Raw genomic sequence first — 55,631 nt, 5'->3', positions numbered from 1 at the left:
GTAGAAAGCGCTTCGCACGCTGCCGAGCGCGCCGAACACTTCGTGCGCGGCGGGGTGGCGTGACCACTCGTTCTGCTGCTCGGCACTGGCGTGGTTCATGCCGACCTTGACGATGTCCTGCTCCAGCCGGAGCTTGGACAGGTCGGCTTCCGCGGCTTGGCGCGCACCGGCCGCCGCGCCCAGCACCAGTCCGATCTGATGGCGGACCCGGTCGAGTGCGGTTTCGACGCGGTTGCGTTGCTCGGCTGACTTTTTGGCCATCGGCGTCCCCAAGAAAAGGTGTCCCCTACAAGGATTACAGGCGCGACCGGTATCCGCTCACCAGATCTTCGGCGGCGTGCAGGCGGACGAGGAGCTGGTCCAGCCCCTCGCCGGCCTGTGCGTACTGCGAAGGAAGCCAGGGATCGGCCTTGGCCTGGGCATCCACGAGAGCTTGCCGGGCTTCCCCGAGCAGGCTTGTGGCCCGTTCGGAGTGGGCGCGCGCGTCGGCGAGCCCGGTCACGGCAGCGGTGAGCAGCTGGTGGAGTTCGGCGAGCGTCATCCGGCTAGAGACGCGCCGAGTAGGAGTCGGCGGAGGAAATGCTTGCTTGGACGGTGCTCTGCAAGCCGTTGATGCTTTGCAGGGCCTCCGCCAGGAGTCCGTGCGCCTGGCTCACTTCGGGCTGGCTGCTCCCTTGCGTCGCCTGTGCGAGCGACTGCTGGGCTTCTTCGAGAGACTGCGCTGCCTGCTGCAGGGCGGCGATGCTCGCGGACGCCTTCTCGTTGGCGAGCGCGATGCCAGCGCGGATCTCTTCGACTCCGGCCATCGGGCCTCTACTCCTCGAATTCTGGTGGGTCGTACGGGGACGGATTCCATTGAAACAGATCCAGCGACTCAGCGTGATCATCAGACTTTGGCGAGTGACCGCGGGCCCGCAATCAGCAAGGCCCCGGACGTGGGAACGTCCGGGGCCGGGCCGATCACGGTCTGTGCGGGGGTCGTCCCGCCACCAGTGCCGCCGACTGAAGTCGCTGGCCAGCGCTACCCCAGGTCAGCGCGGTTTTCGTGCCACTGCTGGCCTTTCTCGACAGGGGCGGGCGAGGTGCTGGTGAGACTAGCGCGACCGGAGTAACGGCCTGCGGTCAGCCCTGTTCGTAACTCCTCGTGCAGGCGCAGAATTCCGCAGCACCGAAGGCATTTCACGTTCGAGTGGGCCAAAAGCACCCGGCAATCGTGTCCGGGACATACCGACGGTGGGTCTGGCGGCCGCGGCGGCGGAAGAGCCCGGAGACGACAAACGCCGGGCCGCCCGTGAGAGCTGCCCGGCGTTCGCCTGGTTACTGCGGCGGAGGATACAGGATTCGAACCTGCGAGGGCGTGAACCCAACACGCTTTCCAAGCGTGCGCCTTAGGCCGCTCGGCCAATCCTCCGCAGAAGACGATACCGGATGGCCTCGGTCACCAGTGCAGGTGGGTCAGGCCGTGACGTCGGCGACCACGCACGTGATGTTGTCCGGGCCGCCGCCTTCGTTGGCCAGGCGGATCAGCTCCGGGATCACCTCGGCCGGCTCCGCGCCCGCCGCCAGGACGTCGCGGAGGGTCGCTTCGGAGACCGGGCCGCTCAGGCCGTCCGAACAGAGCAGGTAGCGGTCGCCCGGCTTCGCCTTGAACGTCCAGATGTCGGGGTCGCCGGAGCCCGCCGTCTGCAACGCCTTCATCAGCAGCGAACGCCGGGGGTGCGACTCGGCGTCCTCCGCGGCGACCCGGCCGTCCTCGACCAGTGCCTGCACGAGCGTGTGGTCGCGGGTCAGCCGGCGCAGGCCGCCCTCGCGGAGGAGGTAGCCGCGGGAGTCGCCGATGTGGGCCGCCGCGAACTCGACGCCGTCGAACAGCAGGGCCGTCAGCGTGGTGCCCATGCCTTCGGTCGTCGGCTCCTGCGAGACCACTTCGTGCAGCCGCGCGTCGATCGACTTGACCACCCCGGCCAGCGTCGCGGCCATGTCCACGTTCGTCAGATCGAGCCGTCGCAGGTCGACTTCCAGCTCGCGCAGCACGTCGACCGCCGTCGCGCTGGCGACTTCGCCGTGCGGCTGGCCGCCGATGCCGTCGGCGACCGCGAGCAGACGGGAACTCGCGTACACCGCGTCCTCGTTGACCCGGCGACGCTTGCCGACGTCCGACCCCGCGGCGTACCGCAGGACGTACCGATCGTGTGTCATGCCTCCCATAAAAGCATTGGTTGACTGAGTTCACAAGCGTCTCGGCTGAATAGAGCAGCCTCCGATAGAGTCCTCGCCATGGACGACGATGCCACGGTCAGCGCGGCCGACATCGCGCGGCTCGCCGGGGTCGGGCGGGCCGCGGTCAGCAACTGGCGCCGCCGCTACCCGGACTTCCCGCCGCCGGTCGGCGGCACGGCGTCGAGCCCGCTGTTCGGCCTCTCCGCCGTGGCCGGCTGGTTCCGGGCCCGCGGCAAGAAGTTCGAGCTGAGCGCCGGCGAACGCGCGTGGCAGCGCTTGCGCGCCCTCGGTGACGACCTCGACCTGGCCGAGCGCGTCAGCCGCGCGGGCGGCTTCTTCGCCTTCCAGGCCGGCGTCTTCGACACCTTCGACAGCAAGCTCGACGACCCGGAGCTGCTGACCCTGCTCAGCGAGCTGACGCACCAGGCGGGGCCGGTCGAAGCGTTCGAACTGGTGTGCCGCCGGTACTTCGAGGCGCACTCACGGCGGTTGTCGGCCACCCCGGAACCGATCGCCGAGCTGATGGCCCGGCTCGCCGGTCCGGCGTCCACGATCCTCGACCCCGCGTGCGGCTTCGGCGCACTCGCGCTGGCGAGCGGCGCGAAAACCGTGCTGGCGCAGGACAGTGACCCGATGACGGCGTCGATCGCGGCGTTGCGGCTGCGGTTGCGCGGCATCGAAACCGAGGTCCACGCGGTCGACGCGCTGCGCGAGGACGCCTTCGCCGGCCGCACCGCCGAAGCGGTGTTGTGCGACCCGCCGTTCAACGAACGGGCTTGGGGGCACGACGAACTGGTCGGCGACGCGCGCTGGGAGTACGGCCTGCCCCCGCGCGGCGAACCCGAGCTCGCCTGGGTGCAGCACTGCCTCGCGCACGTCGAACCCGGTGGCACCGTGGTGATCCTGATGCCGGGCGCGGCGGCCGGGCGGCGCAGTGGCAAGCGCATCCGCGGCAACCTGCTGCGGGCGGGCGCGGTCCGGGCCGTCGTCACGCTGACGCCGACGGGCCCCGACCTCTGGCTGCTGCGGCGGCCGGCCCCCGGTGAGCGAGCGCCGTCCACCGTGCTGCTCGGCGAAGCGGGCGACGATCTGTCCACAGTGGAAGAAAGCTGGCGGGAGTTCGGCGCGCACCCGGAATCCGGCGTCCGGATCATCGACCTGCTCGACGACGACGTCGACCTGACGCCGGCCCGCCGCCGCACCAGGGACGAGGATCCCGGGCAGGCCTTCCAGGCCGTGCGCGCCCGGTTCGCCGCGCTGACGCCCGAGTTGCCACCGCTGGAAGCGGCGGCCGCCGAACCGGCGTTCACGACCATCGGCGAGCTGGTCAAGGCCGGTGTCGTCGAGGTCAGGTACGCGCCGGTGCGCGCGGACGCCGAACACCCGCCGGCCGAGGCAGGTGACGTCGTCGCCTCGGTCACCGGCATCGCGTACGTCCACAGTGGACAGCCGCGGCCGGTGGGCGCCGGGCTCACGGTGTACCGCGTCGACTCCGGGCGGCTGGACGCGGAGTTCCTCGCCGGCTGCCTGCGTGCGGCCGACCTGCCCGCCGCGTCGGCGTCGACCCGGATCGACAGCAGGCGCGTGCGGATCCCGCGCGTCTCGCTCGCCGTCCAGCGCGAGTACGGCGAGGTCTTCCGGCAGCTGGCGGAGTTCGACGCGGTTCTGCGCGAGACGGCCGAAACCGGCCGCGAGCTGGTCCGGCTAGGCTTCGCTGGACTTGTCGGAGGACGGCTCAAGCCGGGCCAATAGGGGAACGGATGCTGATCGCCGACCGCTACGAGCTCGACGAGCTGCCGCTCGGCCGCGGCGGGATGGGCGCGGTGCACGGCGGGTTCGACCGCCGGCTGGGCCGCCGGGTGGCGATCAAGCTGCTCAGGCTGCCGGGCGGTGACGAAGAGCTCGAAGCGCGCTTCGCCCGCGAGGCCCGCATCCTGGCGACGCTCGACCACCCCGGCGTCCCGACGCTGTACGACTACGGCACCCACGACGACCGGTTGTTCCAGGTCATGCAGTTCGTCGACGGTGTCACGGTGGCCGACCTGCTCGCCGAGCACGGCCCGCTGCCGGTGCCGTGGGCCGCGGCGATCGCGGCGCAGGCGTGCGCGGTGCTGACCGCCGCCCACGCGCTCGCCGTCTGCCACCGCGACCTCAAGCCGGCCAACCTGATGCTCGGGCCCGACGGCGGCGTGAAGGTGATGGACTTCGGGCTGGCCGTGCTCCGCGAAGCCGACGCGGCGCAGTTCACCCGGGCCGGGCAGCTGCTGGGGACGCCGTCGTACATGGCTCCCGAACAGATCCAGCGGGGCGGCGCCGAACCGCGCAGCGACCTCTACGCGCTGGGCTGCGTGCTGCACGAAATGCTCACCGGGCGGCGGCTCTTCGAAGGACCCACCGCGTACGCGGTGTTCGAGCGGCAGGTCAAGGAGCTGCCGCCGCCGGTGCCCGGCGTCCCGAAACCGTTGAACAGGCTGCTCGCCGAGATGCTGGCGAAGGATCCGGAAGCCCGCCCGGCCGGCGCCGCCGTGCTGTACGAGCGGCTCGGCGCGTTCGTCGGCGGGCTGCCGCCGCTGCCGGGCTTCCTGGTGCCGCCGTCGGTGCCCAGCCCGGGCCGGATGTACGCCCGGATGCTGGGCCGCGTCAGCGGCTGAACGCCGCTCGCCGGCTCGCGAGCGGCAGGCCGCGGCGCTGTATTCGCCGGTAGGTCGTCGCGTTCTGCACCGCGATGCTCACGCCGAGGCTGAGCGCGATCGACGCCGAGGTCAGCGGACCCGTGATGCCGAGCGCGGTACCCAGCGCGACCACGCCGATCCGCACCGCGACCGTCAGCACCCACAGCCCGATCGTGACGGCCGATCCCTTCTGGAACGTCGTGCCGTCGCGTTCGGTGAGGTTGGTCGTGGTGCTGCGCAGCACGCCGAGCCCGGCGAGCACCAGCAGGTCGGCGGCCAGCAGGCCCAGCTCGGCCGCGGACGCGCCGGACAGCGCTTTCAGCGTCAGGTACCCGCCCACCACCGTGAGCAGCAGGGGCATGGCGAACAGCGTCCGGCGGTTGAGCAGCGTGCCGCGGACCTGCTGGTAGACGACCTTGTACAGGACGAGGCCGGCGATGGCGGCGTAGAGCAGGACGTTCTCGGCGCTGGGCATTTCGGGCTCCCCCTGAGGTTCGACGGTTGCTCCCAGCTTCGGCGACCGGCGTCCCGGGGGCGTCGGCCCGCGGATCGGTCCCGGGTGGAACCCGGTGTCAACCCCCGGGTTGAGCCCGGCTGCCCAAATCGTGACCTTTCCCGGCGAACCTCGACCGGGTGAACGCCGTCTTTACCGGTGTCCAAACGCGATGATCGAAACAGCTGGGGGTAACGGATCGTGAAAAGGCTTCTGGCGGGAGCGGCCGCGCTGGCCACCGCGTTCGTGCTGGCCGCGTGCTCCGGCGGGGGCTCGGCCGGTGGTCCGAACGCGGGCGGCGGGGCCGTCGCCGCGGCGGGGACCGGCGGCGGGACGCCGACGACCTCGAGCACCACCCCCACGCCGACCGCCACCGTCACCGTGCCGACGCCGACACCGACGCCCACTCCGTCGTCGTCCACGAAGCCGGCGCCGACCAGCACCTCGGCCAAGCCGAAGCCCAAGCCGACGCCGACCCCGAAGCCGACGCCCAAGCCCGCGCCGGACCCCGGCGTCCCGTGCGCGGCGGCGGCCGCGGCTTCGGGCACCGCCGCCTGCGTCGACCTCTCGGCGCACAAGGCGTGGCTGCTGGACGGCGGCAAGGTCGTCTACGGTCCGGTGCCGATGCTGCCGGGCCGCAAGGGCAACGAGACCCCGACCGGCACGTTCCACGTGCTGTCGAAGGAGAAGATGCACCTGTCGAAGGAATTCGACAACGCGGAGATGCCGAACTCGGTCTTCTTCTACCCGGGTGACGCCTTCCACACGGGCAGCCTCTCGGTGTACTCGCACGGCTGCATCCACCTCTCGGCGGGCGCGTCCCTGAAGTTCTTCAACACGCTGCACCTCGGCGACGTCGTGCAGGTCGTCCCGTAGATCGCTACGGTCCGTCACGTGGCGTAGGTCACATTCGGATCAAGTAATCCGGATTGCTGCAACTGGTCCTCCTGATCTTGCGACAAATGATCGCTTGGGAAGGAGGCCACATGGCCGTGCGGAAGCTTCGCCTGCTGCTGGCAGCAGCCCTGACCGGGGCGTTGCTGCCCGTCGTGTCCACCGGAGTGGCGGCGGCGGCGACGCTTCCGCCGGGGTTCGTGCTCCAGGACACCGACTCCGGACTGGGGGCGTACCGGCTCACGGACTTCGGGTACCTGCCGGACAACTCCGTCCTCGCCACCGGCAAGGACGGAGTCGTCCGCTGGCTGCCGGGCACCGGCGCCGGCCGGACGATCGCGGCGCTGCCGGTCCACGCCGACGGGGACCTCGGCCTCGTCGGGCTGGCCGTGGCGCCGGACTACACGACGTCGCGGGCCATCTACCTCACGCGGTCGATCAACACCGCCGGCGGCTTCGTCATGCGGCTGTCGCGGTTCACCGTGACCGCCGACGCGGCGGGCGCGCCGGCCGGCCTGAGCGGCGAGCGGCCGGTCTTCGAGGCGCCGGGCACCTCCGACGTCCACGGGATCGACACCGTCCTCGCCGCCGCGGACGGGACGCTGTGGCTGTCCGTCGGCGACGACAGCGACTACCGGATGACGGATCCGGCCGCGCTGCGCGCCCAGGACGTCAACCAGCCCTACGGCAAGATCCTCCACCTGACCGCCGACGGCCGGGGCGTGCCCGGGAATCCGTACTACGACGAGGCGAACCCGGGCTCGACCGCGAGCAAGGTGTTCGCGCGGGGATTCCGCAACCCGTTCCGCTTCGGCATCGACCCGGGCCTCGGCCTGCCGGTGGCCGGCGACGTCGGCTGGAACAGCTGGGAAGAGGTCGACGTCGTCCAGCGCGGCGCCAACCAGGGCTGGCCGTGCTGGGAGGGCAACCACCGCACGCCGGGGTACACCGACCTCGCGGGCTGCGCCGGCGTGCCGAACCAGCCGCCCCTGTTCGAGCTGCCGCACGGCGCCGGGGTGATGACGGGCAACAGCGTCACGGGCGGGATTGTCTACAATGGATCCAGCTACCCGGCCGCCTATCGCGGCTCGTACTTCTTCGGCGACTACGTGGCGAACAAGATCTGGACGCTGCGCTACGACGACCAGGGCCGGGTCACGCAGGCTCCGGAGAACCCGCCGGTCTTCACCGGTATCGGCGGTCCGGTGAAGTTCGCGGCGGCGCCGAACGGCGACATCGTCTTCGCGGACATCCTCTCTGGCAACCTGCGCCGCTTGAGCTATTCCGCCGGCGACACCGCCCCGGTGGCCAAAGCGACGACGTCGACGAACCCGGGCACGCGCACGGTGTCGTTCGACGGCTCGGCCTCGGTCGACTACGACGCCGACGCGCTCGGCTACGACTGGGACTTCGGGGACGGAACGACCGCGGCCGACGCCGGTCCGAACGTGTCGCACGCCTACGCGGCGGGCACCGCGTCGTTCACCGCGAAGCTGCGGGTCCGGGATCCGCTGGGGCTCAGCGGCGAGGTCGCCATCGCGGTCGCGCCCGGCAACCGCACCCCGGTGCTCACGCTGACCCCGCCCGGGACCACGACGTTCGCCGTGAACCAGCAGGTCGCCGTGAGCGCCACCGCGACCGACGCCGAGGACGGCGCCCTGCCGATCACCTGGACCACGGCGGTGCGGCACTGCCCGAGCGAAGCGACGTGTCATGCGCACCCGGGCATCGGCGGGACCGGGGCGAGCTTCGCCCAGCCGTTCCCCGCGCACCCGGACTCCCGGATGGAGTTCACCGCGACCGTGACCGACAGCGCGGGCGTCTCCACCTCCAAGACGTACACGGCGATGCCGCGGCAGCACCGGATCACCCTGCGCGGCACGCAGCCCGCCGCGCTGAGCATCCCGGTGGAGGGTGGCGTCAGCTCGGCCATGGTCACCGAGGGCGCTTCCTTCGACGTCGAGGCCGCGCCGCTGGCCATCGACGGCGCCTCCCGGTTCTCCGGCTGGCAGGGCGGTCCGGCGGAGCCGACCTGGATCGTCACCGTCGGCACGGGCGACCTGACGCTGACGGCGAACTACACAACCCCGATCGAGCAGCGCTACAACGCCGACGCGGCGGTGCGGGCGGTGCTCGGCGCACCGGTGGCGGCCGAGACCACCGACGGCCCGGTCCACTACCGGGTCCACGAGAACGGCCGGCTGTACTGGAGCGCGGAGACCGGCACCCGGTACGTCACCGGCCCGGTGCTGGACAAGTACCTCGCCTGGGGCGGGCACGCCGTGCTCGGGCCGCCGTCGTCCGACACCTTGACGACCCCGGACGGAGTGGCGCAGTACAACCATTTCCTCACCAACGGCACCGTGGGATCGATCTACTCCACCGCCGCGACGGGTACGCACCTGATCTTCGGGGAGATCCGGAAGAAGTGGGCGGAGCTGGATTACGAGCGTGGCTTGGGCTATCCGACCACGGACGAGCTGGGTACGCCGGACGGCGTCGCTCGCTACAACCATTTCGTCAAGGGTGGCTGGGTCGGGTCGATCTACTACACGACGGCGACGGGCGCGCACGCGATCTCCGGGGAGATCCGCAAGAAGTGGGCCGAGCTGGATTACGAGCGTGGCTTGGGCTACCCGACCACGGACGAGCTGGGAACGCCGGACGGCGTCGGCCGCTACAACCATTTCGTCAAGGGTGGCTGGGTCGGGTCGATCTACTACACCACCGCGACGGGCGCACACGCCATTTACGGGGAGATCCGGAAGAAGTGGGCGGCGCTCGACTACGAGCGCGGTCTCGGCTACCCGGCGACCGACGAACTCAGCACCCCGGACGGCCGCGGCCGCTACAACCACTTCACCGGCGGCGGCTCGATCTACTACACGGGGACCACCGGCGCGCACATGGTGAAGGGTGAGATCCGGAAGCGCTGGGCCGCGCTCGGCTGGGAGTACTCCTACCTGCACTACCCGAAGTCGGACGAGTACGTGACGAGCAGCGGGTACCGCAGTGACTTCGAGGGTGGCTACATCACCTACACCTTCGCCGGGGCTCGAGACCGCCACTGGTGACCCGCCACGAAGATTTTTCCCGTCCGCTCAACCTCCGGCCACCACCGCACGTCTTGGGTGGCAGAAAGCAGGAATCACGAACTTCTGGGGGACCACATGCGGGTGCGGCGCGTTCTGGCTGCTCTGTCCACTTTGGCCGCGGCGGCCGTGCTGACCGCCTGTTCGGCCGGCGGGTCCGCGGACGTGCGGCTGGCGGCGAACACACCGACGGCCGCCTCCGCCACCTCTGCTCCGGCGACGTCCGCTCCGGTTCCGGCCACGACCAAAGCGGTTCCGGCCACGACCAAAGCGGCTCCGGCCACGACCAAGGCGGCTCCGGCGAAGCCGGTGATGGCGGCCGGGGTTCCGTGCACGATCACGGCGAAGGCGTGCGTGTCCCTTTCGGGCAAGCAGGCTTGGCTGCTCGACGAAGGCAAGATCGTGTACGGCCCGGTGAAGATGTTGCCCGGCAAGCAGGATGGCCCGACCCCGGTGGGCAAGTGGCAGGTCGAGTACAAGGAAAAACTGCACCACAGCACCGAGTTCAACGGTGCGCCGATGCCGAACTCGGTGTTCTTCGCCCCCGGCGGCATCGCGTTCCACGAGGGCAGCCTCAGCAGGTACTCGGCCGGTTGCGTGCACCTCTCGAGCGCGGCGTCGCTGAAGTTCTTCAACACCCTGGAGAAGGGCGATGAAGTCCAGGTCGTCCGGTAAGTCCTCTCAGGACTGACGCAGACCGGCCGGTGTCGTCCCGGGTGTCGTCAGGGGCAGGCCGAGGGCGACGCGCTCGGTGAGCCACGGGCTCGGCCGGTAGCGGGGGTCGCCGGTGGCCGCGGTGAGGCCGCGCAGGATGCGCAGCACCACGTCGCCGCCGACGAGGTCGCCCCAGGCCAGCGGGCCGCGCGGGTAGCCGAGGCCGAGGCGGACCGCCGTGTCGATGTCCGCCGGCGTGGCCAGGTGCTGGCCCGCGATGAAGCAAGCCGTGTTGACGATCGACGCCAGCAGGCGCTGCGCGATCGGGGCGGGCCCGTCGCGGACGACCGTCACCGGGTGGCCGGTCGCGGCCAGCGCGCCCCACGCGGCGCGGCCGGCGGCCGGGTCGAGCCCGGGGTGCACGGACATCGTCAGCCGGCGTTCGTAACCGCCCAGCGGATCGACGCCGGCGACGCGGGCCGGCGGCAGCCCGGCCCGGACCGCGGCGTCCACTGTGGATTCCCCGTAGAGCGGCACGAGCAGGACCGCGTCCGGGTAGGCGTCGGAAACCACCTGCACGCCCGCGGACGACAGCGCGCGGGCGAGGTGCTCGTCCGCGGTGAACACCGGGCTCGTCGGCTTCGGCGGGGCGGCGGGCTCGTCGATGACCTGCTGCTTGCCGTCGGTGTAGGTGTAGAAGCCTTCGCCGTTCTTCCGGCCGAACAAGCCGGCGGCCACGCGCGGCCGGGTCAGCCACGACGGCCGCAGCCGCGGGTCGCCGTGGAAGCCGCCCCAGATGCTTTCGAGGACGGCGTGCGAGACGTCGAGGCCGGTGAGGTCGAGCAGCTCGAACGGGCCGAGCTTCAGGCCGAGCACGTCCCGGGCGATGCGGTCGACGTCGGCGGGCCCGGCCAGCGCCTCGGCGAGGATCTGCAGCGCCTCGGTGTTGAGGCCGCGGCCGGCGTGGTTGACCAGGAAACCGGGCGCGTCCTTCGCGAGCACCGGCTCGTGGCCCCAGCTCTTGACCAGTTCGAGTGCTTCGCCCGGCAGCCAGCCGTGCGTGCGCGCGCCGGGGACCACCTCGACCAGGCGCATCAGCGGCACCGGGTTGAAGAAGTGCAGGCCGACGAGCCGGCCGGGGTCGGCGAGCTCGGCGGCGATCTCGGTGACCGAGAGCGAACTCGTGTTCGTCGCGAAGACCGTCTCTTGTGGACAGACGCGCTCGAGGCTCGCGAACAGGGCGCGTTTGGTCGCGAGGTCCTCCCGGACGGCTTCGACGACGAGGTCGACACCGTCCGCGGGCGCGTCGGGCGCGTCCACCGCGACCAGCCGGTCCTTCACGGCCTGGGCGTCCTCGCTCAGCTTGCCCTTGGCGGCGAGCTTGTCGACCATCCCGCCGACGTACTCGATCGCCTCGGCGACGGCCTCGCGCCGGACGTCGGCCAGCTCGACGGTCACCCCCGCGGTCACGGCCAGCTGCACGATCCCGCGGCCCATCACCCCGGTGCCGATCACCCGGATCCTGCCGACCTTCCCGGCCCACCCCGTCACGTCGTGCCGCCTTCCGCCGTTGGACTCCCGCCCCAGCCTAGAGGCCGACGAACTCCGCCATCCGCTTCGCCGAGTGAGCGAAGAACGCGTCGGCCGGGTCGACGCTGCCGACGTACTGGCCGAACAGGTCGAAGCTGATCGCGCCGAACAGCTGGGTCCACGCCATCAGCAGCCGGGCCACGGTTTCGGGCCCGGCGACGATCCCGAGGACCTTCGTGAGCGACTCGGCCTGGGCGCGCAGCTCGGGCGGGACTTCGCCGTCGATGTCGCGCAGCTCGGTGTGCGTGAGCACGTTGACCAGGGCGAGCGCGACGCGGGCGGCCGGCACGACGGTGTCCTGCGGCGCCGCGTAGCCGGGGATCGGCGAGCCGTAGATCAGCGCGTACTCGTGGGGGTGGGCGCGGGCCCAGTCGCGCGTGCCCTGCCAGATCGCCAGCCAGCGCTCGCGCAGGTCGCCGGTGCCCGGATCCGCCTTCTCGGCCGCTTCGCCGATCGCGTTGTAGGCGTCGACGATCAGGTCGGTCAGCAGCCGGTCGCGGCTCGGGAAGTACCGGTAGATCGCGGACGACACCATGCCCAGCTCCCGGGCCACCGCGCGCAGCGAAAGCCCGTGCGCGCCGACCTCGGCGAGCTGGCGGCGGGCTTCGTCCTTGATCTCCTGGGTCAGTTCGGCGCGGGCACGTTCGCGTGCGGTGCGGGTGGCGGTCATGGTGATCAGTGTGCCACGACGAGAGCGCCGCACAAAACAGAGAGCAGTGCTCTTGACAGAGTGCGGCGCTCTGGTGTTCACTGCTCTTAACCGAGAGCACTGCTCTCCAGAAGCTTCGGAGGACACCATGACCGAGACCCGCTACCTCAAGCCGAAGAAGTCCACCAACCTCTTCAACGAGGCCGTCGCGAAGCTGACCAAGCTGGGCGTGAGCGTCTGGGGCAGCCGGGTGCTGACGGTCGTCGGCCGCAAGAGCGGTGAACCGCGCTCGGTGCCGGTCAACCTGCTGACCATCGACGGCGTCCGCTACCTCGTCGCCCCGCGTGGCGAGACGCAGTGGGTGCGCAACCTGCGGGCGGCCGGCCAGGGCACGCTGCGCGTCGGGCGCCGCGTCGAGACGTTCACCTTCCGCGAGCTGGCCCACGACGAGAAGCCGGGCATCCTGCGCGCCTACCTCAAGCGCTGGAAGTTCGAGGTCGGCGTGTTCTTCGACGGTGTCGACGCCAAGGCCTCGGACGAGAAGCTGCGCGAGATCGCGCCGGGCTACCCGATCTTCGAGATCTTCACGAAGTAGGTTTGCGCCGCGTGAAGTTGGCCGCGATCAGGACCACGCCGACCAGGAACGCGGCGAGCCCGATGAGGAACCACAGCTTCTGGCCGGTCATGAAGCTGCCGGTGATGACGCCGATGCCCTGCAGCACCCAGACGGCGCCGACGAGCACGAGCACGACCCCGGCCGCGAGGGTGATCCACCGCTTCATGGGCCCAGCTTAGGCGGGTCGCTCGTCCGGGACGAGTTTGTGGCGGTAGGCGTAGACGACGGCGTGCACCCGGTCGGGCAGCCCGAGCTTGCTCAGCACGCGGGACACGTGCGTTTTGACCGTTTCCTCGCCGACGTGCAGCTTCCGCGCGATCTCGGCGTTGCTGCAGGCGCCGGCGAGCAGCAGCAGCACCTCGCGTTCGCGGGAGGTCAGCCGGGCCAGCTCCGGGGGTTCGGCGGCCGCCGGTTCGAGGACCGCCGCGAACTTCGCGACCAGCCGCCGCGTCACCGACGGGTCGATCAGCGCGTCGCCGCGGGCGGCCACCCGCATCGCCGCGACGAGCTCCTCCGGCGCCAGGCTCTTCAGCAGGAACCCGCTCGCGCCGGCCCGCAGCGCGCGGTAGACGTACTCGTCGGCGTCGTAGGTCGTGAGCACGAGGACGCGCGTGTCGTTGCCCGGCGCGGCGAGGATCGCCTCGGTCGCGGCGAGGCCGTCGAGGCGGGGCATCCGGACGTCGAGGACCGCGACGTCCGGGCGCAGGCGCGCGGTCTCGGCGACGGCTTCGCGGCCGTCGGACGCCTCGCCGACGCAGGTGAAGTCGGGCTGGGTGTCGAGCAGCGCGCGCATCCCGGAGCGGAACATCGCGTGGTCGTCGGCCAGCAGGACGCGGATCATGTGCTCTCCACCGGGAAGGTCGTGCGCAGCTGCCAGAGCCCGGCGGCCTCGCCGTAGGAGACTTGGCCGCCGAACAGGGTGACGCGCCGGCGGATGCCGGCCAGGCCGCGGTGCGCGTGCTCGCCCTCGGCCGTCCGGTCCGCGCGCAGGCCGTTGGTCACCGTGAGCACGACCTCGGTGCGGCCGTGGTTCAGCTCGACCTCGACCGGGCCTTGGCCGTGGCGCAGGGCGTTGGTCAGGGCTTCCTGGGCGATCCGGTAGAGCGCGACGTCGAGCGAGCCGGGCAGTTCGCGGGGCTCCCCGCGCAGCGTCAGCCGGGTCGGCAGGCCGGCCGCGCGGACGGTTTCGACCAGCTCGTCGAGGTTGTCCAGGCCGGGCTGTTCGACGTCGGTCTCGGCGTGCAGCAGGTCGAGCAGCCGGCGCAGGTCGGCCATCGCCGAGCGGCTCGCCGACTCGACGGCACCGAGCGACTTCCGCGCCGGTTCGGCGCCCTCGGGGAGGCCGAGCCGGGCGGCGCCGGCGTGCACGCCGATGGCGCTGACGTGGTGGGAGATGACGTCGTGCAGGTCGCGCGCGATGGTGGTGCGTTCCTCGAGGACGGCCCGTTTGATGGCTTCTTCTTCGTGCTGACGACGTTCGTCGGCTTCCCGCTCGAGGTCGGCGATGTAGGCGCGCCGGGCGGTCGTGTACCGGCCGACCAGCCACGGCAGCAGCGCGGAGACGCTGACGTTGATGGCGACGAGCCGCCAGTCGGAGGCGGTGCGCCCGCCACCGGCGATGCAGCCGGCGGTGACCCCGGCGACCAGGGCGGCGAGCGCGAGCACGGCCGGCCGTGGCCGCAGCCAGGCCCCGGCCCGGTAGCCGGCGATGAGGATCCCGGCGTTGTTGCCGGTGACGTACCCGTGACAGGTGCAGAGCAGGAGCGGCGCACCGACGAAGAGCACGGCGTGGGCGAGGGCGACCCAGCCGGAGTACCGCGCGGCCCCGGCGAGGGCGGCGTTGACGGCGACCCCGCCGAGCAGCACGACCCAGGCCCGCCACCCGGCCTCGCCGAGAGGGCCGCGAAGGGTGAAGAGGGCGGCGTCGCAGACCACGCAGACGAGCGCGACCAGCAGCGACTGCCGTCTCAGCGACCCCCGGATGTCCTGCACACCCGCAACTCTGCCTTAACCGGCGAAGGGGAGGGACGGAAACGCCCCGATGCGGCGTGGAGGGGTGCGCGGCAGCGGGGCGTTCCCTGGCTGGGTGGGTCGGGGTGCGCTGGGTCGGGTCGGTCGCCTGGCCCTCGCTGCGAGCGCGGGCGACCAAGGCGACTGGAAGGGCGCGGGGTCAGGCCGCCTGCGGCTGGCCATGGGCTGGGTCGCCGGACGGGTTGGCTCATGCCGCCCGGGCGCCGGTAGCTCGCGGGGGCGGGTCGGCCAGCCGGGTCTTGGGCAGGGTGGCGCCCCCTCCCGCGGGTCAGCTCGTCGGGCGGGCCGGATAGCTGCCACCGCGGCGCTGGCCCGGCTGGCGCTGGCCCGGCTCGAAGCCCTTGCCCAGGGACGTTGCCGTTGCTGTCTGGCCGTCCACCTTTGCCACCACCGTCACGTTCGTGTCGCCCGTCTTCACGTCGCCCGTCTTCTGGGTCGACGAGTCGAGCGTGTACGTCTGCTTGTAGCCGTCCTTGCTGGTCAGCGTCACCGATGTGGCGCTCAGCTCGGTGACGTCGCCCGTCTGCAGGCGCTCGGTCGTGTAACCGCCGTTGCCGTTCGACACCACGAAGTCGCCGTGGAGGGCGTCGCGCATCGCTGCCACTCCGCCGCCGAAACCACCTCCCGGCATGCCCTGGCCGCGGAACTGGCCGCCGCCCGGACCACCTGGACCGCCCGGGCCGCCGAAGCCGCCCGGGCCCTGGGCCGTGTTGTCGGCGCTGCTGGTGCCCGCCCAGATCGCCGCGCCGCCGCCCGCCGCGATCACCACGGCGATGCCCGCCGCGATCGCCGTCTTCTTGCCGGACCAGCCCTTCTTCGGCGCCGCCGGGGCCGGATCGCCCCAATTGGTGCCCTCGGGCTGGGTGTTCGGCATCGGCTCGGTCGTCATCGTGTCCCTCCGGGGGTGCCCGCACTGGTCCCGTTCAGGTTCGCCGCCTCGGCTGTGTTTGAGCTGTGCGGAGCGTCAGCGAGTGCTGTGCCTCGCAAGCCGCCTCGAAAGCGCGAACCTTCACAGCAAATGCACAGCCACCGCACAGCGAACACCGACGCCGGGCCGGGAAGGTGGCACTATGACCGCTATGAACGCCACGTCACCCGGCGCTGGCAAGGCCGACCTCCGCCGCGCCGACGGGAGCCCGGTGCGGGTCCTCGTCGTCGACGACGAGGCGACGCTGGCCGAGCTCGTCTCGATGGCCCTGCGGATGGAGGGCTGGGAGGTGCGCAGCGCGGGCGACGGCACCGAAGCGGTCCGGATCGCGCGCGAATTCCGCCCCGACGCCGTCGTCCTCGACGTCATGCTCCCCGACTTCAGCGGCCTCGAAGTCCTGCGCCGGATGCGGTCCGAGGCGCCTCACCTGCCGGTGCTGTTCCTGACGGCGAAGGACGCGGTCGAGGACCGCATCGCCGGGCTCACCGCGGGCGGCGACGACTACGTCACCAAGCCGTTCAGCCTCGAGGAGGTCGCGCTGCGGCTGCGCGCGCTGCTGCGCCGGGCCGGCGGGGTGACCGGGTCGAGCGGGTCGACGCTCGTCGTCGGCGACCTCACCCTGGACGAAGACAGCCGCGAGGTGCACCGCGGCGGCGACCTGGTGCCGCTCACCGCGACCGAGTTCGAGCTGCTGCGCTACCTCATGCGCAACCCGAAGCGGGTGCTGTCGAAGGCCCAGATCCTGGACCGCGTGTGGAGCTACGACTTCGGCGGCCAGGCCAACATCGTCGAGCTCTACATCTCCTACCTGCGCAAGAAGATCGACGCCGACCGCGAGCCGATGATCCACACCATGCGGGGCGCCGGGTATGTCCTCAAGCCCGCAGGCTGAACCGGAGCGCGTCCGCCGGCCGTGGTCGCTGCGGCGGCGGCTGATCGTCCAGCTCGCCGCGCTGCTGGCCCTGGTGTGCCTGGTCGTCGGCGTGGTCACCGAATTCGCGCTGAGCGAGTTCCTCGTCGGCCAGCAGGACAAGCGGCTGGCCGCGGCGAGCGACCGCGCCGCGCACGCCGGGGAACGCCCGCCGCCGTGGACCTACGGCGAAGCGCCGCCACCGGACCCGCTGCGCGCGCTCGGCCAGGGCGAGGGCACCCTCGCCGTGGTCCAGGTCGGCTCGAAGGCCTCCGCCGGGGTGCTCGACTCGAGCGCGGCCGGGGCATCGAGGCGCAAGGCGCCGTTCAAGGACATCCCGAAGGCGCAGGTGCTGACGCTGCTCGAGGTGCCGTCCGACGGGAAGCAGCACAGCGTCGACCTCGGCGGCTCCCTCGGCGAGTACCGCGTCGTCTCGACGACGTCGCCCCGCGGCGAAAAGACCGTCATCGGCCTGCCGCTGAAAGACGTCAACGAGACGCTCTGGCAGCTCGGGTTCATCCTCGGCGGGGTCGCGCTCGCCGGGATCCTGGTGGCGGGCGCGGTCGGCGCGGCGACGATCCGGCGCACGATGCAACCGCTCGACCGGCTGGCCGCGACCGCGACGCGCGTCTCCGAACTGCCGCTGGACCGCGGCGAAGTGGCGCTGTCCGAGCGCGTCCCGGAGGCCGACACCGACCCGAACACCGAGGTCGGCAAGGTCGGCTCGGCGCTGAACCGGATGCTGCAGCACGTCGCGAACGCGCTCACCGCGCGGCACGCGAGTGAGAACCGCGTCCGCCAGTTCGTCGCGGACGCCAGCCACGAGCTGCGCACCCCGCTGGCGGCGATCCGCGGCTACGCCGAGCTGACCCGCCGCGGCGGCGAGCAGGTGCCCCCGGACGTCGCGTTCGCGATGAGCCGCGTCGAGTCCGAGTCGCGCCGGATGACGACGCTGGTGGAGGACCTGCTGCTGCTCGCCCGGCTGGATTCCGGCCGCCCGGTGGTGCACGAGTGGGTGGACCTGTGCCGCCTGGTGGCCGACGCGGTCGCGGACGCGCACGTCGCGGGCCCGGGGCACAAGTGGCTGATGGACGTCCCTGGCGAACCGATCGGCGTCCGCGGCGACGCGGGCCAGCTGCACCAGGTGGTGATCAACGTCCTCGCCAACGCGCGCACGCACACCCCACCGGGCACGACGGTGACGACCACTCTGTCCACATCGGACGGAATCGTCCGGCTCCGGGTGGCCGACGACGGCCCGGGCATCGCCCCGGAAATCCTCCCGGACATCTTCGAGCGCTTCGCCCGCGGCGACAATTCACGGTCCCGCGCGGCGGGGAGCACCGGGCTCGGGCTGGCCATCGTGGCCGCGGTGGTGGCGGCGCACGGGGGGCGGGTCGGGGTGCAGAGCCGGCCGGGGCGGACGGAGTTCGAGATCACCTTCCCGGCGGCGCCGGCCCCCTGAGTGTGCAGTGAATGACTCATTCCTGTCGTCCGACGACAGGAATGAGTCATTCACTGCAAGCGGTCGGGCGATGCACAGCTGACGCACAGCTTCGCCACAAGTTCACCACATCCGGCGCCGACACGGTGAACGCCATGACGACCACGCTGTCGGCGCCCGAACACGCCCAGCCCCAGCCGCCCGCTCCTGCCCGGAAACCGCGGTGGGTCAACCCTTCCGTGGCCACGCTGCTGGCCGGCACCGCGCTGCTCTACCTGTGGGACCTGGCGAAAACCGGCTGGGCCAACGACTTCTACGCGATGGCCGCGCAGGCCGGCACGTGGAGCTGGAAGGCGCTGTTCTTCGGTTCGCTCGATCCGGGCAACGTCGTCACCGTCGACAAACCGCCGTTTTCGCTGTGGATCATGGGGCTGTCCGGCCGGCTCTTCGGTTTCTCCAGCTGGAGCCTGCTGGTGCCGAACGCGCTCGCCGGGGTGGCGTCCGTCGGATTGCTCTACCTCGCCGTGCGACGGCTCTCGGGACCCGGTGCCGGGCTGCTGGCCGGGGCCGGGCTCGCGCTGACGCCGGTCGCCGCGCTCATGTTCCGCTACGACAACCCCGATGCCTTCCTCGTGCTGTTGCTGGTCGCCGGGGCCTACTGCGTGGTGCGGGCGCTGGAGCACGCGAGCACGAAGTGGCTGGTGCTCGCCGGGGTCGCGATCGGCTTCGGGTTCCTCGACAAGATGCTGCAGGCCTTCCTCGTGCTGCCCGCGTTCGTGCTGGTGTACGCCGTCGCGGCGCCGACGTCGCTCGGCCGCCGGGTCGGCCAGCTGTGCGCCGCGGCGGGCGCGGTGCTCGTCTCCGCCGGCTGGTGGATCGCGGCCGTCGCGCTCTGGCCGGTCGCGGACCGGCCCTACATCAGCGGCTCGACCGACAACACGGTGCTGGAACTCGCGTTCGGCTACAACGGCCTCGGCCGGATCTTCGGCGAAGGGCGCGGCGGCCGGGCGGGCACGCCGCCCGCCGGGCTGGAGCTGCCCACCGGTGCCCGGGGTGGTTTCGGCGGTGGCGGCTTCGGCGGCCAGGCCGGCCTGACCCGGTTGTTCTCCGGCGAGTTCGGCGGCGAGGCGTCGTGGCTGCTGCCGGCCGCCGTCATCGGGCTGGTCGCCGGCCTGTGGTTCACCCGCCGCGCGCCGCGCACCGACCGCACGCGGGCGGCGCTGCTGCTGTGGGGTGGCTGGCTGGTGGTCACCGCACTGGTGTTCAGCACCATGAGCGGCATCATCCACCCGTACTACACGGTCGCCTTGGCCCCCGGGATCGTCGCCACGCTGGCGATTTCCGCGCGCGAGCTCTGGCGCGGCCGGGCGAACTTCGCGGCTCGCGCGGTGCTCGCCGTCATGCTCGCCGTGACGGCGGTCTGGGCGTTCGTCCTCCTCTCGCGGACGCCGGACTGGCAGCCGTGGGTCCGCTACGCGCTCCTCGTCTCCGGCGCCGCCGCCGTCGGGGGCCTGCTCTTCGGCGCCGACCGCTTCCGGCGGCTCGGCCCGGTCGTGGCCGTGCTCGGTCTGTGCGGCGCGCTGCTCGGGACGGCGTCCTTCACGCTGGCGACGGCCGCGACCGCGCACTCCGGCGGGACGCCGTCGTCCGGCCCGGCCGTCGCCAGTGGACGCGGCTTCGGCGGCCCGCGCGGCTTCGGCGCGGGGGAAACGGACACGGCCGCAATCGACCTGCTGAAGGGCACGACGACGAAGTGGGCCGCGGCGCAGAGCGGCGCGATGCAGTCGGCGGGCCTGGCACTGGCGAGCGGACGGCCGGTGCTCGCGATCGGCGGCTTCAGCGGCAGCGACCCGGCGCCGACGCTGCAGCAGTTCCGGCAGTACGTCGCCGACGGCGACATCCACTACTACGTCGCCGGTGGTCGCGGGGGCTTCGGCGGCGGCCGCGGGACCGCCGGGGAGATCCAGGCCTGGGTCGAGCAGAACTTCGCCCCGCTCTCGGTGGGTGGCACGACCGTTTACGACCTGACTAAATCTGTCGGTTGATCGAAATTCCACGGCCGGGTGGAATTGTTTCCAGCGTGTTAACAGTCCGGGAATCATTCGGCGTATCCCGGACCGGTGCGGTATCGGCCGATGCGGACAGGTGTTCGATTTCCGGGATGGCGGCCGGCCGATTCCGAACGACCGTTCGGATCTGCCCTCTCGCTCTCGGTGATGATCTAGGCACTCCTCGCCGCCGCGGTAACGACTAGGGGTGATCGGTCGTGCAGTTGCACGCGATTCCCGCACGCGCACGCACCCGAATTGACCGGGTGGCCGACAGAAACGCTCACGAAGTTGATCTTGAAACCCGCGAATTCGTGCTGGTTAGCCCACCTGGCGGTCACTCGTTCGGCTGAACTGGCGGACGTTGTGGGGATCTTGTGCTACTCGCTAGGCTCTCCGCCGGGAGAGGGACAGGGGTGGCTGATCCGGTGCGCTGAGTGCCGGGAATTCACTGAGCGTAGGTGCTCCCTGTCCGCGTTCTCTCGCGATGACCCGATCAGGTGCGGCCGGAAGTGAGCAGCGATGACCGTGCGCGGTAGCGCAGCTCGACGAGATCCCCCTTCCCGTCGTCACCACTGGTAGCCCCGAGCACCGCAATTCCCCCTTTGGTACGGCACCACTCCACTTCCCCCGCATCCTGGAGTCTCGTTGTGATTTCCCGTCCTCGCCCCCGTCTGCTGACGGTGCTCCTGACTTTGCTGACTCTCGCCGGGGTCACCGCGCTTTCGGGGTGCAGCGACAGCTCCGCCTCCGGCAGTGGCAACAAGGTCACCATCGGGTTCAGCGCCTGGCCGGGCTGGTTCCCCTGGCAGGTGGCGCAGGAACAGGGCCTGTTCGCCAAGAACGGCGTCAACGTCGACCTCAAGTACTTCGACAACTACACCGACAGCATCAACGCGCTTTCCAGCGGCGCCATCGACGCCAACAGCCAGACCCTCAACGACACCCTGTCGTCGGTCTCCGGCGGCGCCAAGCTGTCGATCGTGCTGGTGAACGACAACTCCACCGGCAACGACAAGGTCATCGCCCGGGAGGGGATCACCAGCATCGCCGACCTCAAGGGCAAGAAGGTCGCCGTCGAGCAGGGTGCGGTCGACCACTACCTGCTGCTGCTCGCGCTGCAGTCGGCGAACCTGACCGAAAAGGACATCCAGCTCGTCAACCTCCCGACCGACGCCGCCGCGGCCGCGTTCAAGAGCGGCCAGGTCGACGCGGTCGCCGCGTTCGCGCCGTTCACCTCGACGGCGCTGGAGCGCGCGGGCAGCCGCGCGATCTCGACGTCGGCCGAATTCTCCGGCGCCATCCCGGACCACCTCGTGACGTCGCAGAAGCTGGTCAAGGACCACCCGAAGGACGTGCAGGCGCTCGTCAACACCTGGTTCGAGACGCTCACCTGGATCAAGAACAACAAGGACGCGGCCGTGAAGATCATGGCCAAGCGCGGTGGCGTGTCCGACGCGGACTACAAGTCCTACGACGCCGGCACCACGATCTTCACGCGGCAGCAGAACATCGACGCGTTCACCCCGGGTGTCACCGCGGAGCACCTCGACTTCCAGGCGAACAAGATCATCGACTTCATCGTCGGCGCCGGTCTCGCCCAGCAGCGGCCCTCGCTCGACGGCCTGTTCGACGACCAGTTCGTGAAGGCCGCCCCCCAGTGAGCGGTCCGACCCAGCGCACCACCCCGGCGAGCCCGGCCGAGGCGCGGGCCGCCGAGGCGCAGGAGGCGGAGCAGCGGCTCGCCGAGCAGCAGGAGGCCGGCCGGGCGGGCGGTGGCCGGCCGGCCTGGTCGCCGCTGCCCCGCCGGGCCGGGTTGAAGCCGTCCGCTTCGCCGCTTTTCTCCTTGCGCACGCCGATTTCCGCGGCATCCCGCTGGAAGCTCGCGGTGCTGGCGTTCGCCATCCCGTTCCTGGCGTGGGTCGTGCTGAGCATCAGCGGGGCCGTCGATCCGACGTTCCTGCCGTCCCCGGTCGCGGTGCTCAAGGCCGGGGCGGACATGGCGGGCACCGGTGAGCTCTTCGACGACCTCTGGACGACCACCCTGCGGGTGCTCGAAGGCTTCGGGCTCGCCGTGCTCGTCTCCGTGCCGCTCGGCATCCTGATGGGTTCCTTCGCCGCCGGGCAGGCGTTCTTCGAGCCGCTGATCGGGCTGATGCGCTACCTGCCGGCGAGTGCGTTCATCTCGCTGCTGATCATCTGGCTCGGCCTCGGCGAGCCGTCGAAGATCGCCATCCTCTTCATCGGCACGGTCTTCTTCAACACGCTGATGACCGCCGACGTCGTCCGCGCCGTGCCCAGCTCGCTCATCGACGTCTCCTACACGCTCGGCGCGCGCCGCGGCGAGGTGCTGCGCAAGATCGTCGTGCCGCACTCGCTGCCCGGCATGATCGACGCGATCCGGGTCAACGCCGCCGCGGCGTGGAACTTCGTGGTCGTCGCCGAGCTGATCAACTCCTCGGCCGGCCTCGGCTACCGGATCGTCCGCGCGCAGCGGTTCCTGCAGACCGACAAGATCTTCGCGGTGCTCGTGGTCATCGGGATCGCCGGGCTCGCCATCGACGTCCTGCTGCGCCTGCTGCGCACGCGGGTCGGGAAGTGGGCGGCATGACGCTGGAACTGCGGAACGTCGCCAAGGACTACACCGTCCGCGGCAAGACCACGCGCGCGCTCGACGGCGTCGACCTCGAAGTGCTGCGCGGCGAGTTCGTCTGCGTCGTCGGCGCGAGCGGCTCGGGCAAGTCGACGCTGCTGTCGCTGGTGGCCGGGCTCAGCCGGCCGACCGAGGGCGAGATCGTGCTCGACGGCGTCCCGGTGACCGGGCCCGGGCCGGACCGGGGGCTCGTCTTCCAGGCCGGCGCGCTCTACCCGTGGCGCAGCGTCGAGAAGAACGTCGCGTTCGGACTCGAGCTGCTCGCCCTGGATCCGGTCGAGCGGGCCAAGCGCATCGACTGGTACCTGGCCGAGACCGGGCTCGAAGCCGTGCGGAAGTCGCTGCCGAACCAGCTTTCCGGAGGCCAGAAGCAGCGGGTCGCGATCGCGCGGGCTCTGGCGTGCGAGCCGGAAGTTCTGCTGCTGGACGAACCCTTCGGCGCGCTGGACGTCCAGACCAAAGAGGACATGCAGGTGCTGATCCGCCAGGTGTGGGCCGACACCGGCACCACGGTGCTGATGGTCACCCACGACGTCGAGGAAGCGGTCTTCCTGGGCGGCCGGGTGGTGGTGCTCGCCTCCGACCCGGGCCGGATCGCCGCCGACGTCGAGGTGGTGCTGCCCGCCGAGCGCGACCTGGCGGTGAAGCGTGAACCGGGGTTCCTCGCGTTGCGCGCCCGGATCGAGGATCTGGTCCGGGAGCAGCACCGGGGCCACGTGAGCCGGGTGGCCGCGGTCGAGTGAGAACGGAAGACGGGAAGGTGGCGGGATGAGACACGGCAGGCCGGTCGCGAAACGGGCCGGTGGCGGGGGTTTTCTCGCCCGGCTCGGGATCCGCGGCAAGCTGAACCTGCTGCTCCTGCCTCCGCTGGTCGCGGTGGTGCTGGTGTCGGTGCCGTTCGTGCTGACGCAGGCGACCAGCGCCGGTGCGGCGGCGCAGTCGGCGACGGTGGCACGGCACGCGCAGCAGCTCGGCGGGTTGATGTGGCAGCTGCAGCGCGAGCGGCTGCTGACGGCCGCGTTCGTGGCGACGCCTTCGGCGAGCCCCGACCAGATGGTCCAGCAGCAGAAGGTGGTCGACAGCGCGGTCGCCGACGTCCGCGCCGTGCTGGGGGCCGACGCTCCCGACGAGCTTTCCGCGGCGCTGACCCGGATCGGTTCGCTCGGCGAGCTGCGGCAGAACGCCGCCCGCCGCGGCGTCGCGCTCGACAGCGTCGCCCGTACCTACCACGCCGTGGTCGACGCGGTAATCGATTCACTGCGGCTGGTCCCGCAGCTCACCAGTGACGCCGAGGGCACCCGGGAGCTGACGGCCCTGGACGCGCTGCTGCGGGCGAACGAGGAGAACTCGCTGCGCGCGATGGCCCTCATCGTGACCGCGGTGTCACCGGTGGCCGGGCGGCCCATCCTGGACGACGCGACCCAGCAGGCGCCGATCTTCGTCGACCGGTTCGTCAAGCAGGGCGACGACGGTGACGACAGCGAGCGCGCCGCCCAAGTCGTCCACGTCGAGCAGAGCGACGCCGGCCGGCGCGTCGACGAACTCGCCGCCCAGGTCGCCAACCCGCGTGACGCGGCGGGCACCACCCAGTACGTCTCGAGCGTGCTCTCCGCGGCGGACAGCCACGCGGGGCAGCGGAAACTCGTGCAGGAGCGGGCGATCAGCGAGATCACCGACTCCGCGACCGAACGAGCCGACAGCGCGGTCCGGCTGGCCTGGACGGTGGGCCTGGGCGCGGGCGGGCTGTTCCTGCTGGTCGTCTTCCTCGCCGTCGCGGTGTCCCGCTCGATCGCCGGGCCGCTGCGCCAGCTGACCACCGCGGCGACGTCGGTCGCCGACCTCGCCGGCACCGAGCTCGTCCGCGTGACCGACACCGAGGAGGCCGAGGAGCAGATCCCGCGCCTGGCCACCATCGACGTCGTCTCCGAAGACGAGCTGGGCAAGCTGGCCGCCGCGTTCAACCGGGTCCAGACCACCGCGGCCGAGCTGGTCGAGCGCCAGGCGCTCACCCGGCGCAACACCAGCCTGATGTTCGCGAACGTCGCGAAGCGGACGCAGAACCTCGTCGGCCGCCAGCTCGCCCTGATCGACGAGGTCGAGCGCAACGAGCAGGACACCCGGCTGCTCGCCAGCCTCTACCGGCTCGACCACCTCTCCACCCGCCTGCGCCGGAACGCCGACAACCTGCTCGTGGTGTCCGGCACCCGCGACGAAACGCGGATCGCCGGCCCGATCGAGCTGTCCACGGCGCTGCGCTCGGCGCTCGCGGAGATCGAGGACTACCAGCGCGTCAAGCTCGGTGTCGTCGCCGAAATCCTGCTGTCGTCCGCCCTCGGCGCCGACCTCGTGCTCGTGTTCGCCGAGCTGCTGGAGAACGCGACGTCGTTCTCGCCACCGGGCTCGATGGTCGAGGTGGACACCATGCTGCTGGCCGACGGCGCCTGCCTGGTGAGCATCGTCGACCACGGCATCGGCATGACCGCGGAGAAGCTGGGCGAGGAGAACCGGCGGCTCGTCGAGCGCGAGCGCCTGGAGCTCGCGCCGACCAGTGTGCTCGGCCTGTTCGTGGTCGGCCGCCTGGCGCGGCGCCACGAGCTGCGGGTCGAGCTGCTCGCGACGCCGACCACCGGCGGCGTGACCGCGCGGCTGACCATCCCGGCGTCGCTGTTCAGCCACCGCAACGAGCTGCGGCCGAAGACGGAGCAGCCACCCGTGATCCCGGCGCAGGCCGCGCCGCCGGTCGCGTCGTCGCCGCGGCACGCCGCGCCGGCCGTCCCGATCGCACCGGCGGTACCGGCTGTACCGGCCGCACCGCCTGCTCTGTCCTCTTCGGACGAATTCCGGCCGGCGGCGCCCGAACCGGTCCCCGACCGGCCCGCCGAACTGCCGGCGCCGGCGATCCCGGCGCTGCTCGGCCACGGCAACGGCTTCCGCTGGTTCCGCGAACTGGAACCGGTGTGGCCGGACGCCGAACCCGACGCCGAACCCGCCGAAGCGCCCGAGCCGGTGGTGGCGGCCGCGGCGGTGTCGTCATCGGTGACGTCATCGGAGTCGCGAGGCGGCCTGCGCCGCCGGGTCCGCGGCGCCCAGCTGCCCAGCCCGGGCGCGTCCGCGGCGGTGGCCGACACCAAGCCGCGGCACGACCCGGAAGCGACCAAGGCCGCGATGGACGGCTTCGCGAGCGCCTTCGCGAAGGCCGCCGAGGTCAGCGTCCCGCCTGCCAACGCCTTCGCCAAGGCCGCCGAGGTCACCGCGCTGACGGCCGACCCGCCGCCCGCCGCCGGGACCGAACCGGTGTCACCTGTCCCGGCCCGCGTCCCCGCGGACGCGCCGCTGGTGGCCACGGCCCCGTTCACGGCCGCCGCGCAGTCGCGCGACGGCCTGATGCGCCGTGTCCCCGGTGCCCAGCTCGCCCCGGGCCTGCGTCAGCAGTCCGCGGGGCGGCCGCTCGCCCGCGCCGTCGCCAACCGCTCCAAGCGGGACCCGGCGGCCGAACGAGCGGCGTTCGACGCGTTCGCCGCCGGCCTTGCGAAGGCGGAGGACGTGACGGCAGACAACCCGCCCCAAGGCGTGGTCGCCGGTCGTGTGATGGAACGAGGAGAAGAGAGCAGGAAATGAGCATCCCCGCACCTGGCGTCAGTGTCGAAGCCCAGAACTTCAACTGGCTGGTGAGCCGCTTCGCGCAGCACACCGCGGGCGCGATAGCCGCCATCGCGGTCTCGGCCGACGGCCTGCTGATCGCGATGTCGACGGAGCTCGAGCGCTCCAACGCCGACCGCCTCGCCGCGATCTCCTCCGCCATGCTCGGGCTCGCCCACGGCGTCTCCGACAGCCACCCGCTCGGTTCACCCGACAAGGTGATCATCGAACTCGAGTACGGGTACCTGCTCGTCTGCACGATCAGCATCGGCTGCTCGCTGGGCGTGCTGGCCAACAAGCAGGCCAGCCTGGGCACGATCGCCTACGAAATGGCGATGTTCGCCAACCGTGCCACTGAGGTTCTGACGCCCGGGCTCATCGAGGAGCTCAAGAACACCGTCGGAAGCTGAACAGCGGCGCTTTGCGCCTCCGTCGAGGGTGGAGGTGGGGGCATGGAGGGAGTTAGTGGGTTGCGATGACCGAAGAACCGGACATCTCGCTGCTGCGGCCGTACCTGATGACCTCGGGACGGGCCCAGCCGGTCGACCAGAGCCTCGAAATCGAGGCCCAGGTCATGACGTCCCGCCTCGGTGCGGCGTCGCACCCGAAGCTCACGTTCGAACGCCAGGAAATCGTTTCCCTCTGCCGGAACACGATGTCGGTCGCCGAGGTGGCCGCCATGCTCGGCCTGCACATCGGCGTGGCCAGGGTGCTGGTGGCCGACCTCGCCGAACTGGGCTACGTCGTCGTCCGGCGGCCGGGCAACCACAACTCGCACGACCTCGGCATGATCGAAAGGGTCATTCGTGGACTCGAAGCCATTCACTGAACCGGGCACCCGGCCGCCGGCCCCGGTCAAGATCGTCATCGCGGGCGGCTTCGGCGTCGGCAAGACGACGGCGGTGTCGTCCATCTCGGAGATCAAGCCCCTCACCACCGAGGCGGCGATCACCTCCGTGGCGGCGACCGTGGACAGCACCGGCCACGTCCCGGCCAAGACCACGACCACGGTGGCCCTGGACTTCGGCTGCATCACGATCGACGACGAGGTCAAGCTGTACCTGTTCGGCACGCCGGGCCAGGACCGCTTCGGCTTCATGTGGCAGGACCTGGTCCACGGCGCACTGGGCGCACTGGTCATCGTCGACACCCGCCGCATGGACGACTGCTACCCGGCGGTCGACTACTTCGAGAACGCGGGCCTGCCGTTCGTGGTCGCGGTGAACATGTTCGACGGATCACTCGGCCACAACCTCGAGGACATCCGCTGGGCCCTCGCGGTCAGCGACGACGTCCCGCTGATCACCTTCGACGCCCGGCAGAAGCTGTCGGTGCGAGACGCGCTGCTGGCGGTGCTGCACAACACGTTCAAGCGGGCCCGAGCCCAGGCAGGTGCAGGCGCCTGAGCGGACTTCGCTACACTGATCCACGGACCCCGCGCGGCGTCCACCCTGTGAACCTCCCCAGGGCCGGAAGGCAGCAAGGATAAGCAGGCTCTGGCGGGTGCGCGGGGTCCCCTTCTTTTCGGCTACCGGCTCTGGGGCTTCGCCCCTTCGCCGGGCCTTCACTTCGTTCTTCTGCCCGGGGGCCGAGCCCCCGGACCCCCACGGTGCCTCGGGTGCGGTCTGGGAGCTCTGCCGTACCCCCCCGGTGGCCTGACGTGTTGTGTGGTCTTCCTTGGGTGGGCCCTTAGGCCTGCCGTGTCGTCCGGGCTGCCGTGGTGGGGCCGCTGCCGCTGCCGGTGGGTCGGCCGTCTCGTCTGGGCTGTCGTGGGTGGGCGGGGGTGGGGTCAGAAGAGGCCCAGGACGTCGTTCGGGGGCTTGGGGGGCGGTGGAGCGTCCGCGTCCGTTATCGGGGTCGCTCTTCCCGCCAGTTTCCGCAGCTCCGCGCCGTACACGCACCTTGCCGGGAAGGCCGCCGAGGCCGTTTGGCGGGTCAGCTCCTCCGTGGGGAGCTCGGCTGCCGAGGCCGCCAGCACCAAGTTGCCGAAGCGGCGGCCGCGCAGTACTCCCGGGTCCGCCAGGAGCAGGACCTCCGGGAAGACCTCGAGCAGCGTTGCCAGGAAGCGGCGGGCGAACGGCAGGCCCGAGCCGTCCGTGATGTTCGCCAGGTAAATGCCCTGGGTGCGGAGGATGCCCGCGATCGCCCGGGTTGCCTCCAGCGTCGCCAGGCCGCCGGCCAGCGTGGCCCTCTCGAACGCGTCGACCACCACCAGGTCCGCCGACTCCGCGCGGCGCGTCGCCAGGCCTTCGCGGCCGTCCGTCACCCGGACGCGCAACCCCGGCACCCGCAACCCCAGCTGCGCGCGGACCAGCTCCACCAGTTCGCCGTCGGCGTCGAACACCAGCTGGCGGGACCCCGGCCGCGTCGCCGCGACGTACCGCGGGAGCGTGCACGCCGCCCCGCCGACGTGGAGCGCGTCCAGGGGGCCCGGTGGCAGCCGGTCCACCACGTCCGCGAACCGGCGGACGTAGTCGAACTCCAGGTGGGCGGGGTCGTCGAGGTCGACGTACGACTGCGCGACGCCGTCCACCGACACCAGCCAGGCGTTGCCGCGGGCGGTGTCGCGGACCAGCTCCGCCGTGCCGAACCGCACCGGGTACCGCCCGGGCACCGGCTCGGGCTTTCGCGTGCGGCTCACGGAATCCGAGGTTATCGGAAACATTCCGACCGCTCCGTCGATAAGGGAACGGACGATCATCGATCGAGGGGGTTTTACCTTGCGTGCAAACGCAGTAATCGTTGCCGCGGCACTCGCGGCGGGGGTCTTCGCGACACCCGCGGCCGCGGATGTGCTGCCCGACCGGGCGCAGGCCGTTTCGCTGCTGGAGACCGGCGGTCCGGGCGTGGCGCGGGCCGCCGAAGCGGCGTTGCTCGGCTCGCCCGCCGACCTGCAGGCCTTCCTCACCGCCGGCCGCCAGCATGCGCAGAACGACGACGAGCGGGTCCTCGTCAGCCAGGCGCTCACCTCCGGCGGCCCGATCACCAAGCGCACCGCCCAGCGGGCACTCAGCGGCAGCCAGGACGACATCCGCGAGTACCTGGCGAACGGCCTGCCGCTGGCCCGCAGCGCCGACGACCGGATCGCCGTCAGCCAGGCCGTGGACGCCGGCGGCCCGACCGTCAACGAGCGGGGCACGGAGGTACTCGACAACGGCACACCCGCCGACGTGCGGGCCTTCCTGGAGACCGGCCTGCAGCGGGCGAAGGACGTCGACGACCGCGTCACGGCCAGCCAGGCCATGGCCGCCGGCGGCCCGGAAGTCCAGGCCGCCGCGCAGGCGGCGCTCGACGGCACGCCGGAGGACGTCCGGTACTTCCTGTCGCTGTGGCGGCAGGTCGCCGCGAACTACGACGGCGAAGTCACCGCGGTCCAGGAGCAGCTCGACGCGGCCAAGGCCGCCGCGGCCGCCAACCGTCCCGCGGACGTGAAGCTCGCCGCGGAGAAGGCCGCGCAGCTCGCCGCGGACGCGCGGAAGGCGAACGCCGACCGGCTCGCCACGCAGCGGGCCCAGAACCAGCAGGACGGCCAGGCAGCCTCGGCCGCCGAGGCGGCCGCGCAGCAGCAGGCCGGCGAGGCCGCAGCGCGCGCCGCGCAGGCGAAGAAGGACAACGACAAGCTGCTCGCCGACGCGGCCGACCCGGCGCTGACCGTGCCGAACGGCCGCAAGGCGTCCGTCTACCTGCTGCGCAACGGCAGTGCCGCCGTCAAGAACGCCGCCCGTGCCGCGCTGAGCGGCTCGGACGACGACGTCGTCACGTTCGTGCACAGCGGTCTCGCCGTCGCGCAGGAGTCCGACGACCGCGCCGCCGTCTCGGCGATCGCGGCGGACCCGAACGCCCGCCCCGGCCTGCGCCAGGCGGCTCGTGACGCGCTCGCCGGCCCGTACGCCGGGGTCGCCGCGCTGCTGCGCACCGGTGACTACCCGGGCCGGGACACCGACGACCGCATCGAGGTCAACCAGATCCTGGCGGCCGGCGGTCCCTCGACGAAGCCGGCGGCCCAGCGGGCGCTGGACGGCACGGTCGCGGACATCCGCGAATTCCTGGCCCACGGCCGGTACGTCGCGCACCTGATCGACCTGAGCGTGTACGCCACCCGCACCCTGGGGGAGGGCCCGGAGGTGGAAGCCGTCGCGCAGGGCGTGCTCGACGGCCCGGACTCGGCCCTGCAGCAGTACCTGGACGTCACGCTGCCCAAGGCGCGGGCGCGTGACGCGTTCACCTCGGCGCACGTCACCAAGGTGAACGCTCTGGTCGCCGAAGCGGCGGCCCTGGTCTCCTGACCGCACGGCGAAGGTTGTCGGTGGTGCCCGGTACCCTCGCGACGTGGCTCTCGCGCTGTACCGCAAGTACCGTCCGGCAACCTTCGCCGAGGTCGTCGGGCAGGAGCATGTGACCGAACCCCTCCGCACGGCGCTGGCCGCCGGGCGGATCAACCACGCCTACCTCTTCTCCGGTCCACGCGGCTGCGGCAAGACGTCGAGCGCGCGGATCATGGCCCGCTCGCTGAACTGCGTCAAGGGGCCGACGCCGGACCCGTGCGGCGAGTGCAACTCGTGCAAGGCACTCGCGCCGGAGGGCTCGGGCAGCGTCGACGTCACGGAGCTCGACGCGGCCAGCCACGGTGGTGTCGACGACGCCCGCGAGCTGCGTGACAAGGCGTTCTACGCGCCGGCCGAGGCGCGCTACCGCGTGTTCATCATCGACGAGGCGCACATGGTCACCACGCAGGGCTTCAACGCCCTGCTGAAGATCGTGGAAGAGCCGCCCGAGCACGTCATCTTCATCTTCGCCACCACCGAGCCGGACAAGGTGCTGACCACCATCCGCTCGCGCACGCACCACTACCCGTTCCGGCTGATCCCGCCGAGCTCGATGCGCAACCTCCTGGAGCGCAACATCGCGGCCGAGGGCGTCGAGGTCGAGCCGGCGGTGTACCCGCTGGTCATCCGTGCGGGCGGCGGGTCGGCGCGGGACACGCAGTCGGTGCTCGACCAGCTGCTCGCCGGCGCCGGGCCGGAGGGCGTTTCGTACTCTCGGGCGGTCTCGCTGCTGGGCGTCACCGACGTCGCGCTGATCGACGACATGGTCGACGCGCTCTCGGCCGAGGACGCGGCCACGGTGTTCGGCACCGTCGAGAAGCTCACCGAGGCCGGCCACGACCCGCGCCGGTTCGCGACCGACCTGCTCGACCGGCTGCGCGACCTGGTGCTGCTGCGCGCGGTGCCGGAGTCCGCGGGCGGGCTGGTGTCCGCGCCCGAGGAGGAGCTGTCGCGGATGGTCGCGCAGGCCGAGCGGCTCGGCCTCGGCACCCTCTCCCGCTACGCCGACATCGTCCACAATGGACTTCTGGAGATGCGCGGCGCGACCTCGCCCCGGCTCGTGCTCGAACTGCTGTGCGCGCGGATGCTGCTGCCGTCGGTGACCGATGCGGAAAAGGCCCTGCTGGCCCGGATCGAGCGCCTGGAGCGCCGCGCGACGCTGGCCGGCGGCGGCGGCGCGCCGGCCGAGGGCGGCGTGGAGCCACCGGTGCGGGCAGCTCCGGAACGCGAGTTTTCACGGCCTTCGCAGCGCCCGGGCTCGGCGGGTCCGGCCCCGGTGCCGGAGCCGGTCAAGCCGCCCGGCCGCCCGGCCGACGGCGGGAGTGCCGCGCGTCCGCCCGCTTCGGCGCAGCCCCGCGAAGGCGGGAGCGCCGCGAAGACGCCGGTTGCGGCCCAGCCGGGCGACAGCGGTTCGGGTGCCACGCGCACTCCGGCCGCGGCGGCTTCGGCGGCTTCGGCGGCTTCGGCGGCCGAGACCCAGTCGGGCGGCTGGGGCGCGGTGCGCACGCCCGGCGGCGGCACGCCCGCTCCGGCGAGCGCCTCCGCGTCTTCCGATGACGCCGCGCGCGCGGCCGCCCCGGCGCCGGAACCCGCGGCCGGCGCACCCACGGCGTCGGGCGGGATGGACGCCGCCGGGATCCGGAGCATCTGGCCGCAGCTGATGACCGCGTTGCGCAAGTTCACCGGCGGCCGCAGCATCGAGGCGATGCTGACGCAGGCCACGGTCGCGAGCGTCGAGGGCAACGCCTTGACGCTCACCCACAAGTCCGAACCGCTGGCCCGTCGCCTTTCCGACCAGGACAACGCCCGCAAGATCGCGGGCGCCCTGACCGAGGTCCTGGGCGGCGACTGGCAGGTCCGCTGCGTCCACGGCAACGCCCCGGCGGCGGCGGCCGCCGCCCGGCCGCAGCAGGCGGCACCGGCACCGGAGCGGTCGTTCACCCGCCAGTCGGCGACGGCCGCGCCGCCCGCCGAACCGGCGGCCCGCCCCGCGACCCCGCCGCCGCCCCCGGCGCGGCCCAAGGTCACGACGAGCGAGCCGGACATCCCGCTGCCCCCGGAACCCTCCGACGAGGACGACGAGGACCTCTACAACGAGGACGCCAGCCCGGCCCCGCCGCCGCCCCCACCCCCGCCGGACAAGGACCCGGACGAGCTGGCCCGCAAGCTCCTCTCCGAGCACCTCGGCGCCCGCCCCCTCGACTGACACAGCCGTGTCGACCCTCGGATCACGCGTGTCGACTACCGGATCACGCCTGTCGTCCCTCCAAGTACGCGAGTCCGCCAGACCGGTGTGCTTGAAGGGACGACACGCGTGATTGAACGGACGACACGGTGGGTCAGGACGCCCAGGGGCCGATGCCCGTGACCCGGTCGGCCGTGATGCGCACGATCACGGCCGTCGGTGAGCCCTGGTTGCCCAGTTCGTACTTCTCGGCGCCGAGGTACCGGCGGGCCTGCCGGTCCATCAGCGCCGTGAACTCGTCGGCGATGTCCGGCCCGGTCACCCGGGCGGTGCCCCGGACCAGCAGGTACTGCGGCAGCCCCCGTGCGTCGCGCTCGTCGTGGTCCTCGATCAGCACGGTGACGCGCGGGTCGGTGCGGATGTTGCGCACCTTGGGCCGGCGGCCCTCCATGCCCATCACGATCTCGTCGCCCTCCCGGCTGGCCCAGACCATCGAGGTCTGCGGCGAGCCGTCCGGGTTGATCGTCGTCAGCACGGCGTTGAACGGCCGTTCGAACAGGCGGTGGCAGCTTTCGGGAAGTTCCATGGTTCCGAGAGTAGGAAGCCGACGGGTACCGCTCGGTACCTTTGTTCCCATGGGTGACTTCTCGGGTGACGTCTTCCTCGCCGACTGCCCGGCCCGGCTGGCGATCGAGATGATCGCGGACAAGTGGGCGGTCGTCGTCGTGTTCGCGCTCAGCCGCGGCCCGCGGCGGCACGGCGAGCTGGCCGGCCTCATCGGCGGCATCTCCCGCAAGGTCCTCACCCAGACGCTGCGCAAGCTCCAGGGCTACGGCCTGGTGGACCGCCGCGCGTACGCCGAGGCGCCGCCGCGCGTCGAGTACTGCCTGACCGAGCTGGGCCGGACGCTCGTCGAGCCGATCGGTGTGCTCACGAAGTGGGCGACGCAGCACGGCGAGGCCGTCCTCGAGGCTCAGGAGGCCAGGTAGGCCTCGATCGCCGCCGCGATGGCCGACGCGAACTGCTGCCGGCCGTCCGCGCTCGTCATCCGGGCCGCCTCCGTGGCGTTGCGCATGTTGCCGCACTCCACCAGGGCCGCCGGCCGGGTCGAGAGGTTGAGGCCGGCCAGGTCCGCGCGGGCCGACAGGCCGTTCGTGCCGATGTAGTTCGCCGCGCTGAAGCCGCTCGTGCGCATCGTGTCGCGCAACGTCTGCGCCAGCCGCGTCGAAGGTGCTCCCTGCGCGGCGTTCAGCGGGGGTGACGAATACGCGACGTGGAAGCCGTTCGCCCCCGCGGCCTCCGAGCCGTCGGCGTGGATGGAGACGACCGCGTCCGCGTTCGCGTCGTTGCCGATCGCCGCGCGGCGGTCGACGCAGGGGCCGACGCCGGTGTCGTCCTGTCGCGTGTAGACCACCTTGATCCCCTTGTCCGCCAGCGCTTTCCCGACCCGCTGGGCGACGTCGAAGGTGAACGCGTGCTCGGGGTAGCCCGCGTTGGTCGCGGTGCCGGTGGTGTTGCACGGCTTGGTCTGCCCGCGCCCGGCAGGCACCGGGCGGTTGATCTCCGCCGGGTGGGCGCCGTTGCCGCCGTTGTGCCCGGGGTCCAGCACGACGACCTTCCCGGCCGCCGCCGGCGGCGTGGCCGACGGAGACGAAGACGGCGATGGCGTTGGCGATGGCGAGGGAGACGACGGCGTGGGTGACGCGGTCGTTGACGTGACCACGGGCACCGGAGGGGGCGCGGGCGCCGCTGGAGCGTCGTCGGAGCAGCCGGTGAGCAGGAGGGCACCGGCCAGCAGGAGGGGAGCAGTCGCGCGTCGCACGGCGACCACGGTGCCACAGCCCGGCACTTCGCGTGGCGCGACTACCCTGGTGGGGACACAGGCGTGCAGAGAGGACCGAGTGCGATCATGGCCCAACCCGGCGGCGGCTTCGACCTTTCCCAGCTGATGCAGCAGGCGCAGCAGATGCAGCAGAAGCTCGTCGAAGCCCAGGAAGAGCTGGCCAACACCGAGGTCACCGGCACCGCCGGGGGCGGACTGGTCACCGCGACCGTGTCCGGTGACAGCCAGCTGAAGAGCCTCCAGATCGACCCGAAGGTGGTCGACCCGGACGACGTCGAGACGCTGTCCGACCTGATCGTGGCGGCGGTCCGCGACGCGTCGGCGAGCGCGCAGAAGCTCACCGAGCAGAAGCTCGGCCCGCTGGCCGGCGGCCTCGGCGGCGGTGGCGGCATGCCGGACCTCGGCAGCCTCGGCTTCGGCGGCTGACGAACTTGTACGAAGGTGTCGTCCAGGACCTGATCGACGAGCTCGGGCGCCTGCCCGGGGTCGGGCCGAAGAGCGCCCAGCGGATCGCGTTCCACCTGCTGGCCGCGGATCCGGCGGACATCTCGCGGCTGCAGGACGTCCTCGGCAAGGTCAAGGAGGGCGTGCAGTTCTGCGAGGTGTGCGGCAACGTCTCCGAGCAGCAGAAGTGCCGCATCTGCCGTGACGAGCGCCGCGACCTCACGGTCATCTGCGTGGTCGAGGAGCCGAAGGACGTCCTGGCGGTCGAGCGCACCCGCGAGTTCAAGGGCCGCTACCACGTCCTGGGCGGCGCGCTCGACCCGCTGTCGGGCATCGGCCCGGAGCAGCTGCGGATGCGCGAGCTCCTCAAGCGCATCGGCGAGGCCGACATCAGCGAGATCATCATCGCGACGGACCCCAACACGGAGGGCGAGGCGACGGCGACGTACTTGGTCCGCATGCTGCGGGACTTCCCGGGCCTGAGCGTGACGCGGCTGGCGTCGGGGCTCCCGATGGGCGGTGACCTGGAGTTCGCGGACGAGCTGACCCTGGGTCGCGCGCTCTCCGGTCGCCGGGTGCTCTAAAGGGCGTCGAAGCGGCGCAGGTCGTACAGGTTCATCAGCCTGATCACCTTGTTCGCGTACTCCGGGTCGGTGGCGTACTTCTTCGCCACCGCCCGGATGAACGCGTCCGGGTCCGTGCGCACCGGCAGCGCCGCCGCGTAGTTCGAGGACGTCGTCAGCAGCCGGCCGTAGTCGCGGAACGAGTCGTCGATCGAGGCGTACGAGCGGAAATACGCGTCCACCGGGTGGCACGGCACCGGAATGCACTCCGTCGTCGGGTAGCGCGCGCAGCGCAGGGCGATCGGTCCCGGGCTCGACGGCGTCACGCACTTGAAGCCGAAGTGGTTCAGCTCGGCCGTGGACAGCTTGCTGCGGCCCCAGTTCGACTCCAGGATCGCCTGCGCCACCGTGACCGACGCCGGGATGTCGTACGCCGCGTGGATCGCGCGCGCGATCGGACCCGCCGCGCCGACGTACGCCTCCTGGAAGCCCGCCGTCAGCGCGGCGTCACGAACCGCGCTCTGGTCGATGGGTGGAACGACCACCAGCAGCGCCGCCAGTCCGATGTGGATCATGGCGACACTTTGCCCGGCTCACCCCCGGAAAAACCCGGGGTCACCCCAACGAGACCTCAGCAGTAGCCGAGCTGCGCCAGGGTGTCCACGACGATCTCGGACGGGTGGTACTTGTCCATCCAGGACTCACCGCGCCGGTTCTGGTACGTGTCGAGGAAGTTCTGCAGCTTGTCGCCGCGCATTTCCGTCAGCACGACCGTCTCGCCGAGGTGCTGCGGCGTCTCCGTGCGCTCGCGGTGCACCGCGCACGGCAGGCCGAGGTAGTAGCACTCCGCCGAAAGACCACCCGAATCGGTGACGACGTACTCGGCGCGCGCCACCAGCGGCAGGAACTTCAGGTACCGCATCTTCGGCTGGACGATGAACTGGTCGTCGAAGATGTTCCCGATGCCCAGCGAGCGGATCTTCTCGCGCTCCGGCGCGCCGGCCATGTACAGGATCGGCATCTTGCGGCTCTGCTCGCGCAGGATCTCCAGCGCCTCGCGGTACTTGTCCGGGCGCGAGACCAGCTCGAAGCGGTGCAGCGTGGCCAGGCCGAACTTCTCCGGCAGGTCCGGCACGTCCAGCGGCTGGTTGATCGCCAGGCGCATCGCGTCGATCGCCGTGTTGGCCTCGGTGTCGACGACCACGCCGCGGGCGTTGCGGAGGTTGTTGACCTCGCGGATGCTCGGCGCGAAGTGGATGTCGACGATCTTCGCCGCGATCTTGCGGTTCAGCTCCTCCGGCAGCGGCGAGAGGATGCTGCCCGAGCGCGCGCCCGCCTCGACGTGCCCGACGCGGGACTTCAGGATCCGCTTGCCGATCAGCGAGCCGTACGGCGTGGTGAACGTGTCGCCGTGCACCAGCACCAGCGGCGGGCGGCCGTCCTCGGTCAGCGCGGCGCGCAGTTCGTGGCGGCGGCTCCACGCGGTGCGCAGCACCTGCGCGGCCCAGCCCGGGACCTGCGCCGGCGACTCGAGGTTGTGGGCCTTGTCCTCCGGCACCAGCCAGACGTCCGGCTGTGGCATGTTCAGGTCCGCGAGAACGTCCGCGACCTCGTCGACGTGCTGAGCGGTGAACCAGATCTTCGGCCGCATCCCGCGCTCGCGGATCCCGTGGTAGACCGGGGCGATCTTGATCAGTTCCGCGGTGGTGCCGAGAATGAAGGAAATCACCGTGAAGCCCATTTCTGGTCGGGTGCGGTGGCGTAAGGATACTGGCCGACCTGCCACGGGGGCCGCCGGGTAGCCTCGGCACGGTGAGTGCGAACCCGCTCCTCCCCTCGCTCAGCGTCGTGATCCCGGTCTACAACGAGCAGGACTGGATCGAACGCAGTGTCGGCGCGCTGCTCGCTTCGGCGTCCGCCGCGAGCTGGCCGATCGAGGTCGTCGTGGTCGACGACGGCAGCACGGACGCCACGCCGTCCCGGCTCGACGACCTGCGCGAACGCCACGGCATCACCGTACTGAGCCAGCCCAACGCCGGCCGGTTCGAGGCCCGGCGGGCGGGCATCGCCAAGTCCTCCGGCGAGTGGATCGCGCTGCTCGACAGCCGCGTCATCGTCGACGAGCACACCCTGACGTTCCTGCGCGACCAGCTCGTCGAACACCCCGAGCGCGCGGTCTGGAACGGCCACATCAACGTCGCGTCCGAGCACAACCCGTACGCCGGGTTCATGGCCGGCCTGGTCAAGGTGCCCTGGCGCAAGTACTGCGCGAACCCGCGCCTGATGTCGTACGGCATCGAGGAGTTCGACGTCTACCCGAAGGGGACGACGTTCTTCTGCGCCCGCCGCGGCCTCCTCGAGGGTTCGGTGACGGCGTTCGCGTCGCTGTTCGACGACCTCCGCTTCGCCAGCGACGACACCCGCATGCTGCGCTGGATCGCCGAGCACGAGCGGATCTGGCTGGCCCCGGAGCTGTCGGCGACCTACCACGGGCGCGACTCGTTCAAGAAGTTCACGCAGCAGGCCTACTTCCGCGGCACGACCTACGTGGACTCCTACATCGCCTCGCCCGGCCCGGCCCGCAACGCCCTGTTCGGCGCGCTCGCGGCCGGTGTCGTCGGCCTGGTCTTCGCCGCGAAGAAGCCGAAGACGACGCTGGCCGCCGGTGTCCTCGGCGCGGTCGCGGCGGGCGAGGTCGTCAAGAAGTGCGGCGCGACCGGCTCCGAGGCCCGCGCGGTCAGCGCGCTGCTGCCGGTGTTCGCCGGCGGGTTCGGCGCCGGTGTCCTGCGCGGACTCGCCATGGCCGGGCGCGCCCGGCTCCGTCGTCGATGAGCACTGAAGTGGACACGCCGGCCACCGCGCGCAGCGGACGCACGACCGCGGGCAGCCTCGGCGGCTCGCTGATCGTGTCCATCGGCCTCGGCTACCTGCTCACGGTCGCCTGCCAGCGGTTGCTGTCCCCGCCGGAGTACGCGGTTTTCGTCACCTTCTGGGGCCTGGTCATGGGCCTCGGCAGCACCCTCTCACCGCTCGAGCAGGAGCTTTCGCGCCAGTCGGCGGTCGCCGCGCTCGCCGGCGGCAAGGCCGGCCGCCCGGCGCTGCGGGCGGTCGCGGTCGGCGTGGTCGTCGCGGCCGCCTTCTCGCTCGCCCTGCTGATCCCGCCGGTCAACGAAAAGCTCTTCCGCGGCGACTGGTCGCTGGCGCTGGTCGTGCTGTGCGGCGGGGTCGCGTTCGCCTGCCAGTTCGGCACGCGCGGGCTGCTCATCGGGCAGCACAAGGTGAAGGCCTTTTCCCTGCTCGTGGTGGCCGAACCGGCGATCCGGGCGCTCATCTTGGGTGTCCTGGTCGTCTCGGTCGCCTACAACGTCGTCTCGCTGGCGATCGCGGTCGCCGCCGGCTCGTTCGCCTGGCTGCTGTTCGCCCGCCCGGCCCGGCAGCTGCTCGACTTCCGGGTCGAGGGCGACGGCTGGGGCGTCACGTCCCGCCGGATGGGCATGCTGCTGGCCGGCGCCGCGCTCACGGCCGCGGTCATCACGGGCTATCCCGCGCTGGTCGGCCTGCTCGCGCCCGGCGGAGACCGCGACCGCGTCGGCTCGCTGTTCGCGGCGCTGGTCATCGCCCGGCTGCCGCTGACCCTGATCGGGCCGGTGCAGTCGCTGGCCGTGCCGTTCGTCGTCCGGCTCTCGGTCACCGAGGAAGGGCGCCACAAGCTGCGCCGCGTGCTGGCTCTCGGCGCCGGCGCCGCGCTGGTCCTCGCCGCGGTCGGTGCCCTGGTCGGGATGTGGATCGGGCCGTGGGCGGTCCGGACCGTCAGCGGCCCGAAGTACGACATCGACGGCTGGTCGGTGGCCGGGCTCGTGTGGTCGTCGGTGCTGCTGGTGCCGATGCAGCTGCTCACGGCGGTGCTCATCGCTCGCACCCAGGCCCGGCTCGTGCTGGTCACGTGGGCCGTGGTCACCGGCACGGCGTCCCTGGTGCTGCTGTTCCTGCCGGGTGACACGGTGTTCCGCGCGGTGGTCGCGCTGGCGGTGGCGCCGACGCTGGGGCTGGCGGTCGTGCTCGCCTTCGTGCTGCGGCGGGCGCCCGAGCCGGTCGAGGCCGGCCCGGCAGCCGCCTGAGCCTCGCTAGCCCCGGGGCGGGGCCTGCGGCAGGTCCAGCCGGTACACGCTGACCGTGCCCGAGCTGAACGCCTTCGTGAGGCCTGGCAGGCCCGACAGCCCGCTCAGTCCCGGCGCCAGGCTGAACGTCAGCTGGCCCGTCCAGTGGTGGCCGTCCGTGCCGACCGTCGGGGCCGAGGAATCCACGTACACCCAGCGGACGTTCTTCGCCCGGAGGATGTTCTGGACCTGCGGGTCGGCCGGGAAGTCGTTGAACTTCGCCAGCAGGGTGATGTTGTCCTCGATCGGGCTGTGGCCGTCCGGGACGATGTTGAGGATCGGCAGGTCGTAGTCGACGTACAGCAGCGTCGAGCCGTCGTTCGCGTTGTTGAGGATCGTCTCGCCCGGGGCAGCGTGCTCGTGCAGCCACTTCGCGGCCGCGTCGTCCTCCACGCCGTAGCGGACGAACTGCGGCGCCGCGTAACGCTGGCTGAGCGACAGCGCCCCGGTGTTCATGTAGCCGCGGAACGACGTCACCGTCAGCGCGCCGAGCAGCACCGCGATCAGCCCGAACGCCACCGCCGGGCGGAGCCGCGCCGGGATCGGGTTGCGGGCCTGCACCGCGACGACGAACAGCCCGAGCGCCACGAACAGGACCCCCGCCAGCGGCGGGATCAGCAGGTAGACGTGCGTGTCGAGGCGGTTGGCGACCCGGTAGTAGTAGCGGCCGATGGTCGCGCCGAACCCGGAGTTGGGCGAGTAGTGGAAGCTCACCATGACCGCGGCCCAGAACAGCCAGGCCGTCAGCAGCGGCCACGCCCGCCGGGACAGCAGCGTGGCCACGACGCCGGCCAGGCCCAGCAGGCCGAGCACCAGCTGGCCCATCGTGCCGCCCGGGTCGAAGTAGCCGCCGTAGGGCAGCCGGGCGACCAGCTCGGCCGACTCGGCCAGCGGCGAGCCGGGGATGTTGGCCGGCGCGTCGACCACCGTGCCGCCGCCGAGCCGCAGCAGCGCCAGCACGTCCGGGACGATGAGGACGACGGCGACCACGCCCGTCAGCACCAGCGGCAGCAGCGCGCGGACGAAGGCGAGCCGGCCCGCCTTGGTGAACAGCAGGCCGACCATGGCCGCGACCGTCGTCAGCGCCACCGAGGTCAGTGCGCTCGGGTGCAGGTTGAACGCGCCCGCGGCGGCGACGCCGACCAGCACCGCACGTCCCCAGTGGCGCTTGCCGATCACCAGCATCACCGCGACGAGCCCGGGCATGAGCGTCATCGCGGCCGCGTTCGGCAGGACCCCGCCGTCGTGGGCGAAGGCGATGCCGGGGCGGTACAGCTGCACGGAGACCAGCGCGGCCACCCCGGCGGCGAGCTCGACCCAGCCGCGGCCGAGCCGGCCGTGCCGGAGCACCGCCGCGGTGAACGCGGCCACCGACAGCGGCAGCACGACCACCATGAACACGACGGTCGTCAGGTTCAGGGACAGCATCGTGTCCCCGAAGATGTCGGTGAGCAGCGCGCAGATGTCGGTGAAGCCGGGCGGGTAGAACTGGACGTTGGTGTCGTGCACGACGTCGATCGGCAGGATCTGCCACGGCGCGGCCTTGCCGGTGAAGTGCGTGAAGGCGGTCAGCACGGCGTGCGTGACGGTGTCGTGCTCCTGGGTCGGCGTCCGCCACGACCCGAGGCCCTTGTGCCACATGCGGACGCCGAGCCCGACCCCGGCGACGGCGATGAGCGCGCCCAGCACCTGGGCGGCCGTCCCGGCCCGGCCGGTCAGCGTGCGCAGCCGCGGGTCTTCGGCGGGCCCGGCCGGATCCGCGGCCGGGCGACGGCGGCGGACCAGCCACCGCACGCCGCCGAGCACGAGCAGCACGACCACGAGCGTGACGACCGCGGTCAGCAGACCGAAGCGGAGTCCGGTGACGCCGGTGAACAGGGACACCAGCAGGACGAACCCGGTGGTCAACGGCGCCGAGAGGCCCGCCAGCCACAACCGTTCGCGTACGCCGGCGACCAGGAGAATCGAGAATCCGGGGAGCAATACCACCAGGATTCCCACGGCCAGCCGGACAGCTTCGGACAGCATGCCTTCTCCGATCAACAAAGCCGTCAACGCCCGGAGTCTATGGGGGGCGGCGATGCGTCCAGGATGCGGGTGACCAGCGAGCTGACGTGCACGGTAGCGTGGCCGCCGCCGTCGGAGACGCCGTTCACCGCGGTGGCGGGACGGTTCACGGCGAAATGGGATGGAACAATGGGGTTTCTGCTCGTTCTGGCCGCATTCTGGCTGCCCGGCGCCGTTTTCGGCGCGGCGATCGGCCTGCGCGGCTGGACGCTGGGTGCGGCGGCACCGGTCCTCACCTTCGGGGTCGTGGCCCTCGCCATCCCGCTGCTCGGCGCCACGGGCATCCGGTGGACAGCGCTCTCCGTGACACTGTGGACGCTCGGGGTCTCGGCCGCCGGCTTCGCGGTCACCTGGGCCGTCGCCCGGTTCACCCGGCGGCGCCGGCCGGACGCCGAGGCGGCCCCGCCCGAGCGCCCGCGGTGGTCGTGGCGTGCCCACGCGTTGACGGCGCTCGGCGTCGCCGCCGGGATGGCGGTCGGCGCGCTCACCGTGCTGCGCGGCATTCCGGCACCCGGCACGGTGAACCAGGACTGGGACGCCGCGTTCCACGCGAACCTCGTCCGCTGGATCGCCGAGCGCGGCGACGCGCGCCCGTCGACCGTCAGCACCATCGCGAACCTGCCGGACGAGACGCACTACTTCTACCCGGACACCTACCACGCGCTGCTCGCCCTGCTCTTCGGCAAGGGCGGGCTGACCGTGATGCCGCTGCTGAACTTCGCGTCCATCGCCGTCACCTTCGCGGTGCCGCTCGGCGTGGCCGCGATGTGCCGCGCGTGGCGGCTGCCCCCGGTGACGGCCGCCGCGGCCGCCGTCGCTTCCGCTTGCTTCACCTCCTTCCCCTACGACCTGTTCTGGCACGGCCCGGTCTGGCCGTACGCCGCCGGCGTCGCCCTGGTCCCGGCCATGCTCGCGGTGGTCCGCCTGCTGCTCGAGCCGGGCGGCGCCACCGGGCCGCTGGCCGTGGGCGTCGGCGTCGGGGGGCTGGCGGCGCTGCACACCAGCGTCGTGTTCGTCCTCGTCGTCTACTGCGTCCTGATCCTGGCCGCGGTGCTCTTCCGGTTCGAGCCGATCGACTGGCGGCGGGCCTGGCCGTCGCTGGTGGCGTCCGCGTTGCTCGCCGCCGGACTCGGACTGCCCCAGGTGCTGCCCTCGCTCTACAACGCCGGCGGCGTGACGTCCGCGGTCTGGGGGAACGCGGCCACCGTGACCGGCGCGGTCGGGCAGACGGTCACGTTCTCGCCGATGGCGGACTTCCCGCAGTGGTGGATCGGCGTGCCCGCCGTCGCCGGCGTGGTCCTGCTGGCCCGGCACCGGCGGGTGGTCTGGCTGGTCGCCGCGTACGTCGTCCTCGGCGGCTTGTACGCGGCGACGGTGTCCATGGAGAACGGCCTGGTCCACCTGCTGACCGGACCGTTCTACAACGACAACTACCGGATCGGGGCGCTGCTGCCGCTGATCGGCGCGGTGGGCTTCGGCGAGTTCGTCCACACCGCGACGGCGTGGTTCGCGGCGAAGGTCCGGCCCCGGCTGCCGAAGCTGCACCCGGCGGCGCCCGTGCTGGCCGGCGTGGTGCTGCTGGCGGCGGTGATCGGCGGGTTCAGCCGCGGCTACGTCGGCATCAATTCCGTCCACGTGAACATCGGCTACCGGGGCTTCCCCTCGGTGAGCGCGGACGAGGAGACGGCGTTCGCCTGGCTGGCCGGGCACACGGTCCCCGGCGAGCGCGTGCTGAACGACCGCCTCGACGGGTCGGTCTGGATGTACGCGCTGCAGGGGGTGAAGCCGACCCAGTGGAACTACTACGGCGCTCCGCCGGCCAGCGACATCGGCTACGTCAGCGCGTACGCGAACCGGCTGGAAGCCGACCCCCGGGCCCGGAAGATCCTGCGGGAGCTCAAGGTCCGCTACGCCTTCGTCGGCCAGGGCAACGCCGTTCCCGACGGGCAGAACGATCCCGGCCTGCTGAACCTCGACACCGCTCCGGGGTTCAAGCTGGTCTACCGCAACGCCGGGGCTTCGATCTACGAGATCGCGGGGCAGCAGGACGTCGTCACGGCCGGGGCCGCACCCGGGTCCGGCGCCGGCGACGGGCGGTGAAGCGTTAAAGTGATGCCCGTGTCTGTGACCTCGGCGAACCCGGTGACCAGCCGCCGCGTGCTCATCGTGATGCCCGCCCTCAACGAGTCGGCGAGCGTCGCGTCGGTCATCGAGCAGGTGAAACGGGCCCTCCCGGGCGGTGACGTGCTGGTCGTCGACGACGGCTCGGTGGACGACACCGCCAAGCTGGCCCGCGCCGCGGGCGCCGAGGTGGCCCGGCTCGCCGTGAACCTCGGGGTCGGCGGCGCGATGCGCACCGGGTTCCGCTACGCCGCCGCCCGCGGGTACGACGTCGTCGTCCAGGTGGACGCCGACGGCCAGCACGACCCGGACGAGCTCGACGCGCTGCTGCGCGGCCTGGATGACGCGGACATCGTGATCGGCTCCCGGTTCGCCGGCAAGGGCGCCTACAAGGCCAGCGGGCCGCGCAAGTACGCCATGGTCGCGCTGTCCATCGTGTTCTCGCGGCTGGCGAAGACGCGGCTCACCGACGTCACCTCGGGTTTCAAGGCGATGGGGCCGCGCGCGATCCGGCTGTTCGCCGGCTACTACCCGGCCGAATACCTCGGTGACACGGTGGAGTCCCTGGTCATGGCCATCCGGGCGAAGCTGACCATCAAGGAGATTCCGGTCGTCATGCGGGAGCGCGCGGGCGGCACGCCCAGCCACTCGCCCGTGAAGTCGGCCGTCTACCTGAGCCGGGCCGGGCTCGCACTGCTGCTGGCGCTGGTACGCCGCCGCCCGGCGGTCGACTCGTCCGACTCGGCATAAGGGAGCTTGCGAGATGGAAGGTTGGCGCGTCCTCAGCATCGTCGTCGCCTGCGTCGTGCTGTTCGTCGTCCTCGAGATGATGCGGCGGCGCAAGCTTCGTGAGAAGTACGCGGGCGTGTGGCTGATCGTCGCCATCGGCGTCGTGGTGCTGGCCGTGATCCCGGCGGCCGCGAAGTTCCTCGCCGGGCTGACCGGGGTGGAGACGCCGTCGAACTTCGTCTTCCTCCTCGCCGGCGTCGTGCTGGCGCTCGTGTCGCTGCACCTGTCCACCGAGACCGGGCACCTCGAGGAAGAGGTGCGCACCTCGGTCGAGGAGATCGCGCTGCTGCGCTGCGAGCTCGAAGACACCCGGCGCGAGCTGGCGAGCCGGATCGCCGAGCTGGAGGCGAAGACGGCGGCACCCGACGACGTCAAAGGGCTTCCGGAGGTCGAGCGCGTCAGCAAGTGACGCGGTGATCGAAGCCCTGCTCGCCGCCCCCGCGCGGCTGGGCCGGGTGCGCGTGCTGGCCATCGACGGGCCGTCGGGCGCCGGCAAGTCCACACTGGCCGCCCACGTCGTCGCCGAGCTGACCGCGCGCGGGTGCCGCACGGCCTTGGTGAGCGCCGACGCCTTCGCGACGTGGGACGACCCGGTCTCGTGGTGGCCCCGGCTCGCCGGCGGCGTCCTGCGGCCCCTGGCCGGCGGTGTGGCGGGGGCGTACCGGGCAATGGACTGGTCCAGTGGGGCACCCCGGCCGGGTGAACTCGTCCGGGTGGCCGTGCCGGACGTCCTGGTGCTGGAGGGGGTTTCGAGCGGCCGCACTTCGGTAAGACCCCTGCTTTCCCACCTCTGCTGGCTCTCCGGCGGCTCCGAAGCCGGGCGGCTGGCCAGAACCGTCGCGCGGGACGGAGAGGCCGCACGGGCCGAATTGGCGCGGTGGCAACGCTTCGAGCGCGGCTGGTTCGCCGTGGACGGCACCGCCGGCGCCGCCGGCACGCGACTTCCGTAGGGGAACGCGGGGTCACGCATCGTGTCCGGGGTGCTCCGAATCGATCAAGCTGTCCGTAGCCGGATACACGACTGGAGCAATGTCGGTACCGCCATCTGAGTCATGGATCAGGCACTCAGGGCAGCCGCAGCCCACAAATGGTCACATTCTGTCGTGATTTACGGACACATTGCGGTCAAATCGACGTCCACGTAGCGCGATCGTAACCTCACGTGCTTAAGTGCGGGCCGAGTTCCCGCTAGTGTCGGCGAGCACACCGATCGTCCGTCGAGTTCCTGACCGACCGGACGGTGACTTTGAAACCCGAAACATCTCCCAAGGGGTGCCAGATGCAGCAATTGCGGCTGACCCGAACACGCCGCGTGGCCCTGATCGGGCTCGCCGGCGCGCTCGCGGTTTCGCTGTCCGCCTGTGCGGAGTCCAAGCGTGACGAGGGCGCAGGGGGTGGTTCCGGGGGCACGATGATCTTCGGTGCGGCCGGTAACCCGAAGTTGTTCGACCCGATCTTCAACGACGAGGGCGAAACCTTCCGGATCACGCGCCAGATCTTCGACACGCTGATCCAGAACAAGCCGGGCACCGCCGACCTCGAAGCCTCGCTGGCCGAGAAGTGGGAGCCCAGCAACGACGGCAAGACCTGGACCTTCTCCCTCAAGCAGGGCGTGAAGTTCTCCGACGGCACCGCCTTCGACGCGACCGCGGTCTGCTTCAACTTCGACCGCTGGTACAACATGAAGGGCGCCGCCGCCCAGAGCCAGATGATCTACTACGCCGACGTCTTCGGCGGGTTCGCCAAGAACGAGAGCGACGACTACAGCGACCCGGTCTACAAGAGCTGCGAAGCCAAGGACCCGGCGACCGCGGTCGTGAACCTGAACAAGGCGAAGGGCGCGTTCCCGGCGGCCTTCACCCTGCCGTCGTTCGCGATGCAGAGCCCGACCGCGCTCAAGCAGTACAAGTCCGACGAGGTCACCCAGTCCGGCGACTCGTTCACCTACAGCGAATACGCGAACAAGCACCCGGTCGGTACCGGCCCGTTCAAGTTCGACAGCTGGGACCAGGGCAAGGGTGAGATCATCCTGTCCAAGAACGACACCAGCCCGACCCAGACGGCCAAGCTCGACAAGCTGATCTTCAAGGTGATCCCGGACGAGAACGCCCGCAAGCAGGCGCTCAAGGCCGGCGACATCCAGGGCTACGACTACCCGGCGCCCGCCGACTACGGCCTGCTGCGCAACGAGGGCGAGCAGGTGCTGGTCCGCCCGCCGTTCAACGTGCTCTACATGGGCATCAACCAGTCGGGCCCGGCCGGCGACAAGCTGAAGGACGTCCGCGTCCGCCAGGCGCTGGCCTACGGCATCAACCGCGAGCAGTTCGTGAAGAGCAAGCTGCCCGAGGGCGCCGAGGTGGCCACCGAGTTCGTGCCCAAGACGATCTCCGGCTACACCGACGAGGTCACCAAGTACGCGTACAACCCGGAGAAGGCCAAGCAGCTGCTCCAGCAGGCCGGCGCGACGAACCTGACGCTGAAGTTCTACTACCCGACCGAGGTCACCCGTCCGTACATGCCGAACCCGGCGGACGTCTTCACCTCGATGTCGGAGGACCTGAAGGCGATCGGCGTCAAGATCGAACCGGTGGCCAAGCCGTGGAACGGTGGCTACAAGGACGACGTGCAGAAGTTCGGCAAGCAGGACCTCCACCTGCTCGGCTGGACCGGTGACTACAACGACGCCGGGAACTTCGTCGGCACCTTCTTCGGCCGCAAGAAGCCGGAGTTCGGGTTCGACAACCCGCAGCTGTTCCAGGCGCTCGCCGCCGCGGACGCTTCGCCCGCCGGCGACGCGCACGCCAAGGCGTACCAGGAAGTCAACAAGCAGATCATGGACTACCTGCCGGCCATCCCGATCTCCTACGGACCGCCCGCCATCGTGGTCGGCCCGAAGGTCAAGGGTCTGGTCGCCAGCCCGCTGACCGACGAGCGGTTCAACACCGTGACTGTCAACTGACGGTTCCACGTTGCGAGGCATGGGGTGGGTGCTACCGCGCCCACCCCATGTTCCGTACTCAGCGGGCTGCCACCTAAGGACTGCAAGTGCTCCGTTTTCTCCTGCGTCGGCTGCTACAAGCGATCCCGACGCTCCTCATCCTGTCCATCCTGGTCTTCGCCTGGCTACGGTCGCTGCCCGGAGGGCCCGCGGCCGCCCTCCTCGGCGACAAGGCAACGCCGGAGAAGATCGCCAACCTCAACCACGTGCTGGGGCTCGACCAGCCGGTCATCTTCCAGTACTTCAGGTTCCTCGGCCGCGCGATCACCGGTGACTTCGGTGCCTCGCTGGTCTCCACCCAGCCGGTGATGTCGGAGATCGGCACGTTCCTGCCGGCCACCATCGAGCTGGGCTTCTCCGCGATGATCGTCGCGGTGGTCATCGGCATCCCGGCGGGTTACATTTCGGCCCGCTACCGCGGTGGCGCCGCCGACAACGTGATCATCGTGCTGACCCTGATCGGTGTCGCGGTCCCGGTCTTCTTCCTCGGCTACATGATGCAAGACCTGCTCGCCGGGCCGCTGGGCCTGCCGTCGCAGGGGAGGCAGGCAGCCGGCCTGGACGCCACCGCCATCACCAACTTCGCCATCCTCGACGGCATCATGACCGGCGAGTGGGACGCGGTCTGGGACGCGATCAGGCACCTGATCCTCCCGGCGTTCGCGCTCGCCACCATCCCGCTCGCGGTGATCACCCGGATCACCCGCGCGTCGGTGCTCGAAGTGCTCAACGAGGACTTCATCCGCACGGCCAACTCGAAGGGCCTCACGCAGCCGGTCGTCCGGCGGCGGCACGTGTTGCGCAACGGCCTGCTCCCGGTGGTCACCACCATCGGCCTGCAGACCGGCGCGCTGCTCGGCGGCGCGGTGCTGACCGAGCGGGTGTTCAACTTCCGCGGCCTCGGGTTCCTGCTGGCCGAAGGGATCGAACGGCGTGACTACCCCCGGCTGCAGGCGCTGCTGCTCTTCGGCGCGTTGGTGTACGTGCTGGTGAACACACTGGTCGACGTCTCGTACGGGATCATCGACCCGAGGGTGCGTGTGCGATGAACACTCTGCTGAACAAGAAGAAGGAACCGATCGACAAGCTCGCGTCGGCGTCCGGGCACAGCCTGGGCGGCGAAGCGGTGCGGCGGATGCTGCGCAGCCCGGTGGCCATCACCGGCGGCGTGATCACCGCGCTGTTCCTCCTGCTGGCGATCTTCGCGCCGCTGATCGCGCCGAAGGACCCTTACGTCCGCTACCTGCAGGACAAGGTTTCCCTCGGTCAGGGCATCATCCCGGGCGCCCAGCCCGGCTTCCCGCTCGGCGTGGACGACTTCGGCCGCGACTACCTCTCGCGGCTGCTCGTCGGCGCCCAGCAGACGCTGCTGGTCGGCGTGCTGGCGACGGTGATCGGCGTGCTGATCGGCGTCATCATCGGCGGCCTGGCCGGCGCGTTCGGCGGCTGGGTCGACACCGTCCTCATGCGACTGGTCGACGTCATGCTGTCGGTGCCTTCGCTGCTGCTGGCGATTTCGGTGGCGGCGCTGTTCCAGAAGCCCAGCCAGTGGACGGTGATCCTGGCCGTGTCGATGATCGGCGTGCCGATCTTCGCGCGGCTGCTGCGCGGTTCCATGCTGGTGCAACGCGGCAGCGACCACGTGCTCGCCGCGACGTCGCTGGGCGTGAAGCGGACGTCCATCGTGTTCCGGCACATGCTGCCGAACTCGCTGGGCCCGGTCATCGTGCAGGCGACGCTGACCCTGGCCACCGCCATCCTCGAGGCCGCGGCGCTGTCGTTCCTCGGCCTGGGCGACCCGGACCCGAACCGGGCGGAGTGGGGCATCATGCTGAGCCGCGGGGCCCGGCAGTTCCTCGACGTCCGGCCGGAACTCGCGTACTACCCGGCCATCGCGATCATCGTGGTGGCGCTCGGGTTCACGCTGCTCGGCGAGTCCCTCCGCGAAGCCCTCGACCCGAAGAACAGGCGGTGAAGCACTGATGGCACTCCTTGAAGTCCGTGATCTCAAGGTCGACTTCGTCCGCCGTGGCGAGAAGTCGTTCACCGCGGTGGACGGCGTGAGCTTCGACGTCGAACCGGGCCAGACGGTCGGCCTGGTCGGCGAGTCCGGCTGCGGCAAGTCCGTGACGTCCCTGGCGATCATGCGGTTGCTCGCCAAGCGCGGCAACAAGGTCAGCGGCTCGGTGCGCTTCGAGGGCACCGACCTGCTCAAGCTGTCCGACCGGGAAATGCGCGACCGCCGCGGCCGCGACCTCGGCATGGTGTTCCAGGACCCGCTGTCCTCGCTGAACCCGGTCATCCCGATCGGGCTGCAGATCACCGAGGTGCTGGAGCGCCACCGCGGGATGTCGCGCAAGGCGGCGTCCGTCGAAGCGGTGGACCTGCTGGACAAGGTGGGCATCCCGGACCCGTCCCGGCGGCTTTCCGAGTACCCGCACCAGCTTTCCGGCGGGATGCGGCAGCGTGCGCTGATCGCGATCGCGCTGGCGTGCCGGCCGCGGCTGCTCATCGCCGACGAGCCGACGACCGCGCTGGACGTCACCATCCAGGCGCAGATCCTGGCGCTGCTGCGGGAGCTGGTGCAGGACACCGGCACCGCGCTGATCATGATCACCCACGACCTCGGTGTCGTCGCCGGGCTGTGCGACGAGGTCAACGTGCTCTACGGCGGCAAGATCGTGGAGCGGGCCCAGCGGCACCGGCTGTTCGCCGAGCCGCGCCACCCGTACACGCACGGCCTGCTCGCGTCGATCCCGCGCCTGGACGCGGGCCGCGGCGAGAAGCTGATCCCCATCCGGGGTTCGGTTTCCGACAACATCCCGTGGGACCACGGGTGCGCCTTCGCGCCGCGCTGTCCGAACGCGCTGCCGGTCTGTCGCGAGGCCCAGCCGCAGCTGGTGCCGGACCGGGCCGGACTGCTGCGCTGTCACAACCCCGTGCGGCCCGCGGTCGCGGCGGGAGGAGGAGCCCGATGACCCGTCCTGCTGGTGACGTGCTGCTCGAGGTCACCGACCTCAAGGTGCACTTCCCGATCAAGAGCGGCGTCGTGTTCGACCGGACGGTCGGGCACGTGTTCGCGGTCGACGGCGTCGACCTGGCCATCCGGCGCGGCGAAACCTACGGCCTGGTGGGCGAATCCGGCTGTGGGAAGTCCACTTTGGGCCGGGCGATCCTGCGGCTCAACGAGCCCACTTCCGGGCACGTGGTGTTCGACGGCACCGACGTCGCGCAGCTCAAGGGAGAGGAACTGCGGAAGGCCCGGCGCCGGATGCAGATGATCTTCCAGGACCCGATGTCCAGTTTGGACCCGCGGCAGTCCGTCGAGTCGATCCTGGTCGAGGGCATGCACGCGCACGGCCTCGACAAGGACAAGGAAATGACCCAGCGGCGGCTGCGTCAGCTGCTGTCCGCGGTCGGCCTGCCGGAGACGTCGTTGCGGAAGTACCCGCACGAGTTCTCGGGCGGGCAGCGCCAGCGCATCGGCATCGCGCGGGCACTGGCCGTGGAGCCGGACCTGATCGTCGCCGACGAGCCGGTGTCCGCATTGGACGTTTCGGTGCAGGCCCAGGTGGTGAACCTGCTGGAGGACCTGCAGCAGCAGCTCGGCCTGACCTACGTCGTGATCGCGCACGACCTCGCGGTGGTGCGGCACATCTCCGACCGCATCGGCGTGATGTACCTGGGCGCGCTGGTCGAGGAGACCGACGCGGACTCGCTGTACCGGGACCCGCTGCACCCGTACACGCGGGCGCTGCTGTCGGCCATCCCGGTGCCGGACCCGCAGGTCGAGGACACCCGCGAGCAGATCCTGCTCGCCGGTGACCTGCCGTCGCCGGCGAACCCGCCGTCGGGCTGCCGCTTCCACACGCGCTGCCCGTGGAAGCAGGCGAGCCTGTGCGACACCGACCGCCCGCAGCTGCGGGAGATCGGTGGCGGGCACCGGGTGGCGTGCCACTACGCGGAGGACATCCGCGCCGGGCGCATCCAGCCGCACGAGGTGGAGCCGGAGCTGGTGGAACTGACCGGGGCGCTCAACCCCGACCTGGGCCCGCCGGACATCGGCACCGCCGCCGAGATCCTCTGAGGCTCTGAGGTCCTGAAGCTCTGATGCGAACGGCCGGCCGGGCGTTGTCCCGGCCGGCCGTTCTCATGTCTCCAGCTTGGCGGCACGCGACTGCAGGTACGCCTGTTCCGGCAGGCTCAGCGTCCGCCGCGCGGCGGCCAGGTACGCCTCGCGGGCCCCGGCCGCGTCCCCGGACAGCTCCAGCAGGTGCGCGCGGATCGCGTCGACCCGGTGGTGGTTCGTGAGGGCGGGGTCCTTGGCCAGCTTCGAAAGCTCAGCCAGCCCCGCCTCGGGGCCGTGGACCTGCGCGAAGGCCACGGCCCGGTTCAGCGTCACCATCGGGCCGGGTGCCACGACCCGCAGCAGGTCGTAGAGCGTGAGGATCTCGGCCCAGTCGGTCTCGCCGGCCGTCGCGGCCTCATCGTGGACCGCGGCGATCGCCGCCTGCAGCTGGTACGGGCCCACCGGCGCCGTCGCGAGGGCTTTCGTGATCAGCGCGACGCCCTCGTCGACGAACGCCCGGTTCCAGCGGGCGCGGTCCTGCTCGGCCAGCGGGACGAGGGCGCCGGTCGCGTCGACGCGGGCCGGGCGCCGGGCCTCGGTGAGCAGCATGAGGGCGAGCAGCCCGGCGACCTCACCGTCGTCCGGCAGTTCCGCGTGCAGCTGCCGGACCAGCCGGATCGCCTCGGTCGTCAGCTCGACGCGGCTCAGCGCGTCCCCCGAACTGGCCGTGTGACCCTCGGTGAAGATCAGGTAGAGCACCTGCAGCACCGCGCCCAGCCGTTCGGTGCTGACGTCCCTGGTGAGCCGTTCCCCTTTCAGCTTCTGTTTCGCGCGGCTGATGCGCTGGCCGATCGTCGCCTCGGGGACGAGGAAGGCCCGGGCGATCTCGGCCGTCGTCAGCCCGCCGGCCGCGCGCAGGGTGAGGGCGACTTGCGACGGCGGTGTCAGCGACGGGTGGCAGCAGAGCAGCAGCAAGGTCAGGGTGTCGTCGACCCCGCTGACCGGCTCTTTGCCGGGCGGCTCGGCGAGCGCGACGGCTTCTTCACGCCGTTGCCGCGCGGTCTCACTGCGCCACTGCTCGATGCGGCGACGGGACGCCGTCGTGATCAGCCACCCCTTCGGGTGATCCGGGACGCCTTCGGCCGGCCACTGCTGCGACGCGGCGAGCAGTGCCTCCTGGACGGCGTCCTCGCAGGTGTCGAAGCCGCCGTACCGCCGGACGAGCGCGGCGAGGACCTGCGGCGCGAGCTCGCGGAGCAGGTGCTCGACGTCGGTCACAGCTCCGGCCCGTGCAACCCCATCACCGGCCGCACCTCGACCACGCCGAAGGACGCTTCCGGGATCCGCCGCGCGATCTCGAGGGCGCGTTCCTCGGTCTCGCAGTCGAGCAGGTAGAAGCCGGCGAGGAACTCCTTCGCCTCGGCGAAGGGCCCGTCGGTGGCCATGGGACCCACCCGCTTGGCGAGCTCCGGGAAGGCGAGCCGTTCGGAGACGATCCGCTCGCCGGAGGTGTCGAGATCGTCGTTGAGCTGCTGGTAGTAGGCCAGCCCGGCGGCCCGCTGTTCGTCGCTCATGCCTTCCCACGCCCTGCGCGACTCGGGGTTGCCGTAGATCAGGACCACGTATTTCACGTCCGCCTCCTGTCGAAATCCGTCCGGCGGCGCCTACGTCTCCTGTGCAAGCACCCGACCTTGAGGAGAATGGCATGAGCGAGCAGCAGATCCGCGAGTTGATGGCGGCGCGTGAGGTGGCGATGTCGGCCCGCGACGCGGAGACGTTGGGAGCGCACTACGCCCCGGACGTGGTCGCGTTCACGCTGGCGCCGCCGCTGGTGCACCGAGGTGCGGAGGTCATCGACGTCGCGGCGCGGAAGGCGTGGTTCGAGACGTTCGAGGGGCCGATCGAGTACGAGATCCGCGACCTGGAGATCACCATTGGCGGGGATGTCGCGTACAGCCACGCGCTGAACCGCATGTCGACGACGCCCAAGGGGGCGCCGGCGGGATTCGAGCTGTGGTTCCGGTCGACGGTGTGCTTCCGCCGCGAGGACGGCGAGTGGCGGATCAGCCACGTGCATGATTCGACGCCGTTTTACATGGATGGGACGCTGCGGGCGGCGGTGGACCTGAAGCCTTGAGGGCTGCCCCGGCCGCCCGAGCAGCTCCCCACCCTCCCGGGGGGCGTGCCCAAGTCCAGTCTATCGGCGGACCCCGTCGAAACTGCTCGATCGGTAGCTATCCACCGGAGTTGTCCACATGGGGGTGGACTCTGTGGACAACTCCGGAGGACCGCCCCGGCTGTCATGGGTGATGCCTTGGCAAGCACGGGAACTGCCCTTCCACCGACCCGAACGCCGGATTGTTCAGCGGCCGTCACGCCGCGTCAAGGCGGGAAAGCGTACCTTGACCCGGCGTGACGGCCGCTGATGCGGCTGCGTATCGGGTCGGCAGGGGGGTGTGCTCGCTGGGGGTGGTGGAAGGCGCTGCGTGGGGCTGGAGATGCCGAGGGGTGTGCTCGCTGGGGGTGGTGGAAGGCGCTGCGTCGGGCCGCGGATGCCGAGGGCTGTGCTCGCTGGGGGTGGTGGAAGGCGCTGCGTCGGGCCGGAGATGCCGAGGGCTGTGCTCGCTGGGGGCTCCGAAAGCGCGTTTTCGGGGTCGCCTCGCTGGGTGACCCCCGACCTAAGTCGTACCCCGGTCAATACCTGAGGATGCCGCCCGCCGCGGGCCGTCCCGGTACTCTTCGGAAAGCGAACACCAATCCCGACGTACGTTGCAGGGGGTACGGGCTGTGCACATCGACCAGTGGCTGGAGGCGATCCCGCCGATCTCGGTGTACCTGATCGTCGGTGCGGTGATCATGATCGAAAGCCTCGGTATCCCCCTGCCCGGTGAGGTGGTGCTGGTCAGCGCCGCCTTGCTCACGCTGAGCCACCCGAACCTGAGCCCGCTGTGGGTCGGCGTCGTGGCCAGTGCCGGTGCCATCATCGGGGACAGCATCGGTTACCTGATCGGGAAAACCGGCGGCCAGCGGCTGTTCGCGTGGGCCGGCCGGAAGTTCCCTAAGCACTTCGGGCCGACGCACATCGCCAACGCCGAACGGATCTTCAACAAACGTGGCATGTGGGCCGTGTTCTTCGGCCGGTTCATCGCGTTCCTGCGCATCCTCGCCGGTCCGCTCGCCGGGTCGCTGCGCATGCACTACCCGAAATTCCTGATCGCCAACGCGCTCGGCGGCATCGCCTGGGCGGGCGGCACGACCGCGCTCATCTACTACGTCGGGGAGGCCGCCGAGAAGTGGCTCGGCGACTTCTCCAAGTACGGCCTGGTGGCGGCCGTCGTGATCGGTGCCGTTGTCTTCGTCGTCATGAAGAAGCGCCTCGGCCGCGAGCACAAGAGCGAGAGCGATGCGGAAACCCCGAAGCAGGAAGAGACCGCCGCCTAGATGTATTGACCACGGAGGTTGGGTACAGGGCGACACGTGATCGGATGATCTTGGTGTGGGGGAGGGCCTCCGGGTTCGGTGTGGATTGCGACATCT

53 protein-coding genes, 1 tRNA gene and 1 other RNA gene (1 of these 55 running past the window's edge) are annotated in these 55,631 nt (G+C 71.2%); 35 read left to right on the top strand and 20 right to left on the bottom strand.

Translation table 11 applies throughout. The annotated features are described in order from the left end of the window. The 5 genes from AB0F52_RS05060 to AB0F52_RS05040 form a co-directional block, all read right to left on the bottom strand. Positions 1–261 carry the start of an FtsK/SpoIIIE domain-containing protein gene (locus AB0F52_RS05060; protein ID WP_360164725.1) on the bottom strand. 2,469 nt of this gene lie to the left of the window's left edge, so only the first 261 of its 2,730 coding nucleotides appear in the window; the start codon lies at positions 259–261; its stop codon lies beyond the left edge, outside the window. 34 nt (positions 262–295) lie between these two features. Next, positions 296–541 carry a hypothetical protein gene (locus AB0F52_RS05055; RefSeq protein WP_003056173.1) on the bottom strand — a complete coding sequence of 82 codons (246 nt, stop codon included), beginning with the start codon at positions 539–541 and terminating at the stop codon, positions 296–298. A gap of 4 nt (positions 542–545) precedes the next feature. Then, entirely contained in the window at positions 546–806 is a 261-nt protein-coding gene (locus tag AB0F52_RS05050) for a hypothetical protein (protein ID WP_103338103.1), read from the bottom strand. Between the two features lie 520 nt (positions 807–1,326). Next, a tRNA-Ser gene (locus AB0F52_RS05045) sits at positions 1,327–1,411 on the bottom strand. 44 nt (positions 1,412–1,455) lie between these two features. Continuing rightward, on the bottom strand, positions 1,456–2,199 hold the full coding sequence (locus AB0F52_RS05040; protein WP_360164722.1) for a protein phosphatase 2C domain-containing protein: 744 nt from the start codon (positions 2,197–2,199) through the stop codon (positions 1,456–1,458). 78 nt (positions 2,200–2,277) lie between these two features. Here AB0F52_RS05040 and AB0F52_RS05035 point away from each other — a divergent pair, with 78 nt between their 5' ends. Then, a complete protein-coding gene (locus AB0F52_RS05035; RefSeq protein WP_360164720.1) occupies positions 2,278–3,972 on the top strand; it encodes an N-6 DNA methylase in 1,695 nt (564 codons plus the stop codon). 8 nt (positions 3,973–3,980) lie between these two features. Further along, positions 3,981–4,871, top strand: coding sequence for a serine/threonine-protein kinase (locus tag AB0F52_RS05030; RefSeq protein ID WP_360164718.1), 891 nt, complete (start codon positions 3,981–3,983; stop codon positions 4,869–4,871). Here the strand turns inward: AB0F52_RS05030 and AB0F52_RS05025 are convergent. Further along, positions 4,861–5,367 (bottom strand): hypothetical protein, encoded by a 507-nt coding sequence (locus tag AB0F52_RS05025; RefSeq protein ID WP_360164716.1) that lies wholly within the window; start codon positions 5,365–5,367, stop codon positions 4,861–4,863. The two genes, AB0F52_RS05030 and AB0F52_RS05025, sit on opposite strands and share 11 nt — an antisense overlap. A gap of 219 nt (positions 5,368–5,586) precedes the next feature. On the opposite strand from AB0F52_RS05025, the gene AB0F52_RS05020 reads away from it, so the two are divergent. From AB0F52_RS05020 to AB0F52_RS05010, 3 genes are all read left to right on the top strand, one after another. Next, a complete protein-coding gene (locus tag AB0F52_RS05020) occupies positions 5,587–6,261 on the top strand; it encodes a L,D-transpeptidase (protein WP_360164714.1) in 675 nt (224 codons plus the stop codon). 110 nt (positions 6,262–6,371) lie between these two features. Next, complete coding sequence (locus AB0F52_RS05015; protein WP_360164712.1) at positions 6,372–9,353, top strand: PQQ-dependent sugar dehydrogenase; 2,982 nt, start codon at positions 6,372–6,374, stop codon at positions 9,351–9,353. A gap of 96 nt (positions 9,354–9,449) precedes the next feature. After that, positions 9,450–10,046 carry a L,D-transpeptidase gene (locus tag AB0F52_RS05010; protein WP_360164710.1) on the top strand — a complete coding sequence of 199 codons (597 nt, stop codon included), beginning with the start codon at positions 9,450–9,452 and terminating at the stop codon, positions 10,044–10,046. Positions 10,047–10,052: 6 nt separating this feature from the next. Here the strand turns inward: AB0F52_RS05010 and AB0F52_RS05005 are convergent, their stop codons facing one another. Continuing rightward, a complete protein-coding gene (locus tag AB0F52_RS05005; RefSeq protein ID WP_360164708.1) occupies positions 10,053–11,576 on the bottom strand; it encodes a 3-hydroxyacyl-CoA dehydrogenase in 1,524 nt (507 codons plus the stop codon). 37 nt (positions 11,577–11,613) lie between these two features. Continuing rightward, the gene (locus AB0F52_RS05000) at positions 11,614–12,285 is read right to left on the bottom strand and encodes a TetR/AcrR family transcriptional regulator (protein WP_360164706.1); all 672 of its coding nucleotides are present in this window, start codon (positions 12,283–12,285) and stop codon (positions 11,614–11,616) included. A 127-nt stretch (positions 12,286–12,412) separates the two neighbouring features. On the opposite strand from AB0F52_RS05000, the gene AB0F52_RS04995 reads away from it, so the two are divergent. Further along, positions 12,413–12,859: a nitroreductase family deazaflavin-dependent oxidoreductase gene (locus AB0F52_RS04995; protein WP_360164704.1), complete on the top strand. Its 447-nt coding sequence runs from the start codon at positions 12,413–12,415 to the stop codon at positions 12,857–12,859. Here AB0F52_RS04995 and AB0F52_RS04990 read toward each other — a convergent pair. From AB0F52_RS04990 to AB0F52_RS04975, 4 genes are all read right to left on the bottom strand, one after another. Further along, positions 12,849–13,046 carry a hypothetical protein gene (locus tag AB0F52_RS04990; RefSeq protein WP_360164702.1) on the bottom strand — a complete coding sequence of 66 codons (198 nt, stop codon included), beginning with the start codon at positions 13,044–13,046 and terminating at the stop codon, positions 12,849–12,851. The genes AB0F52_RS04995 and AB0F52_RS04990 overlap by 11 nt on opposite strands. Before the next feature lie 9 nt (positions 13,047–13,055). Continuing rightward, complete coding sequence (locus AB0F52_RS04985) at positions 13,056–13,721, bottom strand: response regulator transcription factor (protein WP_103343515.1); 666 nt, start codon at positions 13,719–13,721, stop codon at positions 13,056–13,058. Further along, positions 13,718–14,872 carry a histidine kinase gene (locus AB0F52_RS04980; RefSeq protein ID WP_360164700.1) on the bottom strand — a complete coding sequence of 385 codons (1,155 nt, stop codon included), beginning with the start codon at positions 14,870–14,872 and terminating at the stop codon, positions 13,718–13,720. Before AB0F52_RS04980 ends, AB0F52_RS04985 begins: the two co-directional genes overlap by 4 nt. A gap of 307 nt (positions 14,873–15,179) precedes the next feature. Next, a complete protein-coding gene (locus AB0F52_RS04975; RefSeq protein WP_360164698.1) occupies positions 15,180–15,800 on the bottom strand; it encodes a hypothetical protein in 621 nt (206 codons plus the stop codon). A gap of 181 nt (positions 15,801–15,981) precedes the next feature. Here AB0F52_RS04975 and AB0F52_RS04970 point away from each other — a divergent pair, with 181 nt between their 5' ends. The 11 genes from AB0F52_RS04970 (at position 15,982) to ffs (ending at position 28,055) form a co-directional block, all read left to right on the top strand. After that, a complete protein-coding gene (locus AB0F52_RS04970; protein WP_360164696.1) occupies positions 15,982–16,731 on the top strand; it encodes a response regulator transcription factor in 750 nt (249 codons plus the stop codon). Further along, positions 16,709–18,214, top strand: a complete 1,506-nt coding sequence (locus AB0F52_RS04965) for a HAMP domain-containing sensor histidine kinase (protein ID WP_360164694.1) — start codon at positions 16,709–16,711, stop codon at positions 18,212–18,214. The genes AB0F52_RS04970 and AB0F52_RS04965 overlap by 23 nt, the downstream gene beginning before the upstream one ends. A 134-nt stretch (positions 18,215–18,348) precedes the next feature. Continuing rightward, entirely contained in the window at positions 18,349–20,238 is a 1,890-nt protein-coding gene (locus AB0F52_RS04960) for a glycosyltransferase family 39 protein (RefSeq protein ID WP_360164692.1), read from the top strand. Between the two features lie 653 nt (positions 20,239–20,891). Continuing rightward, complete coding sequence (locus tag AB0F52_RS04955) at positions 20,892–21,905, top strand: ABC transporter substrate-binding protein (protein WP_360164690.1); 1,014 nt, start codon at positions 20,892–20,894, stop codon at positions 21,903–21,905. Further along, the gene (locus tag AB0F52_RS04950) at positions 21,902–22,852 is read left to right on the top strand and encodes an ABC transporter permease (RefSeq protein WP_360164688.1); all 951 of its coding nucleotides are present in this window, start codon (positions 21,902–21,904) and stop codon (positions 22,850–22,852) included. Before AB0F52_RS04955 ends, AB0F52_RS04950 begins: the two co-directional genes overlap by 4 nt. Continuing rightward, positions 22,849–23,637, top strand: a complete 789-nt coding sequence (locus AB0F52_RS04945; RefSeq protein WP_360164686.1) for an ABC transporter ATP-binding protein — start codon at positions 22,849–22,851, stop codon at positions 23,635–23,637. The genes AB0F52_RS04950 and AB0F52_RS04945 overlap by 4 nt, the downstream gene beginning before the upstream one ends. A gap of 25 nt (positions 23,638–23,662) precedes the next feature. Next, a complete protein-coding gene (locus AB0F52_RS04940; protein ID WP_360164684.1) occupies positions 23,663–26,512 on the top strand; it encodes a nitrate- and nitrite sensing domain-containing protein in 2,850 nt (949 codons plus the stop codon). Next, positions 26,509–26,943 (top strand): roadblock/LC7 domain-containing protein, encoded by a 435-nt coding sequence (locus AB0F52_RS04935; protein ID WP_103343522.1) that lies wholly within the window; start codon positions 26,509–26,511, stop codon positions 26,941–26,943. Before AB0F52_RS04940 ends, AB0F52_RS04935 begins: the two co-directional genes overlap by 4 nt. A gap of 65 nt (positions 26,944–27,008) precedes the next feature. Then, positions 27,009–27,362, top strand: coding sequence for a DUF742 domain-containing protein (locus AB0F52_RS04930; protein ID WP_020642116.1), 354 nt, complete (start codon positions 27,009–27,011; stop codon positions 27,360–27,362). Beyond that, complete coding sequence (locus AB0F52_RS04925; protein WP_360164681.1) at positions 27,340–27,939, top strand: ATP/GTP-binding protein; 600 nt, start codon at positions 27,340–27,342, stop codon at positions 27,937–27,939. Before AB0F52_RS04930 ends, AB0F52_RS04925 begins: the two co-directional genes overlap by 23 nt. 21 nt (positions 27,940–27,960) lie before the next feature. After that, positions 27,961–28,055: signal recognition particle sRNA small type (ffs, locus tag AB0F52_RS04920), an RNA gene on the top strand. A gap of 267 nt (positions 28,056–28,322) precedes the next feature. On the opposite strand, the gene AB0F52_RS04915 is transcribed toward ffs, so the two are convergent. Continuing rightward, positions 28,323–29,198: a fused MFS/spermidine synthase gene (locus AB0F52_RS04915; protein WP_360164679.1), complete on the bottom strand. Its 876-nt coding sequence runs from the start codon at positions 29,196–29,198 to the stop codon at positions 28,323–28,325. 55 nt (positions 29,199–29,253) lie between these two features. On the opposite strand from AB0F52_RS04915, the gene AB0F52_RS04910 reads away from it, so the two are divergent. After that, a complete protein-coding gene (locus AB0F52_RS04910; protein WP_360164677.1) occupies positions 29,254–30,819 on the top strand; it encodes an ALF repeat-containing protein in 1,566 nt (521 codons plus the stop codon). Between the two features lie 43 nt (positions 30,820–30,862). Next, positions 30,863–33,064, top strand: a complete 2,202-nt coding sequence (locus AB0F52_RS04905) for a DNA polymerase III subunit gamma and tau (RefSeq protein ID WP_360164675.1) — start codon at positions 30,863–30,865, stop codon at positions 33,062–33,064. A 133-nt stretch (positions 33,065–33,197) separates the two neighbouring features. Here AB0F52_RS04905 and AB0F52_RS04900 read toward each other — a convergent pair whose 3' ends face one another. Beyond that, the gene (locus AB0F52_RS04900; protein ID WP_360164673.1) at positions 33,198–33,629 is read right to left on the bottom strand and encodes a TIGR03618 family F420-dependent PPOX class oxidoreductase; all 432 of its coding nucleotides are present in this window, start codon (positions 33,627–33,629) and stop codon (positions 33,198–33,200) included. A gap of 49 nt (positions 33,630–33,678) precedes the next feature. Between AB0F52_RS04900 and AB0F52_RS04895 the strand changes: the two genes are divergently transcribed. Then, positions 33,679–34,032, top strand: coding sequence for a helix-turn-helix domain-containing protein (locus tag AB0F52_RS04895; protein WP_360164671.1), 354 nt, complete (start codon positions 33,679–33,681; stop codon positions 34,030–34,032). Here AB0F52_RS04895 and AB0F52_RS04890 read toward each other — a convergent pair. Beyond that, the gene (locus AB0F52_RS04890; RefSeq protein ID WP_360164669.1) at positions 34,017–34,874 is read right to left on the bottom strand and encodes an N-acetylmuramoyl-L-alanine amidase; all 858 of its coding nucleotides are present in this window, start codon (positions 34,872–34,874) and stop codon (positions 34,017–34,019) included. The two genes, AB0F52_RS04895 and AB0F52_RS04890, sit on opposite strands and share 16 nt — an antisense overlap. Before the next feature lie 78 nt (positions 34,875–34,952). On the opposite strand from AB0F52_RS04890, the gene AB0F52_RS04885 reads away from it, so the two are divergent. Both AB0F52_RS04885 and recR read left to right on the top strand, forming a co-directional pair. Beyond that, the gene (locus tag AB0F52_RS04885; RefSeq protein WP_013230627.1) at positions 34,953–35,312 is read left to right on the top strand and encodes a YbaB/EbfC family nucleoid-associated protein; all 360 of its coding nucleotides are present in this window, start codon (positions 34,953–34,955) and stop codon (positions 35,310–35,312) included. A gap of 5 nt (positions 35,313–35,317) precedes the next feature. Beyond that, complete coding sequence (gene recR / locus AB0F52_RS04880; protein WP_103343528.1) at positions 35,318–35,914, top strand: recombination mediator RecR; 597 nt, start codon at positions 35,318–35,320, stop codon at positions 35,912–35,914. Here the strand turns inward: recR and AB0F52_RS04875 are convergent. Further along, positions 35,911–36,468, bottom strand: coding sequence for a glucosaminidase domain-containing protein (locus tag AB0F52_RS04875; RefSeq protein ID WP_360164666.1), 558 nt, complete (start codon positions 36,466–36,468; stop codon positions 35,911–35,913). The genes recR and AB0F52_RS04875 overlap by 4 nt on opposite strands. A gap of 56 nt (positions 36,469–36,524) precedes the next feature. Next, positions 36,525–37,634, bottom strand: coding sequence for a UDP-N-acetylglucosamine 2-epimerase (locus AB0F52_RS04870; protein WP_360164664.1), 1,110 nt, complete (start codon positions 37,632–37,634; stop codon positions 36,525–36,527). 71 nt (positions 37,635–37,705) lie between these two features. Between AB0F52_RS04870 and AB0F52_RS04865 the strand changes: the two genes are divergently transcribed. After that, complete coding sequence (locus AB0F52_RS04865; RefSeq protein ID WP_360164662.1) at positions 37,706–38,725, top strand: glycosyltransferase family 2 protein; 1,020 nt, start codon at positions 37,706–37,708, stop codon at positions 38,723–38,725. Beyond that, on the top strand, positions 38,722–40,011 hold the full coding sequence (locus AB0F52_RS04860) for a hypothetical protein (RefSeq protein ID WP_360164660.1): 1,290 nt from the start codon (positions 38,722–38,724) through the stop codon (positions 40,009–40,011). Before AB0F52_RS04865 ends, AB0F52_RS04860 begins: the two co-directional genes overlap by 4 nt. Positions 40,012–40,017: 6 nt before the next feature. Here the strand turns inward: AB0F52_RS04860 and AB0F52_RS04855 are convergent, their stop codons facing one another. Further along, positions 40,018–42,078: a DUF6541 family protein gene (locus AB0F52_RS04855; RefSeq protein ID WP_360164658.1), complete on the bottom strand. Its 2,061-nt coding sequence runs from the start codon at positions 42,076–42,078 to the stop codon at positions 40,018–40,020. Positions 42,079–42,246: 168 nt separating this feature from the next. Between AB0F52_RS04855 and AB0F52_RS04850 the strand changes: the two genes are divergently transcribed. From AB0F52_RS04850 to AB0F52_RS04810, 9 genes are all read left to right on the top strand, one after another. After that, positions 42,247–44,217 (top strand): DUF6541 family protein, encoded by a 1,971-nt coding sequence (locus AB0F52_RS04850; protein ID WP_360164656.1) that lies wholly within the window; start codon positions 42,247–42,249, stop codon positions 44,215–44,217. A gap of 12 nt (positions 44,218–44,229) precedes the next feature. Further along, entirely contained in the window at positions 44,230–44,988 is a 759-nt protein-coding gene (locus AB0F52_RS04845) for a glycosyltransferase family 2 protein (protein WP_103343534.1), read from the top strand. Positions 44,989–45,001: 13 nt separating this feature from the next. Then, positions 45,002–45,436 (top strand): DUF2304 domain-containing protein, encoded by a 435-nt coding sequence (locus tag AB0F52_RS04840; RefSeq protein WP_360164654.1) that lies wholly within the window; start codon positions 45,002–45,004, stop codon positions 45,434–45,436. Between the two features lie 4 nt (positions 45,437–45,440). Continuing rightward, on the top strand, positions 45,441–45,977 hold the full coding sequence (locus tag AB0F52_RS04835) for a uridine kinase (protein ID WP_360164652.1): 537 nt from the start codon (positions 45,441–45,443) through the stop codon (positions 45,975–45,977). A gap of 329 nt (positions 45,978–46,306) precedes the next feature. Then, a complete protein-coding gene (locus AB0F52_RS04830; RefSeq protein ID WP_360164650.1) occupies positions 46,307–47,986 on the top strand; it encodes an ABC transporter substrate-binding protein in 1,680 nt (559 codons plus the stop codon). Between the two features lie 86 nt (positions 47,987–48,072). Then, a complete protein-coding gene (locus AB0F52_RS04825) occupies positions 48,073–49,074 on the top strand; it encodes an ABC transporter permease (protein ID WP_360164648.1) in 1,002 nt (333 codons plus the stop codon). Beyond that, positions 49,071–50,000 carry an ABC transporter permease gene (locus AB0F52_RS04820; RefSeq protein WP_103343539.1) on the top strand — a complete coding sequence of 310 codons (930 nt, stop codon included), beginning with the start codon at positions 49,071–49,073 and terminating at the stop codon, positions 49,998–50,000. Before AB0F52_RS04825 ends, AB0F52_RS04820 begins: the two co-directional genes overlap by 4 nt. A gap of 7 nt (positions 50,001–50,007) precedes the next feature. Next, positions 50,008–51,003 (top strand): ABC transporter ATP-binding protein, encoded by a 996-nt coding sequence (locus AB0F52_RS04815; RefSeq protein ID WP_360164646.1) that lies wholly within the window; start codon positions 50,008–50,010, stop codon positions 51,001–51,003. After that, positions 51,000–52,112 (top strand): oligopeptide/dipeptide ABC transporter ATP-binding protein, encoded by a 1,113-nt coding sequence (locus AB0F52_RS04810; protein WP_360164644.1) that lies wholly within the window; start codon positions 51,000–51,002, stop codon positions 52,110–52,112. The genes AB0F52_RS04815 and AB0F52_RS04810 overlap by 4 nt, the downstream gene beginning before the upstream one ends. A gap of 63 nt (positions 52,113–52,175) precedes the next feature. Here AB0F52_RS04810 and AB0F52_RS04805 read toward each other — a convergent pair whose 3' ends face one another. After that, complete coding sequence (locus tag AB0F52_RS04805; protein ID WP_360164642.1) at positions 52,176–53,372, bottom strand: DUF6596 domain-containing protein; 1,197 nt, start codon at positions 53,370–53,372, stop codon at positions 52,176–52,178. After that, positions 53,369–53,725 carry a YciI family protein gene (locus tag AB0F52_RS04800; protein WP_360164640.1) on the bottom strand — a complete coding sequence of 119 codons (357 nt, stop codon included), beginning with the start codon at positions 53,723–53,725 and terminating at the stop codon, positions 53,369–53,371. The genes AB0F52_RS04805 and AB0F52_RS04800 overlap by 4 nt, the downstream gene beginning before the upstream one ends. Before the next feature lie 74 nt (positions 53,726–53,799). Between AB0F52_RS04800 and AB0F52_RS04795 the strand changes: the two genes are divergently transcribed. Both AB0F52_RS04795 and AB0F52_RS04790 read left to right on the top strand, forming a co-directional pair. Next, positions 53,800–54,231 carry an SgcJ/EcaC family oxidoreductase gene (locus tag AB0F52_RS04795; RefSeq protein ID WP_360164638.1) on the top strand — a complete coding sequence of 144 codons (432 nt, stop codon included), beginning with the start codon at positions 53,800–53,802 and terminating at the stop codon, positions 54,229–54,231. Positions 54,232–54,881: 650 nt separating this feature from the next. Then, entirely contained in the window at positions 54,882–55,535 is a 654-nt protein-coding gene (locus tag AB0F52_RS04790; RefSeq protein WP_360164636.1) for a DedA family protein, read from the top strand. The last annotated feature ends 96 nt before the right edge of the window (positions 55,536–55,631 follow it).

Origin of the sequence: Amycolatopsis sp. NPDC024027, from assembly GCF_040638975.1 — a bacterium.
GTDB lineage: Bacteria > Actinomycetota > Actinomycetes > Mycobacteriales > Pseudonocardiaceae > Amycolatopsis.
The sequence above is the reverse complement of the archived record's forward strand: the minus strand, read 5'-3'. Positions and strand labels throughout refer to the sequence as shown.

What these genes read in the sequence shown, in the direction of transcription:
- AB0F52_RS05055 (WP_003056173.1), bottom strand. Translation starts at nt 541, where the DNA reads ATGACGCTCGCCGAACTCCACCAGCTGCTCACCGCTGCCGTGACCGGG.
- AB0F52_RS05050 (WP_103338103.1), bottom strand. Translation starts at nt 806, where the DNA reads ATGGCCGGAGTCGAAGAGATCCGCGCTGGCATCGCGCTCGCCAACGAG.
- AB0F52_RS05040 (WP_360164722.1), bottom strand. Translation starts at nt 2,199, where the DNA reads ATGACACACGATCGGTACGTCCTGCGGTACGCCGCGGGGTCGGACGTC.
- AB0F52_RS05035 (WP_360164720.1), top strand. Translation starts at nt 2,278, where the DNA reads ATGGACGACGATGCCACGGTCAGCGCGGCCGACATCGCGCGGCTCGCC.
- AB0F52_RS05030 (WP_360164718.1), top strand. Translation starts at nt 3,981, where the DNA reads ATGCTGATCGCCGACCGCTACGAGCTCGACGAGCTGCCGCTCGGCCGC.
- AB0F52_RS05025 (WP_360164716.1), bottom strand. Translation starts at nt 5,367, where the DNA reads ATGCCCAGCGCCGAGAACGTCCTGCTCTACGCCGCCATCGCCGGCCTC.
- AB0F52_RS05015 (WP_360164712.1), top strand. Translation starts at nt 6,372, where the DNA reads ATGGCCGTGCGGAAGCTTCGCCTGCTGCTGGCAGCAGCCCTGACCGGG.
- AB0F52_RS05010 (WP_360164710.1), top strand. Translation starts at nt 9,450, where the DNA reads ATGCGGGTGCGGCGCGTTCTGGCTGCTCTGTCCACTTTGGCCGCGGCG.
- AB0F52_RS05000 (WP_360164706.1), bottom strand. Translation starts at nt 12,285, where the DNA reads ATGACCGCCACCCGCACCGCACGCGAACGTGCCCGCGCCGAACTGACC.
- AB0F52_RS04995 (WP_360164704.1), top strand. Translation starts at nt 12,413, where the DNA reads ATGACCGAGACCCGCTACCTCAAGCCGAAGAAGTCCACCAACCTCTTC.
- AB0F52_RS04990 (WP_360164702.1), bottom strand. Translation starts at nt 13,046, where the DNA reads ATGAAGCGGTGGATCACCCTCGCGGCCGGGGTCGTGCTCGTGCTCGTC.
- AB0F52_RS04985 (WP_103343515.1), bottom strand. Translation starts at nt 13,721, where the DNA reads ATGATCCGCGTCCTGCTGGCCGACGACCACGCGATGTTCCGCTCCGGG.
- AB0F52_RS04975 (WP_360164698.1), bottom strand. Translation starts at nt 15,800, where the DNA reads ATGACGACCGAGCCGATGCCGAACACCCAGCCCGAGGGCACCAATTGG.
- AB0F52_RS04970 (WP_360164696.1), top strand. Translation starts at nt 15,982, where the DNA reads ATGACCGCTATGAACGCCACGTCACCCGGCGCTGGCAAGGCCGACCTC.
- AB0F52_RS04965 (WP_360164694.1), top strand. Translation starts at nt 16,709, where the DNA reads ATGTCCTCAAGCCCGCAGGCTGAACCGGAGCGCGTCCGCCGGCCGTGG.
- AB0F52_RS04960 (WP_360164692.1), top strand. Translation starts at nt 18,349, where the DNA reads ATGACGACCACGCTGTCGGCGCCCGAACACGCCCAGCCCCAGCCGCCC.
- AB0F52_RS04945 (WP_360164686.1), top strand. Translation starts at nt 22,849, where the DNA reads ATGACGCTGGAACTGCGGAACGTCGCCAAGGACTACACCGTCCGCGGC.
- AB0F52_RS04940 (WP_360164684.1), top strand. Translation starts at nt 23,663, where the DNA reads ATGAGACACGGCAGGCCGGTCGCGAAACGGGCCGGTGGCGGGGGTTTT.
- AB0F52_RS04935 (WP_103343522.1), top strand. Translation starts at nt 26,509, where the DNA reads ATGAGCATCCCCGCACCTGGCGTCAGTGTCGAAGCCCAGAACTTCAAC.
- AB0F52_RS04930 (WP_020642116.1), top strand. Translation starts at nt 27,009, where the DNA reads ATGACCGAAGAACCGGACATCTCGCTGCTGCGGCCGTACCTGATGACC.
- AB0F52_RS04915 (WP_360164679.1), bottom strand. Translation starts at nt 29,198, where the DNA reads ATGTTTCCGATAACCTCGGATTCCGTGAGCCGCACGCGAAAGCCCGAG.
- AB0F52_RS04900 (WP_360164673.1), bottom strand. Translation starts at nt 33,629, where the DNA reads ATGGAACTTCCCGAAAGCTGCCACCGCCTGTTCGAACGGCCGTTCAAC.
- AB0F52_RS04895 (WP_360164671.1), top strand. Translation starts at nt 33,679, where the DNA reads ATGGGTGACTTCTCGGGTGACGTCTTCCTCGCCGACTGCCCGGCCCGG.
- AB0F52_RS04885 (WP_013230627.1), top strand. Translation starts at nt 34,953, where the DNA reads ATGGCCCAACCCGGCGGCGGCTTCGACCTTTCCCAGCTGATGCAGCAG.
- AB0F52_RS04875 (WP_360164666.1), bottom strand. Translation starts at nt 36,468, where the DNA reads ATGATCCACATCGGACTGGCGGCGCTGCTGGTGGTCGTTCCACCCATC.
- AB0F52_RS04870 (WP_360164664.1), bottom strand. Translation starts at nt 37,634, where the DNA reads ATGGGCTTCACGGTGATTTCCTTCATTCTCGGCACCACCGCGGAACTG.
- AB0F52_RS04860 (WP_360164660.1), top strand. Translation starts at nt 38,722, where the DNA reads ATGAGCACTGAAGTGGACACGCCGGCCACCGCGCGCAGCGGACGCACG.
- AB0F52_RS04855 (WP_360164658.1), bottom strand. Translation starts at nt 42,078, where the DNA reads ATGCTGTCCGAAGCTGTCCGGCTGGCCGTGGGAATCCTGGTGGTATTG.
- AB0F52_RS04850 (WP_360164656.1), top strand. Translation starts at nt 42,247, where the DNA reads ATGGGGTTTCTGCTCGTTCTGGCCGCATTCTGGCTGCCCGGCGCCGTT.
- AB0F52_RS04845 (WP_103343534.1), top strand. Translation starts at nt 44,230, where the DNA reads ATGCCCGTGTCTGTGACCTCGGCGAACCCGGTGACCAGCCGCCGCGTG.
- AB0F52_RS04840 (WP_360164654.1), top strand. Translation starts at nt 45,002, where the DNA reads ATGGAAGGTTGGCGCGTCCTCAGCATCGTCGTCGCCTGCGTCGTGCTG.
- AB0F52_RS04830 (WP_360164650.1), top strand. Translation starts at nt 46,307, where the DNA reads ATGCAGCAATTGCGGCTGACCCGAACACGCCGCGTGGCCCTGATCGGG.
- AB0F52_RS04820 (WP_103343539.1), top strand. Translation starts at nt 49,071, where the DNA reads ATGAACACTCTGCTGAACAAGAAGAAGGAACCGATCGACAAGCTCGCG.
- AB0F52_RS04815 (WP_360164646.1), top strand. Translation starts at nt 50,008, where the DNA reads ATGGCACTCCTTGAAGTCCGTGATCTCAAGGTCGACTTCGTCCGCCGT.
- AB0F52_RS04810 (WP_360164644.1), top strand. Translation starts at nt 51,000, where the DNA reads ATGACCCGTCCTGCTGGTGACGTGCTGCTCGAGGTCACCGACCTCAAG.
- AB0F52_RS04795 (WP_360164638.1), top strand. Translation starts at nt 53,800, where the DNA reads ATGAGCGAGCAGCAGATCCGCGAGTTGATGGCGGCGCGTGAGGTGGCG.